Source organism: Methylobacterium sp. 001424705 (genome assembly GCF_059816145.1).
This window is the reverse complement of the sequence record NZ_JCBANU010000019.1, coordinates 57672-115064: the sequence shown is the minus strand read 5'-3', so window position 1 is coordinate 115064 and position 57393 is coordinate 57672. Positions and strand designations below refer to the sequence as shown.

Genomic DNA, 57393 nt, shown 5'->3' with positions numbered 1-57393 from the left:
GGGGGGGGGGGGGGGGGGGGGGGGGGGGGGGGGGGGGGGGGGGGGGGGGGGGGGGGGGGGGGGGGGGCGCGGGGGGGCGGGGGGGCGGGGGGGGGGGGGGGGTGGGCGCGGCGGCTCGGAGGGGGGGCGGGTCGGGGGGCGCGTCGATGCGGGCCGCCGCCACGACCCCGGCGGCGATCAGCGCCAGCACGGTGAGGAGGAGGGGCACGGCGAGGCGCTCGCCCATCGCCCCGAGGGCGGCGCCGCCGGCGAAGTTGGCGAGGAGGAAGCCGATGGAGCCGGCCATCCGGATCCGCGCGTAGTCGAGGCGGCGGCTCCGGCGCACGGCCCCCAGGGTGAGGTAGTCGATGCTGGGCACCAGGGGCGCGGCCGCGACGGCATTCAGCGCGATGAGGAGGGCGAGCACGGGCCAGCCGAGGGCTGCGCCCGTGGGCATCAGCCCGTAGGTTCCGGCCAGGACCAGGCTGCCGGCGAGCAGGATCCGCGGCGCGGCGATCCCCCGGTCGATCAGCCCGACCAGGGGGGCGGTGGCGACGATGCGGATCGCGATCGGCAGGGCCAGCAGGGCGCCGATGACGGCCGCGTCGAGCCCGAGGGCGTTGAGCCAGACCGGCATGAACGGCATGGCGATGCCGATCTCGACGAAGACGACGGCGTAGAGCACCGACAGCCGAAAGGCGTTCGGCTCCGGGGGAGCAGGAGAAGGGTCAGACACAGCGACCGGACTGGGACGAGGGGGGCCTGTGGGAACGTCGCGTCAGGCGGACGCTGCGTAAAGCCGGCGTTAAAACGATCCTGTCAACCTGAGACGGCTTGGACCCGGCCATCGCGTGCCGGCCCCCGCGGCCAAGGACACGTACTTGATGTCGAGTTCCCATTCGCTGACGTCCCTCGACATCTCGGAATACGATCGCATCGAAGCGGCGATGACCGAGAGCGAGCGCGGTCGCTGGTTCCTCGACGCCTATCTCCGCCGCAACCGCACCAGCGACACGGGGATCCTCCTCGACGCGATCGCCCGCCTGGAGAGCGTGGTCACCCGCGATCGCGAGAGCAGCCAGATGGGGCGCGTGCGCGGCGACCTCATGGACATGGCCCACGCCATCGCCCGCACGAAGGCCGAGATCGCCGCCATCAACGCACCCGAGCAGGATCAGAGCCGGCTCGGCGGCGCCTCCGCGGCCCTCGACGCCATCGTGCGCTCCACCGAGAACGCGACCTCCGATATCCTCAGCGCCGCCGAGCACGTGCAGGAGGCCGCCTGGACCCTGCGGGAATCCGGCTCCGACGCCGCGATCTGCGACGAGCTCGACCGGCGCGCCACCGCCATCTACACCGCCTGCTCGTTCCAGGACCTCACCGCCCAGCGCACGGCGCGCATCATCCACACCCTGCGCTACCTCGAGGAGCGCCTCGCCGCCATGATGGCGATCTGGGGCGATGCCCTCGATCCGGTCCCGGCGGGCCCCGGGGGGTCGAGCGCGCCGGAGGTTCAGGCCGATCTCTGCCAGAGCGACGTCGACCGCTACATCGACATGGACGGATCGTCCGCGGAGCCGGTGCCGCCCGTGGCCTTCGCCCGGGCGCCGCTGTCTGACGACCCGTCCGCCGAGGACGACATCGTCTTCCTGGAGGCGACCGACGCCCTGGCGGACAGCGCCTCCGCGACGGCGCCCCCGGAGGCGTCCGCGCGTGCGGACGACCCGCACGCCGAGGACGCACCCTCGCCCGGCGAGGCCGCCTTCGCTGTCTCCGAAGCGGCCGAGCCCGCGGCCCCGGATGCGGCCGAGGCGATGGTCGCGCCGGAGGAGCCCGAGGCCGAGCCGAGCCCGACGGGTGAAGACGAGGCCGATCCGGCCGGGGATCTGCCCGAGACGCTGCCGACGGCGACGATCCGGGTCTCGGAGCAGGCGCAGACCGACATCGCGACGGCCTTCGCCGAGATCGATGCGCTGTCCGAGGACGAGAAGCGCGCGCTCTTCTCCTGAGGACCGAACCCGTGAGCGGCGCGGGGTCGCGCCGTCCACGGAAGGAGGCGCGCGGCTGCGGCGCGGCTGCTACAACGCCGCCATGCCCGCCGTCATGCCCGCCGCCCAAACCCTGCACCTGCTGAAGCTCTGCGTCGGTCCCGCCAGCATCGGCGATCTCGAGGCGCGCATCGCCCACACCCGCGCGGCGGCCCTGCGCGAGGGGCGCGATCCCGCCCCGGTGCACACCACCCGCATGGTGCCGACCCGCGCCGCCGAGATCGTCGGGCGCGGCTCGATCTACTGGGTCATCAAGGGCACGCTGCTGTGCCGCCAGTCCATCACCGCCATCACGCCGTTCACGGACGCGGACGGGATCGGCCGCTGCCGGCTGATCCTGCAGCCCGACGTCACCGCCGTGTCGCCGCGTCCCTGCCGGCCGTTCCAGGGCTGGCGCTACCTGAAGGCGGAGGATGCGCCGGCCGACCTCGACGCCCGCACGGCGGGCGGGCTCGCCGAGATGCCGGAATCCCTGCGCCGCGAACTCGCCGGCCTCGGCCTGATCTGACGCGCGCCAATCCGCGACGGAAAAACCCCCGCCCTCCGGGGGGAGGGCGGGGGGTCCGTTCGTCCGGTCCGGGGCGTGCGGGGCCCTACGCCCCGTCGAAGCGGCCGCTGGCATGGGCCAGCATGGTGTAGACCTTGCCGGTCTCCGAGGTGAGGTAGGCATCCGCCCGCGAGGAGTCGCGGTCGTTCTTCGAGACGTCGCCGAGCAGGCGCTCGAACTCGCCCACGTAGCGGTCGACCGTGCGCTGGAAATCGGCGTCCGCGGCGTAGCGGCGGCGCACCTCCTCGAAGGTCTGCCGGCCCTGGGCCGTGTAGATCCGCCGGTCGAACAGGTTCGGCTCGCCCCGGCGATAGCGCTCCCACAGCTCCACCGCGGTCTGGTGGTCGATCATCTTGGCGATGTCGCTGGAGATCGTCTCGAGGGCGGTGCGCCCGCGCTCGGCGGCGTTCTTCTGGGCTTCCGCCTGCTGCGTCGTGGCCGCAGCCGGCGCGTCCGGCGCCGGGTCCGCATCCTCGTCGAGAGAGGCCCGCGTCAGCAGGTCGGAGAGCCAGCCGCGGCCTTCGCCCGGCCGGGCCTCGGCGCGGGACGCCGGGCCGGTCCGTCCCGCCGCGGGGGCGGAGACGAGGTTCATCGACGTGCCGGGGCGGCCCGCCGGAGCCGCGGCCTTCGCCGCCGTTGCCGCGACCGGCTTGGCCGTTGCCGCGACCGGCTTGGCCGGGGCGGCCTTCGCCGGAGCGGTCGCGGCGGGAGCGGGGGCCGGCGCCGGGGCGGCGGGGCGCTTCGGCTCCGACACCTGCGGAACCGCCGCGTCCACCGCGCGGCCCGCGCTCTGGACCAGGCCGGAAAGCTCGGTCAGGGCCTTGAGCTGCTCGGAGACCACTCGGCGCATCTCGCCGGTGGCGTCCTGCGTCTCGCGCGGGATCTCCAGCACCCCGCGCTGGAGGTCGGCCCGGGTGGCATCGAGCTCGCGCCGGATCTCGGCCGCCATCTCGCGCAGGCCGGAGACGGAGTCCCCGAAGCGGCCGGAGGCGGTTTCGAGGACGCCCATCATCTGCTGCGACGCCGCCTCGATGGCGGTGCGCACGGCCTCGGCGGTGCGCCCGCTCTCGCTGTCGGCGCTGGCGCGCAGGCCCTCGAACGCCGCGGCGACGGCGGTCCCGGCGCCCGCGGCGGTCTCGGACAGGCTGGTGCCCAGGGCCCGCGCCCGCTCCTCGGCGGCGCGCAGGGTCTCGCCGATCATCGCGTCGAAGCGCGCGGTCTGCGCGTCGAGGGTGCCGGAGCGCTCTTCGATCCGCGACAGCACGCTGGCGATGGCGGCCTCGCGCTCGCCCAGACGGTCCGCGAGGCGGCTCTCGGCGCCCTGGATCTGGCCGGCCGCGCCCTGCAGCTGCCCGGCGGCGCCTTCGAGGTGGCCGACGGCCTGCCGCAGGGTCCCCGCATGGGTGCGGCCGATCTCGTCGAGGGCACGACCGCGCTCGTCGAGGGAGGCCGCCAGCTCGGCGGCGTCCCGCAGGGCGCCCTCGGCCACGTTCCGGAGAAGGTGGACCTGCTCGGACACGCCCGCGCTGGCCCGATCCGTCTCGCTGGCCACGGCCGCCAGGCCGTCGCGGATGTCGGCGATCCGGTGCGAGAGGCCCGCCTCGATATGGCCGAGGTTCTGGCCGGTTCCCGCCAGGAGCTCGCGCAGGGCGTCGTTGGCCCCGTCGATCCGCTCGAGGATGGCTGCGAGTTCGCCGCGCATCTGGGCGTTGGCGTCGTTCAGGGAGGCGATGGCCCGGGTCGCACCGCCGTCGATGGCCGAGAGCAGCGTCTCGGCGGAGGCGCGGGACTGGGCGGCCAGGGCTTCGGTGCGCTCGCGGATGGCGGCGACCAGCGGCGCGCCGCTCTCCTGCAGGGCGCGCTCGATGGCGTCGCCGCGCAGCGCCAGGGCTTCCACGAGCTGGGCCGCCGGTCCGTCCACGATCTCGCGCAGGCGCTCGGACTGGTCCGTCAGTTGGGCGACCACCGCGTTCCCGCGTCCGTCGAGGGTCTCGACCAGGGCACCGCCCCCCGTCTCGATGGCGCGGGTGATGGTCTCGGCGCTCTCCGCCAGCCGGCGGGCGAGGGCTTGGCCACGGGCCTCCATGAGTCCGGCCAGGGCCGTCGAGCGACGGTCGAACGCCTCGGTCATGGCGCCGGTGCCGGTGTCGAGCAGGGCCGCCACGGCCTCGTTGCGCTGGTCGAGGGCCGCGGCCAGGGCCTGGCTGTGCGCCTCGGCGAGGGCCGCGTGGCGGTCGACCCGCGCGTCGAAGGCCGCCAGCATCGCCGCGGTGCGCTGGTCGACCAGGGACGCGTAGGCGTCCTGGCGGTCGTCGAAGGCCGTGGCCAGGGCGTCGCCGCGCGAGGCGACGAGGGTGGCGAACACCTTCATCCGGGTGTCGATGCGGCTCGTGAAGGCCTCCGACCGGCTGTCCACCGCCTCCGTCAGGGCCTGGCCCTGCGTGTCGATGGTGCGGGCGAACTCCGCCGCGCTGGCCTCCACGAGGCCGCCGAGGGCCGCGAGCCGCTCGTCGAACATCGCCGCGAGGGCGCTGCCGCGGTCCTCGGCCTGCTGGGCCAGGACGTTGGCGCGGTGATCCACGGTCTCGTCGAGGGTCCGGAGCTGGCTGTCGAAGACCGAGGCGAGGGTGTGGGTCCGCTCCGCGACGCGGTCGGCCAGGGCGCCGGCGCGTCCATCCACCAGGCTCTCGAGGGCGCGCAGGCGCTCGTCGAAGATCGCCGCGAGCGCGAGGCCGCGCTCCTCGGTCTGGCGGGAGAGGCTGTCGGCCCGGTGCTCGACCGTCTCGTCGAGGGTCCGGAGCTGGGTGTCGAACACCGAGGCGAGGGTGCGGGTCCGCTCCTCGACGCGGTCGGCCAGGGTGCCGGCGCGCCCGTCCACCAGGCCCTCCAGGGCCCCCAGGCGCTCGTCGAAGATCGCCACGAGGGCGCGGGTCCGGTCGTCCGCCTGTGCGGCGAGCCCGGTGGCGCGCTCCTCGAAGAGGGAGACCAGGGCCTGCGCCATGGCCTCGGCCTGCTGGCGCAGGGCGCCCGCCCGTTCATCCACCACCTGGTCGAGGGCACCGACCCGCGTGTCGATGAGCGAGACCAGTGCCTGGGCGCGGGCATCGACTTCGTCGGACAGGGTGCCGGTGCGGTGGTCGACGAGGCGGTCGAGGGCGCCGAGCCGCTCGTCGAACAGGGTGGTGAGGCCGCGCGTCTGGGTCTCGACCCGGTCGGTCAGGGCCTCGGCGCGGCCGTCGATCAGGCCGTCGAGGGCACTCAGGACTTCGTCGAACAGGCCGCGCAGGCCCTGGGCCCGGGCGTCGAGCGACTGGGTCAGGTGGTTGCCGCGGCCGTCGACGATCGCGTCGAGGGCGCCGATGCGCTGGTCGAGGAGGGCCGTCAGGGCCTCGGTCCGGCCCTCGAGGGTCTCGGTCAGCTGCGCGCCGCGATGGTCGACGAGCTGGCCGAGGATGTTGATGCGATGGTCGAACAGGTTGGCGAGCGCGCGGGTGCGCTCGTCCACGGCCTGGGCCATCTCGCCGCTCCGGCGCTCGACCACGTCGTCCAAGCTTCCGAGGCGCTGGTCGAACTGCTCGACCAGGCTCTGGGCCTGAGCCCCCAGCGTCTCTGTGAGGCGCCTGCCGCGGGTGTCCACGAGCTCGTCGAGCACACCGATGCGCTGGTCGAAGGTCTCCGCGAGGGCGCGGGTCCTGGCCTCGACCGAGTCCGCGAGGCTGCCGCCGCGACGGTCGACCACCTCGTCGAGGTGCTCGATGCGCTCGTCGAAGAGGGTGGCCAGGGCCTGCGTCCGCGCCTCGACCGCCTCGGCGGCACTGCCGAGGCTGGCCGCGATGGTGTCCACGAAGGCCCGGCCGCGCTGGTCGAGCGTGTCGTGCAGCGGCGCGATGCGGTCGCTGAAGTTGGAGCCCAGGGAGCTGGCGTGGTTGTCGAGCAGCGCGCGGATCTCCCCCGTGCGGTCGTCGAGCAGCTGGTGGACCGTGCGCACGCCCTCGTCGAGGAGCGAGCTGATGTCGGAGGTCCGGCGGTCGAGGGTGGTGCCGAGGCGGCCCTCGCCCTCGCTGAGCTGGCGATCGGCCTCCGTGACCATGTCGCGCAGGCGAGCGAGGATCGTCTCGCCGCGCTGCTCCAGCACCGCGCCGAGGGAATTGCTGCCGAGGTCGAACAGCCGGGCGAGCTCGGTGATGCGGCCGCCGAGGGCGCCGAACACGGCGCGCCCCTTCTCGTCGAGCTCGGTGCCCATCGCGGCGGTGCGGGCATCGATGAGGCGGACGAGCTCGTCGGCGCGCTGCGAGAACGCCTCGCGGATGGCCACGGCCTGGGTGTCGAGGGCCTGGTTGGCGCTCCCGGTGCGCTCGACGATCATGTCGACGAGCTCGCGGGTGCGGGTCGCCAGATCCTCGTCCACCGCGCGGGTGCGGCTCTCGATCAGGCGGATCGCCTCGAAGGCCTGGGCTCCGAACGACTCCTCGATGAGGCGGCTGCGCTCCTCGAGGGCGGTGCCGATCGCTTCCAGGCGACCGAGCACGCCGGCATCGAAGCGGCCGGCGCCCTCGTCGAGGCGGCGGGACAGCTCCAGGGTCTGCTCGTCGAGGCGGCGGGCGATGTCCGCCGAGCGCTCGCCGAGGACGTCGCCGAGGCTGGCGCCGCGCTGGGCGATGTCGAGGGCCATGGTGTCCGCCCGCGTGTCGAGGGCCTGGACCAGGTCGCGGCCGCCCTCGGCCATGACGCGGGCCATCTCGGCGGTCCGCACGATCAGGGCTTCGTTCAGGGCGGTGGCGCGGCCGCCGAGATGGCCGTCGATCTGGGCGACCAGGTTGGCGAAGGTTTCGCCGATCTCGGTCGAACGCCGGGCGGAGCGCTCCTCGAGGGCGCCGAGCTGGCTCTCGACGGTTTCCTGGGCCTCCCGGGTGCGGGCGGCGATGCTGTCGGCCACCACCTTGCCCTGCACCGTGATGACGCGGTCCATCTCCTCGAGGCGACCGGACACGGATTCCGTGAGGGCGGCCGTGTCGCGGGCGATGCGCTCGGCCAGGATGTCGCCGCGGGCGATGGTCTCCTGGAGGGTCGCGAGGCGGTCGTTGAGCACGCGGTCGATCGCCTGGACGCGGGTCTCGGTGGTGTCGGCGAAGCTGGCGCCGGTCTGGTTGAGGGCGTCGTTCACCCGCGCGCCCTGCGCGGTGACGGCCAGCACGATGTCGCGCCCGGTATTGGCGAGCTGGGTCTGGGCGTCCTGCGCCTGGGAGGCGATGAGGTTGCCCAGGGTCCGGCCGTGGTTGTCGAAGACCGTCTCGACGTCGCGGATGCGGGCGATGAGATCGCCGCCGAGGCCGTCGGCCGCACGGGCGATGGTGCCGGCGGCCTCCTCGGCGCGCCGGGCCAGCTCGTCGTTGACGGCATCCAGGGTGCTGCGCAGGGCCTCGATGGAGGCGCTGGCCCTGCTGCCCACCGTGCCGCCGAGGCCGTCGGCGGCGTTGCGCAGGAGCTCGGCCGCCTCGGCGGTCCGGGCCGCGAGATCGGCCGACGTGGCGGCCAGCCGGGTCTCGAAGATCTGCACCGCCTCGACGGTGCGGGCCTCCAGCTCGCCGGTGGCGCTGGCGGAGGCGCGGCGCAGGGACTGCGCGGCCTCGGTGGTGCTGGCGCCGAGGGCCACGGTGGTCTCCTCCGCGCTGCGGCGGAAGGTGTCGGCGGCCTCGGACGTCCGGTTGCCGATCTCGGATTCGAGGGTCGCGGCCGTGGCGCGCAGGCTGTCCACCGCCTCCAGGGCCCGGGTCTCGAAGGTGTAGCCGAGGGCCGACAGGGCGCCCTCGAGCGTCTGCGTGGCTTCCTGCGTCCGCAGGCGCACGAGTTCGCCGACGCGATCGCCGGTCGCCCCGAGGGTGGATTCCAGGGTCGCGCCCTCGACCGTGACGGTCCGATGCAGCTGGTTCGCCACCGTCTCGATGCGCTCGGCCAGGGCCGCGCCGTGCTGGTCCAGACCGTTGGCGAGGCCTTCCACCGAGCGGAGGAGGTCGTCGCGCACGCCGCCGGCCCGGTTGCCGAAGGTCTCCACGATGGCGCTGGCGGCAAGGGCCAGGGCGGCCTGGGCCTCGCGGCCCGACGCGTCGATGCGCTCGGAGACCGAACCGCCATGCACGTCGATCGTCTCCCGCAGGCGGGTGGCCGCGGCCTCGATGCGCTCGGCCAGGGTGCCGCCGCGCTCGTCGAGGCGGGTCGTCGCGTCCTCCACCGAGCCGATCAGGGTCTCCCGGAGGGCGTCCGCGCGGGCGCCGAAGCTCTCGATGATCGCGCTGGCGGCCAGCGCCAGGCCGGCCTGGGTGTCGCGGCCGCGGGTCTCGAACAGGTTCGAGACTTCCGAGCCGTGGACCGTGATGGTCTCGTGCAGACGGGCCGCGGCGGTCTCGATGCGATCGGCCAGGGCGCCGCCCTGGGTGTCGAGGCCGGAGGCGATGCCGTCGACGGAGCGGACGAGGTCCTCCCGCACGCCGTCGGCGCGGGCCGTGAAGGTCTCGATGATGCTGCCGGCGGCGGCGGCCAGACCCGTCTGGGCCTCGCGGGCCCGGGCCTCGATGAGGGCAGACACGCCGGTGCCGGCGGTCTCGATCTCGCTGCGCAGGGCATCGCCGCGCACGGAGATGTCGTGGGTGAGGGCGGCGCCGGTCTCGGCGATGTGGGCGCGCAGGGCATCGCCCGTCTCGGCGAAGCGCGCGGTGATCTCGCCGCCCGTCGAGGAGAACTGGGCCGTCAGCTCGGAGCCGCGGGCCAGGAAGGCCTCTTCGAGGCCGCGCGCGGACAGTTCGAAGGTCTGGCGGACTTCGCCGCCCTGGCGGTTCAGGGCCTCGATGACCTCGGAACCGGTCTGGGCCAGGGTCCGCGCCACCTGCCCGGCATTCTCCGCCAGGGTGGTGGTGAGGATGCCGCCGGTACGCTCGAAGGCCCGGGTGACCTCGTCGGCCCGGGTCTCCAGGGACAGGGTGAGGGCGCTACCGACCTCCGCGAGGCTGCCGCGCACCCCCTCGCTGGTGGAGGCGAGGCGCTGCACGAGGTCGTCGCCGCGGCCGGAGACCAGCTCGACCACCCGGTCGCCGGCCTCGCCGAGGGCGGCGGTGATGGCGTCGCCGCGGTCGCCGAGGGCCGAGGTGATGGCCTCGCCGCGGGCATCGAGGGCGCTGGTGACCCGGTCGCCGGCGCCGTTCACCGCGGAGACGATGCGCTCGGCGGCGCCGTCGAGCTCCGCCGTCAGGCTCTGGTGGGTGCCCGTGATGGCCCCGCGCACGCGCTCGGCATTGGCGATGATCGACTCGCGCTGGGCGACGAGCTCCTCGACGAGGGAGCGGATGCGGATCTCGTTGTCGGAATAGGCCCGCTCCAGGGTCGCGATCTCGCCGCGCACCAGGGTCTCGAGCTCGCCCGCCCGGGCCAGGGCCCGCTCGACGCCGTCGCCGACCGCCGCGACCTCGCGCCGGACGGTCTGCGACATGGTGAGCACCGCGTCGGTGGAGAAGTTCTCGGGCTCGGCCAGACGGATCGCCACCTCGCCCACGGCGCGGGCGACGAGGCGCATCTCCTGGGCGCGCACGGCGAGCATCCCCATGATGGCGAACAGCACCACGGGGCCCACGAGGGCGGTCGCCGCCACGGCGCCCTGAAGCGCGGTCAGGCCCTGGAAGAAGCCGCGCAGGTCGCCGGAGGACTGCACCCAGGCCAGGGCGAGGAGGCCGGCGATCCAGAGGGCGCCCGCCGCGGCGGCGATGAGGTAGGGGGTGCGCGAGGGGCGCACGCGCAGGGTCTGCTGCAGGATGCCGATGTTCTGGCGATCGTCGTTGGCCACCATGGAACGGTCGGGCGGCAGGAGGCCGCCCTCGCGGCGCGGCCGGTTGCGGTCCGGCGGCGGCAGGTCCGAGGCGAGGGGCTGGTCGAGGTCGAGGCGGGGCGGCGCGAGGCGACCGCTGGGATCGCGCAAGGGATCGCCGTCGCCGACATCCGGCAGGCGGGGTTCCACCCGGGATGCCTCGTCGCCCTGAGCGAAAGCGTCGAGGTTGAGAGCCTGCTCGATCGCCGACAGAGCCGCCTCGGCCGGGTCCTTGAGCTTCTTTTCCGTGGCCATTCAACGCCTCGTTACGCGTATCCCGATCGGCGGCCGCGCCCGTCGATCAAGGTTACTTTTACCAATTTACCAAGGAACTTTAGACTTCGGCACAGGGCTCGGATACCCGAGCCGGCCGCAGCGCCCAAAAAACCTTAACGGAATGGTTACCAAGCCGAGGGCCGGTACCGCGCCGTCGTCTTTCTGCATGATGCCTCAACGCGTAGACGGAAGCGAACGACGGCGGGGGTCAGCTGTGGATAGCCAGGATGGCCGCCGCCGCAGGCGCGCGAGGATGCAGTGCGAGAACCGGATTTCCCAGACCCGTCGGCGGCGGTGCTCCTCGATGCCGATCACCTGTCGCGCCAGACCTTCGGCGACGCCGCGCTGGCCGCGGAGCTCCTCGGGCTCTTCGCGGACCAGTGCCACCGCCTCCTGCCGGGAATCGTCGATCCGGACCGGGAGCCGGCCGAGCGGGCCGACCTCGCCCATACCCTGAAGGGCTCGGCTCTCGGGATCGGCGCGGTCCGCGTCGCCCGGATCTCGGGGGCGATCGAGGACGCGTTGCGCGCCGGTGGGACGGACGTCCCCGCCGAAACGCTCGCCGCCGCAATCGTCGAAACCCTCGCGACCTCGACGCGACCCCTCTGAAATACCGGGCCCGGACGTCGCGTCGCGGCTCGTCGATGGAACGGCGCGGCCGCTGCGGCGTAAGCGCAGGAAACATCGCCCGGTCGGCGAGCGCGCTTGCATTCGGAGGCCTGCCCCTTCAAGGCAGGCTCTGCGCCGCACAACCGGCCGTACTACGCGTTGTCCGAGCCCGGAGCCCCCGATGCCCAAGATCACCTACGTCGACCACGCCGGAACGGCCAGGACCGTGGAGGGCGACGTGGGATCGACCGTGATGGAAGCGGCGATCCGCAACAACGTGCCGGGGATCGATGCGGAATGCGGCGGCGCCTGCGCCTGCGCCACCTGTCACGTCTACGTCGATGCGGCCTGGGCCGCTGTCGTGGGGCCCGCCGAGGCGATGGAGCAGGACATGCTCGATTTCGCCTCCGACGTGCGTGCGACCTCGCGGCTGTGCTGCCAGATCCGCATCACCCCGGAGCTGGACGGTCTCAGCGTCACGACGCCGGCCCGTCAGGGCTGAGGGGGCGGCGTCCGAGGCTCTCGCTGAAGCGGAGGAGGTAGCCGTCGGGGTCCTGCACCAGGAACTGCCGGCAACCGACCTCTTCGCCGCCGGCGCGATACCAGGCGTCGTGTAACGGCCGGAACAGCGGCCAATCGATGCCACTGAGACGCGTGACGATTTCGGCCGCGGACCGCACCGTAATCTGAAGGTTGATGCCCCGGCCGAAAGGGGGCTTCAGGGGCGCGGTGGCCCAATTGCCATTGATCACGTTGAGCATCACCTGCGCGCCGTCACGTTCGAGGTAGGCGAACCCAGTCTCGGGTCTTCCGTAGGCACACGCGAAGCCGAGGACGTCGCACCAGAAGGCCACGCTTCGCGCCAAGTCGCGCACATTGAGTTCGGGGACGAGGGGGGCGAACCCGCCTGACGGCAGGGAATCCGACATCGAAACTCCGCGTTTTCCTGAGCCCAAGTTTCCCTAGCGAACCAAAGTCCGCATCGCCGCATCGATGCCTTCGAGGTTGAGTGGGAACATGCGCTCTCCCATCAGCCGGCGGATCATCCCGATCGACTGGGTGTAGGCCCAGTGTTCCGCCGGAACGGGGTTCAGCCAGACCGTCTTCGGAAACCGCTCGAGGATGCGGTTCAGCCAGACCTCGCCGGGTTCCTCGTTCCAGTGCTCCACCGATCCGCCCGCCATGGCGATCTCGTACGGGCTCATGGAGGCGTCGCCGACGAACACCACGCGATAGTCCGGCGGATAGGTCCGCAGCACGTCGAGGAGTGGCAGTGTCTCGTCGTGCCGGCGCCGGTTCTCGCGCCAGACGCGCTCGTAGGGGCAGTTGTGGAAGTAGAAGTGCTCGAAGTGCTTGAACTCCGAGCGGGCAGCGGAGAACAATTCCTCGGCCAAAGCCACGTGGAAGTCCATCGAGCCGCCCACGTCGAGGAACAGCAGCACCTTCACGGCATTGCGCCGTTCCGGCCGGAGCCTCACGTCGAGATAGCCCTTGGCGGCGGTCTCGCGGATCGTTCCGTCGAGGTCGAGTTCGTCCGCGGCGCCGCTGCGGGCGAAGCGGCGCAGGCGTCGCAGAGCCACCCGCATGTTGCGTGTGCCGAGCTCGACCGTGTCGTCCAGGTCCCGGAATTCTCGCTTGTCCCAGACCTTCACGGCGCGGAAGTTGCGGTTGCCGTCCTGGCCGATCCGGATGCCCTCCGGATTGTAGCCGTAGGCCCCGAACGGCGAGGTGCCGCCGGTGCCGATCCACTTGTTACCGCCCTGGTGGCGCTCGCGCTGTTCGGCGAGGCGCTGTTTCAGGGTCTCGAACAGATTGTCCCAGCCGAGCGCCTGCAGTTCCGCCTTCTCGGCATCGGTAAGGTACTTCTCGGCGAGCTTGCGCAGCCATTCCTCGGGGATCGGCGTCGGTTCGGATGCCGCGCCCAGGGTCTCGATGCCCTTGAACACGGTGCCGAACACGCGGTCGAAACGGTCGAGGTTGCGCTCGTCCTTCACCAGGGCCGTACGGGCCAGGAGGTAGAACTCCTCGATCCGCTTCTCGGCAAGGTCCCGGTCGAGCGCACCCAGGAGCGTCAGGAACTCCCGCAGCGTGACGGGGACCTTGGCGTCGCGCAGGGCGGTGAAGAACTGGAGCAGCATGGGGTGACAACGCGGGAAGCCGGTGTCGTGGTCAAGACCCGACCCGCGCCCGACGCCTGGCCGAGTCACATACGTTAAGCTGGGTATAACCCAGGATTTCTGTTGATAGTGCCAAGCGGACGTTATTCCAGCGAACAGGACTTGTCATCTGAATCGAACATCTTGGCCCCACGGTCTCGTGCAAGTCAGGGCAAGTCGTCAGGGCGCATGGTCTTCGGGTTGAGTTGGGAGTGACCGACATGGCGCTCGCGTTGCGCTCGTTGAGCGATTTCAAGCGGTTCCTTTCGGAGCCGGGCGCGACGATTCAGGTGGTGCGCAACACCTTCATCGACCGGCAACCCGCCTCCTTCGCGGACGCCTACCGGGCCAAGGGAATGTACGAGCCGCGCACCATCCGGGCGGTCTCCAAGAAGGCGGCGATCTTCTCGATCCAGGGGCATCCGACGACGATCTGGCTTTACTGGGACAAGGGCACGCGCAAATGGCGCTTCAACGACGATACGGTGACGATCCCGCTCGACACCGGCCTCGGTCCGCCGGACGAGATCGTCTATCGCTGCAGCTACGCTCCCGGCATGGATCCGGCAGCCCATTCGTCCGTCCGTCGGGCCAAGCCCCGAACGCCGAAGCCGCCCGATGCCCTCAAGCCGGCATCTCCGAAGCCGCCACCGGAGCTCAAGGCCGGGCGGGGCGGCACGGTCCCCGGTCCATCCAAACCACCCGCTTCGAACTCCCTGTCCGTGCCCGTGATGCCCCCCCGTGGCCAGGGCCGGCTGCTCTGAAGCGCTCGGGTTCGTTCCTCAGGCGGTCTTGCTGACCGGTTTGGCCTCGTCCGCAGGCGTCGCGTCCCGGACTTCCACGACCTTGCCGACGGTGCGGCGAGCCCGAAAGGCCGGCCGGACCTCGGTCTCCTTCCGCTTCAGCATCGCCCGATACTCGTCGCGTCGTTCGTGGATCGAAGCGATCACGAGCCCCATCGGCACGCCGACATCGACGAGGACGGCTTCAGAGAGCTGGAGCGATGCCTCGATGGTTTCGGGAACCGCATCATCGACGCCCATCTCGTAGAGCGCGGTGGCGTGTCGGGCATCGCGCGCCCGCGCCACGATGGTGATGTCGCGCCGCTCGGCCCGGGCTGCTTCCACCACCGCCTCGACGGCCCTGGGATTGTCCAGGGTAACGACGAGGGCCCGGGCATTGGCGATGTCGCAGCGGCGCAGCAGCTCGGGATTGGCCGAATCTCCGAAATAGACCGGATTGCCCAGACGGCGATGTTCCGAGACTCGGGCCGCATCCGCGTCGAGGGCGAGATACGGGATCTTGTGCCGGACCAGCATCTCGCCAACGAGCCGCCCGACGCGGCCGTATCCCGCGATGATGACCCGGTTCTGCTGACGATCCGGCACCGGCTCGGCCCGCGCCCGGCCGAGCTGCGCGGTCGAGAGTCGCTTGCCGACGCGGCGCGCCAGCACGGCGAGGGCCGGGATCGCGATCATGGTCACCGTGGTCACGACCAGGGCGGCCTGCCCGACCTCCTCGGGCACGAGCCCGCCCGCCAAGGCGCCACCGATCAGCACGAAGGCGAACTCGCCGCCGGGACCCAGCAGAAGGGCTGCTTCGACGGCCACTGCCCGGGACAGCTTCAGGAAACGCGCGGCGATGACGATGACGGCGCCCTTGATGAGGATCAGGGCTAGGGCGAGCCCCAGCACCGCGCCCGGGGCCGACATGAGGTGGGCTGGATCGAGATTCATGCCCACGGAGACGAAGAATACCCCCAGCAGCAGGCCCTTGAACGGGTCGATCGTCGCCTCGATCGCGCGGCGATACTCGGTCTCCGCCAGCAACAGCCCGGCCACGAAGGCGCCGAGGGTCATCGAGAGCCCGGCGGCGGCAGCCGTCACGGCGGTGCCGATGATGACCAGGAGGCAGGCCGCCATGAACAGCTCGGGCGAGCGCGTTCGGGCCACCAGCTGGAACAGCGGCCGCAGCGCCACACGTCCCACCACGACGATTACCACGATGGCGACAGCCGCCTGACCGAGCGCGAGGGCGAGGGCGCCCCCCACATCCGAGCCGTCGTTCCTGCCGAGCACCGCGATGGCAAACAGGACCGGGGCCACCGCGAGGTCCTGGAACAGCAAGACCGCGAAGCTTGCGCGGCCCGCCGGGGTATTCAGTCGCTTCTGGTCCGCAAGGACCGGCAGCACGATCGCGGTCGAGGACAGAGCGAGGGCCAGTCCGACGATGATCGCGGCGGCGAGCGGCACTGACAGGGACAGGAGGATCAGGCCGATCACGACCGAGGAGGCAAGGACCTGGATGGAGCCGAGGCCGAAGACGAGGCGGCGGAGCGTTCGCAGACGCTCCCACGAGAGCTCGACGCCGATCATGAACATGAGGAAGATCACGCCGAACTCGGCGAGGTGCGCGATCTCCGCCCGGTTGGCGATGGTGAAGGTCGAGACCCAGTGGTGCGTCTCGGCGAAGCGTCCGAGACCGAAGGGACCGAGGAGTGCGCCCGCCCCGATGAAGCCCAGCACCGGACTTATGCGCAGCCGATGGAACAACGGCACCACCACGCCCGCGGTGACGAGGAATAGGATCGCTTCCTTATAGGAGCCGGCGTGCACGTCCGTCATCAGTCGGGGATGTCTCCAGCGGCCGGAGCAATGGACGGGGGCGCCCCGGCCCAGTCCGTCGATGACCATGGGCACCGGGGCCATCCCGGCGCAACAGCGCACACACGCGGAAACAACAAAATGGTCGGCTGCGACCATTCGGATGGGGAGACCGTGCTGGTCAGCACCGCTGATGCGGCGCAAAAACGGCACAATATGCGCATAAGGCAAAGCCTTAACGGACGGTTAAGCGCGCAGCGTCGCGTTTCGAGACACGAGTGCCCCATGCGAAAGACGCCGCCCAACCGCGACGTGCAACGTGAAGCCCGAGACTGGCGCCGGGAGTCCGACCGCTGGACTCACGAACGACATATCGAGAGGGGCTACCGCATCAAGTGGGGCTACGTCGCGATCGCCTATCTCGTGGAGTTCATGGTCATCGGTGCCTCGCTCTGGGGAGCGTGGCTGTTCGCTGGCGTCTACAGCGACGGCGACTCGCAGGCGTTCTACTTCATGCTGCTCGCCCCGCTGGTCTACGCGGCGGTGGAGCTGTGCCGCGTCCCCCTCGGGATTCTGGCCCGCACGCAGCGCTCTTATTTCATCCGCGCGCTGGCGATCGTCGGCATCATCTTCGCGGCCGGCGTTACCACCAAGTCGGTGTCCCAGCTCGGCGAAATGATGTTTCATCCGCGCCTGATGGACGCCGCCAAGGCGAAGACCGCCCTGAAGGACGCACAGGCTGATCGCGGCACCATCGACAACCGCATCGCCACGGCGGATGCGCGGGTCGCGCAGTACACGACCGAGCTCGATCAGATCGAGAAGCGCGCTGCCGAGAACGCCAGCCAGCTCGCCGGCTTGCCGGCGCAGCGCTGCGAACGCGTCTACGGCACCAACAGCCGTGGTCAGCGCTACTCGAACATGAAGTGCGTCACCGATCCGCGCACGGCGACCCTCAATGCGAGCGTCGCGAAGGCCGGCTCCGACCGGGGCGCCGTGACGAAGATGCTCGAAGAGGCACGCAAGGCCCGCGGCGACCTCGATCGGGGCGCGGCGGAGCGCAAGGTCGCCGACGCCGAGCAGGCCTATCGCAACTCGGTCAACCGCTCGCAGCTGCACTCCTTCACCGCCATGGTCTACGGCGTCGACCCGATCGACGTGAGCGAGGCGCAGGTCCACGCCTTCCTGCGGATCTTCGTGTTCGTGCCGGCGGTCTGTGCCGCTTTCGCGTCGACGATCCTCGCCCTCTGCGCCGTGTCGGTGCGCAAGACCTTCATGGACGAGGATGACCTCGGTGCCACCGTCGACCCGGCCGCGACCCCCTACATGCTCGACTCGATCACCGACGCCCTGCGCCAGGAAATGGCCTTGAGCCAGCCTCGAGGCGTGCCGGATGAGCCTTCCGTCGCTGCCCAGGCCCCGGCCCCCGCGGCTCCTGCTCCGGCAACGGCCGCGGCCGGCGGCGCGGTAATCCCGATCGATCGACGTGGCTCGACACAGGCCGCAAGCGCAGGAGCCGGCGCGTGAGCATCCATACCTCCGGCACCCCCGAGAATGTCGTCCTCGCTCAGAGCGTGAACGGACGCCTTCGGGCCGAGGCGCGCATCATCGCCGCTCGCGCTTTCCTGTTCCGCTCCATCGGGGCAGGCGCCTTCCTGCTTCTCGCCGGCGCCGGACTTGGCGCGGCGTCCTACGGCTACGCCTACATGAACCAGTTCGATTCGGCGGCGGAGAAGATTGCGGCCGCGATGCAGGCGGCCCTGTCCGACGTGACCCTGAAGACCAAGGGCGAGGTCACACTGACGGATAACGTCCTCAAGCTCGAGGGCGGGGTGCCGAAGGCGGGTGGAGCGCCGATTCCGACGAAGGCGCAGCTCGGCAACGACGCCGCGCCGGCCTCGAAGGCCCCCGTGAACACCACCTTCACCGTGTTCAAGCAGGTGCCCTACATGGACGGCCAAATCGTCACCGGCTGGAACTTTCGTGCGAACGAAGACCAGCCGTTCCAGCAATACTGCTACTTCTCCCGGCGCCAGAACGAGGCGAAGGGGCAGGTCGAGATCAAGATCGATCTCGCTATGGACGGAAAGACGCTGCCCCAACCGCAGAAATCCGACGTTAACCTCGGCATCCTGGCATCGAACTGCGTCTGGCACGACGGAAAGACGCTCTAGCACGACCGGTCTTCGTCGGCCGCGGACGGTGCCTTGCGGGGATCCCGGCCGCGCTCTAACCCCGGATGTCTCAGCGTCCCCATCCCGCGAGTTCCGCCATGCGTTTCACCGGCACCGCCGACTACGTCGCGACCTCCGACCTGACCACGGCGGTGAACGCCGCCATCGTGCTGGAGCGACCGCTGCTGGTGAAGGGGGAACCCGGTACCGGCAAGACGGTGCTGGCCGAGGAAATCGCCAAGGGCCTCGGTGCGCCGCTCCTCACCTGGAACGTCAAGTCGACCACCAAGGCGCAGCAGGGCCTCTACGAATATGACGCGGTCTCGCGCCTGCGCGACAGCCAACTCGGCGACCCGCGCGTCTCGGACATCGGCAACTACATCCGGCGCGGCAAGCTGTGGGAGGCCTTCACCGCCCCCGAGCGCCCGGTGCTGCTCATCGACGAGATCGACAAGGCCGACATCGAATTTCCGAACGACCTCCTGACCGAGCTCGATCGGATGGAATTCCACGTCTACGAAACCGGCAAGACGGTTCGGGCCGAACGGCGCCCGATCGTCATCATTACCTCGAACAACGAGAAGGAGCTGCCGGACGCCTTCCTGCGGCGCTGCTTCTTCCACTACATCCAGTTCCCCGACGCCGAGACCCTGAAGGCCATCGTCGAGGTACACTATCCGGGCATCAAGCACCGTCTGGTCGAGGAGGCCCTGCGCGTCTTCCTCGAGACCCGCGAGGTCCCGGGTCTGAAGAAGAAGCCCTCGACCTCCGAGCTACTCGACTGGCTCAAGCTTCTCGTCTCCGAAGACGTGGCGCCCGAGACCCTGCGCGAGCGCGATGGCCGCAAGCTGATCCCGCCGCTGCACGGTGCGCTCCTGAAGAACGAGCAGGATGTCGGGCTGTTCGAGAAGCTCGCCTTCCTCATGCGGCGCGAGCAGCGCGGTAACTAAGCCGCACCATCGGGCGTCTGCCCCTGGCCCGGCGCATCGGCGGAACCCAGATAGATCGGGTGGCCCGAGCAAGGTTCGTCTCCAGTGGAACGCTTCCGATGAATCTGAAGAAGCTCGGTCGCACCGGCCTCGACGTCTCGCCTCTCTGCCTCGGCTGCATGACCTACGGGGTTCCCGAGCGCGGTCCCCATCCCTGGACGCTGCGCGAGGACGAGAGCCGGCCGATGATCAAGCGGGCGCTCGATCTCGGCATCAACTTCTTCGACACCGCCAATGCCTATTCGGACGGCACCAGCGAGGAGATCGTCGGGCGCGCCCTGCACGACTATGCCGACCGCGACGCCGTCGTGCTCGCCACCAAGTGTTTCTTTCCTCTCAAGAGCCAGCCCAATGCCGGTGGACTCTCGCGCAAGGCGATCTTCGCCTCCATCGATGCCAGTCTCAAGCGCCTCGGCACCGACTATGTCGACCTCTTCCAGATCCACCGCTGGGATTACGGGACGCCGATCGAGGTCACGCTGGAAGCGCTCCACGACGTGGTGAAGGCCGGAAAAGCCCGCTACATCGGCGCCTCATCGATGTACGCTTGGCAGTTCGCCAAGGCGCTCTTCACGGCCGACCGCCACGGCTGGACCCGCTTCGCCACGATGCAGGACCACTACAACCTGCTGCACCGGGAAGAGGAGCGCGAGATGCTGCCGCTCTGTCTGGATCAGGACATCGCGGTGCTGCCCTGGAGCCCTCTGGCCCGGGGTCGGCTGACCCGCGACTGGGATGTGCGCAGCGCGCGTCAGGATAGCGACGAGGTCGGCCGGCATCTCTACGCCTCCGCGGATGCGGCCGATCGGGCCATCGTCGCTCAGGTCTCGACCATCGCCACCACGCGGGGCGTGCCGCGCGCCCAAGTCGCCCTGGCCTGGTTGCTCCAGAAATCGGTGGTGACCGCGCCGATCATCGGCGCGTCAAAGCCGAGCCATCTCGCGGATGCCGTCGCGGCTCTCGATCTCGACCTTACGAGCGAGGAGGTGAGTGCCCTCGAAGCGCCCTATACCCCGCATCCCGTCGTCGGATTCACCTGAAAGTCCAAGCCCGCATGCGTCGCCTGATCCTCCTGCGTCACGCTAAATCCGACCGTCCGCCCGGCATCGCCGATCTCGATCGCCCGCTGAACAACCGCGGCAAGCGCGCCGCCCCGCAGATGGGGGCGTACCTTTCGGCCGAAGGCTTGATTCCCGAGGCGGTCGTCGTGTCTCCGGCACAGCGCACCCGCGAGACCTGGGATGCGATACAGAGCGCCCTGCAGGGGCCCGAGGCCGAGATCGTCCCATCGATTTACGAGGCGCCGGAAACGGCCTTGCTCGCCATCGTGCGGTCGACGCCGAATATCGTGGGGAGCCTCCTGATGATCGGTCACAATCCCGGCCTGCAGGATCTGGCGATGCGGCTGGCCGGCTCCGGCGACAAGGACGGGCGCAAGCGGCTGGCGCTGGAGTTTCCCACCGCTTCCGTGGTGGTCCTAGATTTCGACGGGGACGCCTGGAATGCGGTCGCTGCCGGGATGGGACGGCTGGAGCGGTTCGTCGCCCCGAGGGACATCGACATCGCGGATTGAACCCTTCTGGCCCGGACGCCGTTGCCCTGATCCCGAACAAGCTTCGCAGATCCCGTGCTCCTGACCACGCTCCTCGTCCTCTCGACGCTGCTGCCGCGCCTGGAGGGGACGATCGAAGATCTTCGACCGGACGCGACGCGCTGGCGGATGGCATCTGCGGCATCCGAAAGGAATTCTGCGCCCTTCCCGGTCTTCGAATCCGAGGGCCGGGCCGTCTCGAACTGGCGCTATGAGGCAGCCGAAAGCCTGCGCCCCGCCTCACTCGCTCTAGTGGCCCGCTACACGTCCGGCGCCCCGGCCTTCGTCGCCCGTTGCGTCAAGCTGAACAATTACTGGTGCATCAAGAAGGCCCGCTGGAACGGAGAGATCGGCGCGGACAGCGAGGGTCATACCGGATTCGCCACCGCGGCCGATGGCGCCGATGCGGCGGCGCAGCTGCTTCGGCGCTACTATCGCGAATTCGGCCGCCGGTCGGCCCTCGCCATCGTGCGGCGCTGGGCTCCCGCAGAGTGCCGGATCGGCGGGTCGGTCGCACCCCTCGCGAGCCGTCGAACAGGCACGAGGATTTCTCCGGAGATCGCGCCCCGCGGGATCGGCGGCACGCTCCGGGCCCGCTTCCTGGCTCGCCATTCACGCGGCGGCATCTCCCGCGCGGCCATTGTGGGACGGGGCGGCCCTCTGCGAATTCAGCCTTGGTCGCCCCTGGCGCGCCTACGGGGGCGTCCGAGCCCGGTGCGCGAGACAGCCAAAGGTCCAGCTTCCACGAAGTTGGCAGCGGCGACGCCATCGAAATCGGCACTGCTGGTCCGCCCTTCCGAAATTTTAGTGAAGCCCTCGACGATGATCGCCAGGCCATCCGTGCTTCTCGTCGAGCCGAGCGCTGTTCTGAGCGCCGCATCGACGGCTCAACAGCGTGTGCCGCCTACGAAAGCCGGGTCGGTGGCGCGTCTGCAGGAGCGTTTCGTGGCGGAGTCCGCCGCTCTGCCGGCGATTGCGGCGGGCGCGTCGAGCCTGCCGCTTCTCGATCTGAGCGTGCCGGCGCCGGTCTGCGGCAACGATGAGACCCGCATCCGCAACTATGCCACGCGGATCGCCGCCAGCGTCGGCCTGAAAGTCGAAGACGACCTCGAGCTGTTCGGACCCGACGGACGTCCATTGCCGAACCTGCGCCCGGTCATGCAGGCGATGTCGAGCGTGGAGCTCGGGGCCCTGCGCGCTGCCCCGGCCCTGGTGGAGACCGCCATTGAGCGTCTCGATACCAACACCCTTGCCGCCGCCAACGCACCGGTCACGGCACCCTGAGCAGCGAGGCTTGACCCGCACGTCTTGCAGCGGCGTTGTGGTCGCGCCACCTCAGCGACATCGCTGCGGCGTCCAGCCTCGCCTTCCCCAACCCGCCCCATGAGAAGGTTGCCATGAACAGCTTCGCCGCGCGTGCGGGTTCCGCGGTCAAGGCTTTCGCCGAGGCATCGAGCGACCTGCTGATCCAGCCCACCCTGCGGCTCGGCGTCACCGGTCTCGCGCGATCGGGCAAGACCGTCTTCACGACGGCCCTGATCCATCACCTCGTCGAAGCCCATGCCCTTCCGGCCTTTGCGCCGGCCCACGAGGGCCGCCTGCGCCGGGCGCGCCTCGTGCCGCAGCCGGACGACGACATTCCGCGCTTTCCCTATGAGGACCACTACGCTGCCCTGACCGAGCAGCGACTCTGGCCACGCTCGACCGACCGGATCAGCCAGTTCCGCCTCGCCATCGAGTATGAGAGATCCGAAGGCTGGCGCTCCGGTCCGGGCATATTGATGCTCGATGTCGTGGACTATCCGGGTGAGTGGCTTCTCGACCTCGCACTGATCGATCAGAGTTACACCGCCTGGTCGCGCGCCACCATCGCGGGCACGCGCCGAAGTGGCCGCGGAGCGATGGCCGCGCCCTGGCTCGAGATGCTGAGGGGGCTCGACCCGCACGGCCCCCTTGATGAGGTGGTGGCCGAGCGCGCCAGCACCGGCTTCAAGACCTATCTCTCGGCCCTACGCGCCGGTCCCGAAGCCGTGGCGACCACACCGCCCGGACGCTTCCTGATGCCTGGCGATCTCGCCGGCTCGCCGGCCCTGACCTTCGCGCCTCTCGACAACCTGCCTGAGATCCTGGCGCCGGACAGTCTCGCCGGACTGATGGAACGCCGCTTCGAGGCCTACAAGGCGAAGGTCGTCGAGCCGTTCTTCCGCAACCACTTCCAGCGAGTCGATCGGCAGATCGTCCTCGTCGATGTCCTGGCGGCGGTGGATGCCGGACCGGCCGCGCTGGCCGAGCTCGAGGAGGCGCTCGATGCCGTGCTTCTCAGCTTCCGCATCGGGCGCAACACGATTCTGTCCCGGCTGTTTGCGCCACGCGCCGAGCGGATCCTGTTCGCCGCCACAAAGGCTGACCATTTGCACCAGACGAGCCACGATCGCCTCGACGCCCTGCTACGGCTGCTCGTTTCGCGGGCGATGCGGCGGACGGAAGCGGCAGGCGCACGGGTCGGCACCGTCGCCCTGGCCTCGGTCCGGGCAACGCGTGAGACCACCGTGCATGACGGAGACGAGATCCTCCGTGCCGTATCCGGTACGCCGGAAGCGGGCGAGCGCGTCGGGGACGAGATCTTCGACGGCTTAAGCGAGGCGGCGATCTTCCCCGGTGAGCTGCCGCAGCGCCCGGAATTGGTATTGGAAGGAGCCGTCCCTCCCGGGTCCTTACGGTTTCCCCGCTTCCGACCGCCCCTCGTGAAACCCGATGCCCTCGGCCGGCCTGGTAACCTGCCGCAGATCCGGCTCGACCGCGCCATGCAGTTCCTCATCGGCGACAAACTCGCCTAAGACCTCCGGGATGTCCCAGTCATGAGCTCGAGCAACCGCCCCCGTGCCTTTCGCATTCCGCCGAGCGGATCCGAGGAGATCACCGACGGCATTGCGCCGTCTCCCGCGGTGGCGGCCCATGTCCGAATCGTCGAAGAGCCCTTCGAGGTCGTCGATGCGGCCGACGGTGTTGCGGTGCCTGTCGCCCCCAAGGCGCGCGCTCCGTGGCTCAGCCTGCTTCTTATCGCTCTCGGAGGTCTCGTATCCCTCGGCGTCGGGTTGTCGGTGGAGCGCCTGATCGCAGACCTGTTCAGCGCCGCCCCCTGGCTCGGCACCGTCGCCCTGGTCCTGCTGGCCGTCGCGGCAGTCGCATTCCTAGCCCTCGTCGCCCGGGAGTTGTCGGGGATCTGGCGCGAGCGCCAGATCGAGCGGGTCCGCGCCAAGGCGATCGAGGCGATTGCCACCCGCGACCATTCCGCCGCGCAGGCCGTTGTGCGTGACCTGACGGGTCTCTACGCCGAGCGTACCGCGTTGGCGGCGGGCCGTGCTCGTCTCGCCACCCTCGGCGACGCGATCCTCGATGTGGACGACCGCATCGGCCTCGCCGAGCACGAGTTGCTCGCGCCCCTCGATCGCCAGGCTCGCAACGCCATCGCGGCCTCGGCCAAGCAGGTGTCGGCGGTGACCGCCCTGAGTCCACGTGCCATTGTCGACGTCGCCTTCGTGATCTTTGCCGCCGTGCGCCTGTTGCGCCGGATCGCCACGATCTATGGCGGACGCCCGGGCTTTTTCGGCTTCCTGCGCTTGGCGCGTGCCGCTTTCGCCCATCTCACCGTGACGGGGGGCATGGCGGTCGGCGAGAGTATGATCCAGCAGGTGCTCGGCCTCGGCCTTGCCGCCCGCGTCTCGGCGAAGCTGGGCGAGGGTGTCCTTAACGGCCTAATGACGGCTCGCTTCGGCCTTGCCGCGCTGGCGGTCTGCCGGCCGCTGCCGTTCGTGCGTGAGGCGCCGCCGCGACTTTCGGACGTGGCGGGCGAACTGCTCAAGCCGCTGACGGATGAGGCGAAGGGCTGATCGCTACAGGGTCTTCATGAAGCCGGCGAGGCGCATCAGGCCTTCCGGCCAGGGACCGTGCCCGCTCGCCACGTTGATGTGCCCGGCCTCCCCCGCATCGACCACGACAGCACCCCAGGCATAAGCGAAGTCCTCGGCACGGGCGTAGCTGCAATAGGGATCGTTGCGGCTGGCGACCACCAGGGACGGGAAGGGCAAGGGAGAGCGCGGCACCGGTGCGAAGGCGGTGACGCTGGCGGGCAGGTTCGGCGTCGTCTCCACGTCCGGGAAGGCGACGAGAAGCGCACCGCGCACAACGCCCGGCGCGAAGTCCGAGGCGGCCTGCACCGCGGCCACAACGCCGAGGCTGTGCGCGATCAGGATCACGGGGCGGGTCGCGCCGTTCACAGCCCCGACGATCCGCGCGCGCCAAGCTTGAGCATCAGGGTGATGCCAGTCGTCTTGTACAACGATTCGACCCGTGGAAAGCCGATCGGCCCAGCGAACCTGCCAATGCTCGTCTTCAGAGCCGGCATAGCCCGGCAAAATCAGGATCTCGCAGTCGGCAATCTTCATGGCTTTGCGATACCGGCTGGGCTCCGCGTCGTCGAGTCGTTCGAAATCCTCGATGTGGAAAGGGGCGGCACGATTTCGTGCCGCCCCTTTCATGCCTGACTCGAAAGATCCGCGTGATCGATCAATGCGCCTTAGGCGCGGAGGATGGTGACCGAGCTTGTGCCGGAGCGCCGGTCTCCGGCTGCTCGTTGCCGGCGGCCCGCTGAACGGCGGCGTTGAGGTTCTCTGGATCGAGGGCGCTCGCGACGAAGTCCCGTCCGCGATGGGTGACGTCGCGGGCGTAGCGAAGGCCCTGGTCACGCACTTCGTCCGCCCAGGGACCGACATTCTCGTCCTCGGTGCGGGTCCGCGGAAGCAGGGCGCCGATGAGGAGACCGGCCGCGAGTCCAACGACGCCAACGAGGAGTGGGTTTTCAGATACGAAGTCCTCGACGGCCGAGCGGCCATCCTGGAGGCGCGCACTGCTACGCTCGCTGAGATCGTTAATGCGGCGGCGCCCCTCCTGGCGGGTGTCCGATGCCCAGCCTCGGGCGTCGTCGTAAACATCCGAAGCCCGTTCACGCAGGTCCTGAACCGTGTCGGAAACGCGGTCGCGGACGTCGCCTGCGGTCTCAGCCGCGCGGTCGCGGAGGTCGCTGGCGCGGGCCTTCACCTCGTCGGTGGTCGAGGAACCATGGCTGCCCTCCGTCGTGTAGATGCTGTGTGCCTCGGTGCCGGAGTGGTGGGAGCCCGGGCTCGGCACATCGTGCAGGGAGCCTTCGGCCTGATGGCCGCGCGGCATTCCGGCGGCGAGAGCGATATCGTCGGGGAGCGAGCGGTGCTCGTCACCGGGTTTCTGGGTCGAACTCATGGGTTGCTCCTGAGAGTCGCCGAAGGCCGCATGGGCTGGATCGGGTCACGTGCGGTTGTCCGCGAGGGCCTAAATCTGGGTTTCGCTGGCGAGATGGTTGACGGGATGCTGCGTCGGAAGATCCGGATCGTAGACGCGGTCGGCGCCCGTCTTCGTCACCGGAAGGCCGTCGACCGCGAGGCGCGCGCGCCGGCGGATTCCCGGCGTCGTCTGGTTGGTCGACATGCGGTGGATAAGCCAGCCGAGTCCGGCGGCGATGAGGAGCACCGGAACCGGATTGCGCCGCACCGCCTCCAGAGCCCCGTCATAGGCGCCGCTGAGCGGCGTACGCCGAGCGTTGCCTAGCATCTCGTCGACGATGCTGGAGACTGAAAGCCGCTCTTGAATTTGGTCAATGGTCTGGTCGAGACGGGCACGGCTCGCCTCGATGTCCTTCTCCAGATCGTTCAACGATTCGGTCATCCCGAGACCCTCTCAGACAATGTACGGGCGTCCTCGCGGACTTGGCGGGTCGTACGCACGGGGGCGAGGGTCGAGAGCGACATGGCATTTCGCCCGATCAAGGCAAGCGCCACAGCGACGACGAGGAGGACGCCGCCGACGATCAAGGCGGCGAGGGCCTCCGAGTGAACCATGGTGGCAAGCCATTTCACCAAGGCGTCGACGAGGACAAAGAGAGCGACGACGCCGAAGACGGCGGCGCCGACGAGGAGCCCAAGGCCGATGAACAGCGCTCGGACGTTGCTGGTCATCTCATTGCGGAAGAGGGCAATCTCCTTCCGCGCAAGTTCGTTGGTTTCCCGCAGGGCGTCGCCGATCAGGCCCTGGATACTGGATTGCGGACCGGTGGTCATCGAACGGTCCTCAGAGGCGATGGGAGGTCGGATGGGTACTGTTCAGAGGTGCGGCACTCGTCGACTTGATGAAGCGGGCCACCACGAAGCCGGTAAGGAAAGTCGCGACCGCGACCGCCACGGGAGCGCGCCGTGCGAACGCTTCTGCATCCTCGTAGAATTCCGAGAAGCTGCGTTCCTCGATCGAAGTGCCGAGATGCTCGAGACCATCGGCGGCACTGTCGAAGAAGGCCCTGATGTTAGGCTGCGCCTCGAAGGTCTTGCTGGACTCCCGGACGGACGTCGCGAGGTCGGTCACGGAGCGCGCGGCGTCGCCCTTGCGCTGGTCGATGTAGTCGGTTGCGTGCGAACGAGCCGCTTCGACGAAGCTGCGGCCACGCTCCGCCGCAACATCTGCGATCCCCTCGACATCGCCGCGCAGAGCCTTCCAATCGGCCGCCTGGTTCGCCGGCTCCGCGCCCATGGGGCCTGGGGGTTGGTTTGCGGTCACGGTGAGACTCCTCGGCACGAGTTGAAAAGAAACGGCATTTGCGACGGTTAAACAGCAGCGGAAGAGACAGGGTTCCGCCTTGGGGTACCGCGTCTCGGACGAGGCCTGGGACGACCGGCGTCAGGCTCCGTTCAGCCGCGGTCTGGCAAGGCGCGAAAGCTTGAGCGTTGCGGTGTTCGGTAGGGTGTTCGGCGATGTCTGCGAGATGCAACGCCGGGCGCCGGAATGAGACAGGACGGGTTTTGAAGTGGGTTTATTTGCCGTGAACCCCACGCATTCAGGTCTTGACCCGGGTCCATCGAACGCGCTTGGCTGCACCGACGGATCGCGCTCGGCTTCCGCGCGTTCACCCAATGTATCAGTCTGGTCGCGCGCAATTCTGCGCGGGACCCGTGAGGACCGGAGCCGGCTTCGTGGCACGTCTCGTCATCGTATCGAACCGCGTTGCAATCCCCGAGGAAGGGGGAAAAGCCGTTGCGGCAGGTGGCCTCGCGGTGGCCGTCAAAGAGGCGTTCACCGCCTATGAAGGCCTCTGGTTCGGCTGGAGCGGCAATGTCGTCGAGAATCCATCCAGCGAACCGACCCTGATCGATCGGGGGCATATCAGTTACGCCGTGGTCGATCTGTCACCGCAGGACCATCGGGAGTATTATAGCGGCTTCGCCAACCGCGCCCTCTGGCCGATCATGCATTACCGGCTCGGCCTTGGAGCCTTCTCGCGCTCCGATTATGCCGGTTATCAGCGTGTGAACCGCATCTTCGCCCGAGCTCTCGCGAACCTCGTCGAACCCGACGACATCATTTGGGTGCACGACTACCACCTGTTGCCCCTGGCTTCCGAGCTTCGCGGGCTCGGGATCGCCAATCCGATCGGATACTTCCATCACATCCCGTGGCCGGCGGCAGACGTGTTCAACACGCTCCCCGCCAGTGGCGATCTTCTGCGCGGCATCGCGGATTACGATCTGATCGGTCTGCAGACCGATCCGGACGTCCACAACCTGACACGCAATCTCATCGACGAGCTTCGAGCGATTCCCCTCGGCGGTGGCTCCCTCATGGTGGACGGCCGCCGCACGCGCATCCGCAGCTTCCCGATCGGGATCGATGTGGCCGGCTTCAAGGAAGCGGCCGAGAATGCCGGGTCCAACCGTACCGTTCGCGAGACGATGGCGGGCCTGCGGACGCGCAAGCTGCTGATCGGCGTCGACCGCCTGGATTATTCCAAGGGTGTGCCGGAGCGGATGGAGGCGGTGGACCGTTTCTTCGCCTCCAACCCGGACCAGCGCGGGAACGTGGTCTATCTTCAGATCACCCCGAAATCCCGGACCGAAGTTCCGGAATACGAGGACCTTAGCCGCGAGGTGAACGAGACCGTCGGACACATTAACGGAACACTGGGCGAGCCGAACTGGACGCCGATCCAGTACGTCACCAAGGCCTATCCCCGTCCTGTCCTCGCCGGCCTCTATCGGGCTGCACGCGTCGGTCTCGTTACGCCGATGCGCGACGGGATGAACCTTGTCGCCAAGGAGTACGTCGTCGCGCAGACAGAAGAGGATCCCGGTGTTCTTGTGCTGTCGAAATTCGCTGGCTCGGCCCGACAGTTGCCCGAGGCGCTTCTCGTCAATCCCTATGACCGCTTCGAAGTCGCGGAGGCGATTCGTACCGCGCTCTACATGCCACGCGGTGAGCGCCTCGATCGCTGGAAGCCCATGGTCGAGCGTATGACGCGCGAGGATGTTGACTGGTGGGCGCGTAATTTCATGGCGGAACTCGAGAACTTTCGAACGATCGAGCGTGAGCCGCCCCGTACCGCCGCCGCTGCGGAATGATCTGTCGGCGTCGTCCGGCGACGCCTAAACCCGGGACGACACCAGATTCTTGATCGCAACTGACCACATGATCGGCGTCGATGACGGCGTGCCGGCGCCGCTCGGCGCGCATTTCGACGGGCGCGGTGTCAACTTCGCTTTGTTTTCGCAGAATGCCACGGCCGTCGACCTGTGCCTATTCGATCCTGGCGAGCGCCACGAAACTCGTCGAATTCGGCTACCCTGTCGCACCGACGACGTCTGGCACGGTTACCTGCGCGGCGTATTCCCGGGCCAGCTCTATGGCTACCGCGTCCACGGTCCCTGGGATCCGGCTCAGGGCCACCGCTTCAATCCAGCCAAACTGCTGCTCGACCCCTATGCCCGAGACATTCAAGGCCGCATCCGTTGGCATGATTCGCTCTACGGTCACCGCCGCGGACTCCAGCGCGCGGACCAGATCGACCGGCGCGACAGTGCCGCATTCATGCCACGTGGCATCGTGGCGCCGCCGGAGGTGCCCGACCTCGCGGTGAGCCCGGTTCGACGACCGCTGTCGCAGACGGTGATCTATGAGGCGCACGTCAAGGCACTCACGCAGACCCATCCGGACGTGCCGGAGGCGGCACGCGGGACCTATGCGGCACTCGCCCATCCGGCGATCATCGAGCATCTTCTGAAACTCGGCGTCACCGCCATCGAGCTCCTTCCGATTCAATCCTTCGCCGACGACCGTTTCCTCGTCGAGAAGAACCTCGTGAATTTCTGGGGCTACTCGCCCCTGAACTACTTCGCCGCCGATCCACGCTACCGCGGCCCGGCCGGCATCGGTGGCCTGAGGGCGGCTATCCGCGAGCTCGCCGCCGCCGAGATCGAAGTGATCCTCGACGTCGTCTACAATCATACGGCGGAGGCCGATCACACCGGCCCAACCCTGTCGTTCCGCGGCATCGACAACGCCAGTTATTACAAGCTGAAACCGGACAATCGCCGCGAGGAAATCGACTGTACCGGCTGTGGCAACACCCTCGACCTCGACCATCCGCGCGTCATGCAGATGGTGCTCGACTCCCTGCGGCACTGGGTGACCGCCTACGGCGTCGCTGGTTTCCGCTTCGATCTGGCGACGAGTCTCGGTCGCAACCCGTATGATTTCAGCCCCAAGGCGGCCTTCTTTCAGGCCGTCGCGCAGGATCCCGTCCTCGCCCAGGTGAAGATGATCGCCGAACCCTGGGACATCGGCGCAGGGGGGTATCAGCTCGGCGGCTATCCCCGCGGCTGGAGCGAGTGGAACGATCAGTTCCGCGACAGCATCCGGGGCTTCTGGCGCGGCGATCGCGGCACCCTGGCCAAGGTCACGCAGGGTCTCTCCGGCTCACGCGAAATCTTCGCGGCCTCCGGGCGGTGGCCGCTGTCGAGCATCAACTTCGCCGCCTCTCATGATGGCTTCACCCTGGCCGACGTCGTAGCCTACGAGGAGAAGCACAACCTCGCGAATGGTGAGGACAATCGCGACGGCCATGGACACAATCTCTCGCGTAATTACGGCGTCGAGGGCGAGACCAGCGATCCAGTCATCCTTAACCTGCGGGCCCGTCAGAAGCGCAATCTCCTGGCGACAGTGTTCCTCGCGCAGGGCGTGCCGATGCTGCTCATGGGCGATGAGCGCTCGCGCAGCCAACGCGGCAACAACAATGCCTACGCGCAGGACAATCAAACCAGCTGGATGGACTGGGAGAACGATCCCGATCTCAGCCTCACGACCTTCGTCGGCAACCTGACACGCCTTCGCCGCGAGCAGCCCGCCCTTCGTCGGCGCGACTATCTCACTGGAGCACTGGTCGATGACGGGCCGCTACGGGACGTTCACTGGCTTGCCCCGGGCGGGACTGAGATGGCGGATTGCGATTGGGCGGATTCCGAGCGGCAAGCCTTCGGCATGCAGATCGGGAACGACCTACCGCAGGCGGATCGCCTGCTGATCCTCGTCAACGCGGCTGAGGAGCCCTGCGACTTCACCCTGGCGCCGATCATCGGCGGCCCCTGGACGCTCGTTTTCGACACCACCAAACAGACCGGTGCGGTACCGGCCGGACAGGCTCTGTTTCCGCCAGGGGCCGGGATCCGCCTCGATTCGCAGGCAATTTACGTCCTGCGCGCGAGGCCGGCTTCGGCCTATCGGGGATAAGCGCAGGCGGATCGAAATCGTCGCCGGGGCTCGGACGAGGGCTCATCCCGCCGATCCCTCATGGCACAGCTCATGACGCGCTTGTTCGAGGAACTCTTCGCGTTCGGAATCGGAAAGCGGCAGCAAAGCGCATTCGGAGGTCGGGTGGGCGTCGGCGCCGTCGGCGTCCCAGCATCGCTCTGCCTGACCCTTCCGGGCGAAATTGAGCTTGGCCCTCCCCAGGACCAGGACTGCAACAGTCTCTTTCATTTCGGATCTCAGAGCAGGGGCGAGCGTGTCCGTCGCGCATGACGCAAATGTCGGACCGTGCCCGTATCGACGCCGAGAAGCCGGTGCGGTGCACAAAACTCTTTCGGCCGGTGGTTGTCGCTGCCGAGCCACGCCTTACCTCGACGGTGATCCCGCAGGGAACAACACGGTGCGCGCCGGCTTCTGCAAGGTGCGACGGACGCTCATGTCCCCCCGAAGCGTGCGAGAGACGGAAGATGGTGGCTTGATGCGGCGCGCCCACAGCATGGCTTTCGGCAGCGAAGTGACGAAGGACGGGGTTCGCTTCGCCTTCTGGGCGCCGACGGCTCAGGAAGTGAGCCTGGTGCTCGACGGGGCCGACCATACGATGCCGGAAGCCGGTGCAGGCTGGCGCCGGCTCACGGTTCCGAACGCCGGCGGTGGTGCGCGCTACGGCTATCGCATCGACGGCGATCTCGTCGTACCGGATCCGGCATCGCGGTTTCAGCCCGACGACGTCTCCGGCTTCAGCGAGGTGATCGATCCGCGCGCCTACGATTGGACCGACGGCGCCTGGACCGGACGCCCCTGGGAGGAGGTCGTGCTCTACGAACTCCATGTCGGGACGGCAACGCCGCAAGGCACCTACGCGGCGCTGGAGGGCAAGCTCGAGGATCTGCGCGACCTCGGCATCACGGCAATCGAACTATTGCCGCTGGCCGACTTCAAGGGCACCCGCAACTGGGGCTACGACGGGGTGCTGCCCTACGCGCCGGACAGCGTCTACGGCCGACCGGACGACCTGAAGCGCCTCATCGACAAGGCGCACGCCCTCGGGTTGATGGTTTTCCTCGACGCCGTCTACAACCATTTCGGCCCGGCTGGGAATTACCTCAACGCTTACGCCAAGACCTTCTTCACCGAACGACACCAGACGCCCTGGGGCGCCGGAATCAATTTCGACGGCGAGACCAGCGGACGCGTTGTCCGCGACTTTTTCATCGAGAATTCCCTGTACTGGCTCGAGGAGTTTCATTTCGACGGTCTGCGCTTCGACGCGGTCCATGCGATTCTCGACGATTCCGAGAAGCACTTCATCGGAGAACTCGCTGAGACGATCCGCGCAAGGCTGCCCGGCCGCCACATTCACCTTGTTCTCGAAAACGAAGCGAACCAAGCCCGCTGGCTCGAGCGCGATCCGCGGGGTGAGGCGATCCAGCACAACGCACAATGGGCCGACGATCTGCATCATTGCTGGCATGTGCTGCTGACCGGCGAGGATGCCGGATACTATGCTAGCTTCGCCGACAAGCCGGTTGAGCATCTGGCTCGCTGCCTGTCGGAAGGCTTCGCCTATCAGGGCGAGCCGTTCCCGACCCTCGACAACCATCCGCGCGGCGAGCCTTCAGCCCACCTGCCGCCCTCGGCCTTCGTCACCTTCCTGCAGAACCACGATCAGGTCGGAAACCGGGCGTTGGGTGAGCGACTAAGCGACCTCTGCGATCCGCAGAAGCTTGCGCTTGCCCGGGCCGGGCTGATCCTGAGCCCGCAGATACCGATGCTGTGGATGGGCGAGGAGTGGTCGGCGACCGCGCCGTTCCTGTTTTTCGTCGATTTCGCGCCGGACGGGGAATTGAGCAAGGCCGTTCGTGAGGGCCGCCGCCGGGAGTTCAAGAGCTTCGCCGCCTTCGCCGACGACACGTCGGTGATCCCGGACCCCACCGAAGCGAAGACGTTTACGGATTCGCGGATCGACTGGTCCGAGCGCTCGGATGCGCCGCACCGCGCGGTGCTCGCCGATACGCGCAACCTGCTTCAGATCCGTCATCAGAGCGTGGTGCCGCTGACGAAGACCCGCTACCTCGGCGCGAAGACGACCCTCCCGCGGCCCGACATCGTCGACTGCACCTGGACCTACGCGGGCGGCTGGCTTCGGTTCGTGGCCAATGTCGGCAGCGAGGATTTTACCGTCGAGCGTGGGAGCGGTCAGGTCATCTGGTCGAGCGGGTCGGGCAACGGATCGATCGTACTTCCGTCTTGGACGGGTGTTTTCCTGACGGGTGTGAACTGATGAGCCGCGACCTCGAACGCCTCGCCGACCTCCTTGGCGTCGCCGCCGGCTACACCGACGCCTTCGGGCAGCCGGTGGAGACCGCTCTTGACGTCCGGCGCGGGATGATCACCGCCCTCGGCTATCCCGCCGAGACCGATGCGGATATCGCCGCGAGCCTCTCCGAAGTCTCGGCCGTGCGGAGCGGGTTGATCCCGCCGGTGCTGCCAGCCGAAGCCCGCCGCGCCACGAGTGTCCCGATCCAGGTGGCAGGCGCCGGCAGGACCTTGTCCTGGCGTCTGGTCGACGAGCGTGGACATCACCGCGAGGGTCGTGTCGCGGTCACGGGCTCCAGCTTCGAGTTGCCGCCACTCACTCCCGGCTATCACCGCCTCTCCGTCGCGCTTGGTGAGCATCGCTCGGATGCTTGGGTGATCTCGGCGCCGCAGCGCTGTTGGCGCCCGCGGGCCTACGCCGATGAGGGAGCCCGCGATTGGGGGCTCGCGGCACAACTCTATGGCCTGCGCTCACCCGACAACCTCGGGATCGGCTCTTACGCCGATGCGGGGCGGGCAGCGCGGGCTGCGGGCCTGCGCGGTGCGTCCTTCCTGGGCCTCAGCCCCGTCCACGCGCTGTTCGCCACCGACCGCACCAAGATCTCGCCCTACTCGCCGTCGTCACGGCTCTTTCTCGAGACCCTGTTCATCGAGCCCGGTGTCCTGCCGGGCTTCGTCGGCTCGAAGGCGGCCGCTCTCCTCGCCTCCATGGCGGATCGCGTGGAGAGCCTGCGCGAGGCCAAGCTCGTCGAGCATGCTGGCATCTGGGCCGTGCTCTCGCCGGTGCTTCAGGCCCTCTGGCAGGAATCCGCGGCGCGCGACGGGATGGACGCGGGCTTTACCGCCTTCCGGGCCGCCGGCGGCCCGGATCTCGAAGCCCACGGCACCTTCGAGGCGCTCGCCGAGCATTATCAGGCACAGGGCGCCCAGTGGCTCGGTGACTGGCCGGAGGAGATGCGCCGCAACGGGACGCCCGCCGTGCGCGCCTTCGCCGAGGCCCACGCCGAGACCGTGACCTACCACATCTGGCTGCAGTACCTTGCGGATCGCCAACTGGAGGACGCATCCAACACCGCGCTCGCCACCGGCATGCGTCTCGGGCTCTACCGCGATCTCGCCGTCGGCGCCGACCGCGGCGGCTCGGAGATCTGGTCGCATCCCGAGCGGTTCGCGAACGGCGTCTCCATCGGGGCACCGCCGGATCTTCTGGCGCCGAAGGGTCAGGATTGGGGCCTGCCAGCCTTCCATCCCCTGGAGATGGAGCGCGACGGGCTCGCGGCCTTCCGCGCCCTGGTGGTGGCGAACATGCGCCACGCCGGCGCGATCCGGATCGACCACGCCTTCCAGCTCGCGCGCCTGTTCCTGATCCCGGTCGGACGCTCGGCCAAGGAGGGGGCTTACGTCGCGATGCCTTTCGAGCCGATGCTCGCGGTCCTGCGCCTGGAAAGCCACCGCGCCAAGTGCCTCGTGATCGCGGAAGATCTTGGTACTGCGCCGGAGGGCTTTTCAGACGCCCTGATGCAGGCAGGCATCCTGAGCTACCGGATCCTCGCCTTCGAGCGCGAGCAGGGCGCCCGCTTCAAGCCCCCGGCAGCCTATCCCCGCGATGCCCTTACGGCCATCACCACGCACGACCTGCCGACGTTCGTCGGATGGTGGCGGGGCGTCGACACCGACACGCGTCAGGCGCTGGGCCTCTACGATTCCGAGCGGGCCGATGCGGAGCGACGCGAGCGCGTCGAGGAGCGCGCCCGCCTCACCGAGGCGCTCGCTGCTGAACAGCTGCTGCCGAGCTATGATCCGCCCGAGGCCGCGCCGTTCGAGGCTGCTGCCCGTTATCTTGGGCGCGCGCCGTCCATGCTGACGGCGGTCCAGTACGAAGACGTCGTGTCCGAGCTGTCCCAAGCCAACGTCCCCGGCTCGACGGAAGGCTATCCGAACTGGCGGCGTAAGCTCGATCGCACCCTGGAGAGTATCGCCGCCCCAGGGGGGCCCCTCGCCAAGCTCGCCGCCTCCCTTGCCGCGGAGGATCGCGGGCCGCGCTCGGGCGCCGCGCGCCTCGCATCGGCTCCCCCCCGATCGACCTATCGCCTTCAGTTCCACAAGGATTTCACCTTCGCGGATGCGGAGAAGATCGTCCCCTACCTTGCCAAGCTCGGCATCAGCCACGTTTACGCCTCGCCGATCCAGAAGGCCCGGCCTGGCTCGACGCACGGCTACGACATCGTCGACCACTCCACCATCAACCCGGAGCTCGGCGGCGAGGAGGACTTCGTCCGCTTCTCGGACGCGCTGCACGGTGCCGGACTCAAGCTCCTCCTCGACATCGTCCCGAACCATATGGGCGTGGGCGGCGCCGACAATCCCTGGTGGCTCTCCGTGCTTGAATGGGGTGGCCTCTCCCCCTCGGCCGAGGCCTTCGACATCGACTGGTCACGGCTCGGCGCCAAGAACAAGCTCGTGGTGCCCTTCCTCGGCGACCGCTACGGCGAGGCCCTGGAGAAGGGGACTCTGGCGCTGAAGTTCGACCCGGAGAAGGGGGCCTTTAGCATCTGGCACTACGAGCACGAATTCCCGATCTGCCCGTTGCAGTATCCGACGATCCTGAACCGCTCGCTCGCGGCCCTCGGCGACATCGAGGACGCAGCTGCCCTGGAAGTCTTGGGCATCTCCGAGCGTCTGCGCCTCATGGGCGAGGAAACGACCGACGAGCGCCGTCGCGCCTTCCCGGCTGAGGCCGAGGAATTGAAGGATCGCCTCGTGGAGGCCGTCGAGGCCTCGCCAGCCATCGCGGCCGCGATCGGCCGCACGCTGAAGCTTCTCAACGGCGCCAAGGGGCACCCCGACAGCTTCGGCCCGCTGCACCGCCTGCTGGAGCAGCAATCCTATCGCCTCGCCCATTGGCGGATCGCCGCGAGCGACATCAACTATCGCCGGTTCTTCGACGTGAACGGCCTCGCCGGCCTGCGCGTCGAGCAGTCCGACGTGTTCCGGCGATCGCACGAGACGATCTTCCACCACATCGCGGCCGGGCGGATCGATGGGCTGCGCATCGACCACATCGACGGGCTCGCCGATCCCCTTGGCTACGCGCGCGCTCTTCAGGCCGCCATCGGCCCGGGCTTCTACGTGGTGGTGGAGAAGATCCTCGAACCCGGCGAGCGCCTGCGGCCCTGGCCCGTGGCGGGCACCACCGGCTACGACGTCCTGAACCAGCTCGACGGTATTCTCGTCGATAAGGGCAAGCGCGCCGAGATCCGCCGGCTCTACGAGAGCCGGACGCAGTTCGACGAGCCCTACAAGTTCATGCTCCGGGCCGCCAAGGCCGAGATCCTGGAGATCAGCTTCGCCTCCGAGCTCGAAGTGATGACCTCCGACCTCAAGGCGGTGGCCGATGCCGACCGGCGGACGCGTGACTTCTCGGTGAACGCCATCCGGCGGGCGCTCATCGAGACCATCGCCCGCTTCCCGACCTATCGCAGCTACCTGCCGGGCGACCTCGACGAGAGCGATGTCGAGGACGAGGATATCCACCTCATCAAGACGGCGGTGAAGAAGGCCAAGCGCTGGAGCGCGCTGCCGGACCGCTCCGTGCACGACTTCGCCGCCGACGCCATGCTCGGCCGCATCGACGTGATGGGCCCGGGCAGGCCGGACCCGGAGGTGATCCTGCGTTTCCGCCGCCGCTTCCAGCAGCTCACTGGCCCGGTGATGGCCAAGAGCCTTGAGGATACGCTGTTCTACCGTTTCGCGGAGCTCCTCGCCCTCAACGAGGTCGGTGGCGATCCGGGCGAGTACGGCCTTGACGCGGAGCACTTCCATGCGCTCCAGGCGGCGCGGGCGCGCGACTGGCCGAACGCGATGATCACAACCGCGACCCACGACACCAAGCGCGGTGAGGATGCCCGCTCCCGCCTGCTCGCCCTGTCGGAAATCCCGCAGGATTGGGCCGCCGCGTGGGAGGCCTGGACGAACCTCGCCCAGCCTCACCTGACGGTAATCGACAAGGAGCCGGTGCCGGACGCCAACGACCAGTGGATGTTCTTCCAGGCCATCCTCGGTGCGTGGCCGCTGGAGCTTCTGGACACGGACGATCCCGTGGCGATCGAGGATTTCCGTCATCGCCTCGACGCCTATGCCGAGAAGGCCCTGCGTGAATCGAAGCGCCGGTCGAGCTGGGTCAACGTCGACGAGGACTACGAGGGCGCGGTCCACGCCCTCTTCGCTCAGCTCATCGCGCCGGGGTCGGCGTTCCTGGCTCAGCTGCGCCCCTTCGCGAAGCGCCTTGCGCATCTCGGCATGATTGCCGGTCTTGGCCGAACCGTGCTGAAGGCGACCCTACCGGGCCTGCCCGACACGTACCAGGGGACCGAGTTCTGGGATTTCTCGTTCGTCGATCCCGACAACCGGCGCCCCGTGAACTATCCGGCCCTGGCCCGTGCGCTCGAGGAGGGCCTGCCCGCCGCCGACCTGCTGGCACACTGGACGGACGGGCGCGTCAAGCAGGCGACTCTTGCCAGACTTCTGGCCGATCGCGCCGCTCGCCCGAGCTTCTACGCCGACGCCGATTATCAAGCACTTCCGGCGTCCGGTCCGCAGGCGGAGCATGTCATCGCATTCACACGGTCCGATGCGACGACGGGCGAGGGCGATCTCGTCGTGGCGGTCCCGCGCCTTGTCTCGGGCCTCGTTGGCGAGGAACTCTGGTCAAGTGAGGCTTTTGCGGGCACGGGCGTGGCGGTGACGCCGGCCTCGGCCTGGATCGATCTCGTCACCGGCGACGAGATTGCTGCCGAGGATGGCCGGATCGAACTCGGACGGGCCTTCGCACGTCTGCCCTATGCCGTCTTGAAGCGGATCCGCTGACGGCGCGTCGAACGCGTCCCGCATGGCGAGGGCGCACCGACACGATCGACACGGGGGAGGGATCGGCCTTCCCCGTCACGGCTTCGCCTTCTCGGGACAGCCGCTCTCCGGTTCAAGCGGTCCCTGCCGGGGTCCAGAGCCGGGCACGCAGAGACGAAATGGAGCACGCATGAACGCACCCAGTCCCGCAACGACCGCCGCCCAGCGGACCGCCGCCGGTCAGGTGCCGCTTCCCGCCGCCCTCGCGCCCCGGGCCGAGGGGCCCCGCATCTACAACCTCTTCCCGCTTCTCGTCGGCCGGGTGTCCGCCTGGACCGCCGAGCTGCCTCGGATCGCCGCCCTCGGTTTCAACTGGGTCTATCTCAATCCCTTCCACCAGACCGGTGGGTCGCGCAGCCTCTACGCCGTGGCCGATCCGGACCGTCTGGACGAGCGTTTCCGCGACCAGGACGGAACTTCGGACGACGAGCAGATCCGTCGGTTCTGCGCCGCTGCTGCGGCGCACGGTCTCAGCGTGATGACGGACCTCGTCATCAACCACACCGCCATGGATGGCCCCCTTGCCAGCCAGCGTCCGGACCTGTTCGTGCGGGATGCCGAAGGCCAGATCGAGAGCCCCTACGCGGTCGACCCCGACGATCCGTCGATTCGCACGGTCTGGGGCGATCTTGCCGAACTCGACTATCATTCGGACGGTGCGCGTCGGGAACTCACCTCCCTCTGGTCGGGCTACGTCAATCGGCTGCAGGATCTCGGCGTCCAGGGCTTCCGCTGCGATGCCGCCTACAAGGTCCCGGCTACGGTGTGGCGCGACCTCATCGGTGCTGCCAAGGCGCTGGAGCCGGATTGCCTGTTCGCGGCCGAAACACTCGGCTGCACCTTCGAGGAGGCGCAATCCACCGCCGGCGCCGGGTTCGATTACCTCTTCAACAGTTTCGCCTGGTGGGACTTGAAGGCATCCTGGGCGCTGGACCAGTACGAGCGCCTGCGCGTCATCGCGCCCTCGATCGCTTTCCCCGAGAACCACGACATGGCCCGCTTGGCGGCTGACCTCGACGGCGACGCGGCGGCCATCGCCCGTCATCTCACGGCGCGCTATGCGCTGTCGGCGTTCTTCTCGGCCGGTGTGCTGATGCCGATCGGGTACGAATGGGGCTACCAGCGTGCCTTGCACGTGGTCGACACGACGCCGGAAGCGCGGGAATCGAACACCGGAATCGACATCTCGGCTTGGATCGCAGCGATCAACGCACTGCGGGCCGAACTTCCGGCTGCCAACGTTGAGGGCGCCCAAGCGCGCATCTCCTCGCCGGACGCGCCCTACGCGGCTCTGCTGCGCTTCGACACCGGACATGGCGCCTCCGCGCGCAGCGCCACGCTGGTCCTGTACAATCCGACGGAGGCTCCGGTGCCGGTGGAGCCCGGTGTCCTTCTGGCCCGGACCGGTGGCATGCTCGGCGATTTCGTCGATCGGACCCCTGAGGCGGAGCCCATCGATTTTCGCCCGGGCGTCGCCCTGACTCTGGCGTCGGGAGAAGTCCGCATTCTCGCCGCGGAGCGCGCGGACGTACAGGTTGAGCCGAAGCCGAGCACGCCCACCGGTGAGGGACGGGTGGTGATCGAGGCGGTGATGCCGGAACTCGACGGCGGTCGGTCGGCGGTCAAACGCGTCGTCGGCGAGAGCGTCCACGTCACCGCCGACATCTTCAGCGACGGCCACGAGATCATCGACGCCGAGATTCTCTCGCGGGTGGTCGGCGAGACCGAATGGCGGGCCGATCGCATGGTCTTCGTGGACAACGATCGCTGGGGCGGTCACTTCCCGCTCCTTCGCAACGCCCGCTACGAGTTCACGATCCAGGCCTGGCGCGATGGCTATTCGTCCTGGGTCCGCGACACCCTGAAGAAGCGCGACGCCGGGGTCGACGTCCGTCTGGAGACCATCGAGGGCGTGGACTTCGTGATGGGCGCGGTGGAGAACGCCGAGGGCCCGGACGGCGACCGACTGAAGGCGCTCGTGCGCGAACTCGCGGCGCAGCCGACTGGCTCGTCGGCGCAGCTCGACCTCATGCTTGCGCCCGCCAACGCGCACCTGATCCGTCGGCATGCCCCGCGCAACAACCTCTCGCGCTATCCGGTGAAGGTGCCGGTGATCGCCGACCGTCTCGCCGCCCGATTCTCGGCTTGGTACGAAATTTTCCCGCGCTCCCAGTCGATGGACGTCGACCGCCATGGCACTTTCGACGACGTGATCCGACGCTTGCCGGAGATCCGCGAACTCGGCTTCGACGTGCTGTACTTCACGCCGATCCACCCCGTCGGAAAGACCAACCGCAAGGGCAAGAACAACACCCTCAAGGCCCTGCCCGGGGATGTGGGCTCGGTCTACGCGGTCGGCTCCGAAGAGGGCGGGCACGAGGCCGTGCACCCGGATCTCGGCACCCTCGACGACTTCCGCCGCCTCGTGGCGGCGAGCCACGCCTACGGGATGGAGATCGCCCTCGACTTTGCGATCCAGTGCTCGCCCGACCATCCCTGGATCAAGAACCACCCCGAATGGTTCGAGTGGCGCCCCGACGGCACGCTGAAGTTCGCCGAGAATCCGCCCAAGAAGTACGAGGACATCTCCAACGTCCACTTCTACGGCGGCGCGCTGCCGTCCCTTTGGATCGAGCTGCGCGACATCGTCATGGGCTGGGCCGAGCTCGGCGCCCGGATCTTCCGCGTCGACAACCCGCATACGAAGCCGATCCCGTTCTGGGAGTGGATGATCGCCGAGGTGAATGCCCGCTACCCGGACGTGATTTTCCTCGCGGAGGCCTTCACCCGGCCGAAGATGATGAAGAAGCTTGCCAAGGCCGGCTATCAGCAGAGCTACACTTACTTCACCTGGCGCGACACCAAGCAGGATCTGATTGCTTATTCGACCGAGCTAGCCGGAGAGATGGGCGAATATTATCGCCCTAACTTCTTTGCCAACACGCCGGACATCAATCCGATCTACCTGCAGACCAGTGGACGGGCGGGCTTCGTCGTGCGTGCGACCCTCGCCGCCACGCTGTCGAGCGTCTGGGGCATCTACAACGGCTTCGAGATGTGCGAGGCCGAGCCCTACCCAGGCAAGGAGGAATACCTCAACTCCGAGAAGTACGAGCTGAAGGCCTGGGACTACCACCGCCCCGGCAACATCCGCGACCACATCATCAAGCTGAATCAGATCCGGCGCGACAACCCGGCCCTATGGGACTTCCGCAACGTCGTCTTCACCGGCGCCTACAACGAGCAGATCATCGGCTACGCCAAGGTGACGCCGGACGGGGACAACTGCATCTTCGTGCTGGTCAACCTCGACCCGCGCAACCGTCAGGAATGCACCTACGAGGTGCCGCTCTGGCTGCTCGGACAGCCCGATGACGGCGCGGTCGAGGTCGAGGATCTGCTCCTCGGCTACAAGTTCGCGCTGCGTGGGAAATCGCACCGGATCGCTCTCGATCCCGCAGAGCGCTCGGCGGTGATCTGGCGCCTTCGCGCCCCGAGCCGGGTTGCGTAAGCCGCGTGCCCGTGTCAGCAAAAAACCCGGCGGCCCAGGCGGGCCGTCGTCGTGTCGCCCGATTGTCGGCGCCTACCCCGCCGATGGACGCCGCGCTCGCCAGTCTCACCGCTGAGAGTGGTGCGGATGCCCCGGACACGCCCTTGAACTCGACGCATGAGGCAACGACGCGATGATCGATCGCAGCGATCCGCAATGGTACCGTGACGCCATCATCTACCAGATCCACGTCAAGTCGTTCTTCGACTCCAACAACGACGGGATCGGCGATTTCGAGGGCCTGACGCAGAAGCTCGACTATGTCCGCGACCTCGGTGTCACGGCCATCTGGCTGATGCCGTTCTATCCGTCGCCCCTGCGCGATGACGGTTACGACATTGGCGACTATCGCGAGGTGAATCCCTCCTACGGGACGATGGAGGAGTTCCGGAAGTTCGTGGACGCCGCGCACGAGCGCGGCCTGCGGGTGATCACCGAGCTCGTCATCAACCACACCTCGGACCAGCACCCCTGGTTCCAGCGGGCCCGCGAGGCGCCGGCCGGTTCGCCGGAGCGCGACTTCTACGTCTGGTCGGACACCGACACGCCGTACTCGGACACGCGCATCATCTTCCTCGACACCGAGGTCTCGAACTGGACCTGGGACCCGGTCGCGAAGCAGTACTTCTGGCACCGCTTCTACAGCCACCAGCCGGACCTGAACTTCGACAACCCGGCTGTGCTCGAGGCGGTCATCGAGGTCATGCGCTACTGGCTGGACATGGGCGTGGACGGCCTGCGCCTCGACGCGATCCCCTACCTGATCGAGCGGGATGGCACGAACTGCGAGAACCTTCCCGAGACCCACACGGTCATCAAGGCCATCCGCACCGCGCTCGACGCGAGCTATCCCGACCGCATGCTGCTCGCCGAGGCCAACCAGTGGCCCGAGGAGACCGCGCAGTATTTCGGCGACGGCGACGAGTGCCACATGGCATTCCACTTTCCGCTGATGCCGCGCATGTACATGGCGATCGCCCGGGAGGACCGGCATCCGATCACAGACATCATGCGCCAGACGCCGGAGATCCCCGAGGGCTGTCAGTGGGCGATCTTCCTGCGAAACCACGACGAGCTGACCCTCGAAATGGTCACGGCCGAGGAGCGCGACTACCTCTGGTCGTTCTACGCCGCCGAGCGCCGCGCCCGCATCAACCTCGGCATCCGGCGCCGCCTTGCACCCTTGCTGGAGAACGACCGCCGCAAGATCGAGCTGATGAAGTCCCTCGTCCTGTCGATGCCCGGTACGCCGGTGCTCTATTACGGCGACGAGATCGGCATGGGCGACAACATCTACCTCGGTGACCGCGACGGCGTGCGCACGCCCATGCAGTGGTCGCCGGACCGCAACGGCGGCTTCTCGCGGGCGAACCCTCAGAAGCTGTTCCTGCCTTCCGTGCAGGACCCGATCTACGGTTTTGACGCGATCAACGTCGAGGCACAGACCCAGTCGCAGACCAGCCTGCTGAACTGGACGCGTCGGATGATCGCGATCCGCAACAATTCGGTGGCTTTGGGCCGCGGCGGCATGCAGTTCCTGTATCCTTCGAACCGCAAGGTCCTGGCCTGGATTCGCGAGTTCGAGGGCGAGCGCGTCCTCTGCGTCGCCAACCTGTCGCGGGCGCCGCAGGCGGTGCAGCTCGACCTGTCGGAACTCCGCAGCGCCGTGCCGATCGAGCTGACCGGCGGTTCGGAGTTCCCGGCCATCGGCGAACTACCCTACCTGCTCACCCTGCCGTCCTACGGCTTCTACTGGTTCTCCCTCAGCGCGGCGAACGCCGGGAGCATCGGCCCGCAGCCGGAACTGCCGGAACTCTTCACCCTCGTTCTCACCGGCGGCATCGAGACCCTGATGGCCGGGCGCGAGCGCACGGCGTTCGAACGGACCGTCGCTCCGCGCTTCATCGCCACCCGCCGTTGGTTCGCCGCCAAGGGCTCGCGCATCAAGTCGGTGCAGGTCACCGACAGCGCGGCGCTGAAGGACAGCACCGGCGAGGCGAAGTTTCTTCTGCCCCGCGTCGCGGTCCACCTCTCCACCGGCGAGCGGCAGGACTACTTCGTACCGGTGGCCGTCGATGAGGGCCGCGAGGACGAGGCGATGCTTCAGCACGCCGTGGCCCGCGTACGCCGCGGTCCGCGCACCGGCCTGCTGCTAGGCGCGGCGGCGTCGCCGAGCTTCGCGGTCGCGATGATCGAGAGCATGCGCGAGGGTCGCGAGATCCCCACCGAGACCGGGCGCCTCGTGTTCTCGACCACCTCCGCCTTCGAGAGCGACGTCACCGTCGAGGCCGGCGAAGTCCGGTCGCTCAACGCCGAGCAGAGCAACACCTCGATCGCCATCGGATCGAAGATGATGCTCAAGCTGCTGCGCCGCCTGCAGACCGGAATCCATCCGGAGATCGAGGTCGGTCGCTTCCTCACCGAGACCGCGCATTTCCATAACACGCCGGCGCTCCTCGGCGTTCTCGAGCACGTCGACGCAAGGGGTACCCGTACGGCGCTCGCAGTGCTGCAGAAATTCGTGCCGAACCAGGGCGACGCCTGGACGCTCATGCTGGAAGGCCTGCGCCGCGACTTCGATACCGTAGTGCTGGCTCCGGAGAGCGAAGCTCCGTCCCCGGCCGAGGCCTTCGAGACACATCTGCGCTGGGCAATCCTGCTCGGTCGCCGCACGGCCGAGATGCACAACGCGTTCGCGGTCGAGACCGACGACCCGGCCTTCGCGGCCGAGCCCTTCGACCACGCCGACCTCTACGCCCTCGGCGACGACACCCGCCGCCAGGCGGAGCGGGCCTTCCGCGGTCTCGACGGCCTCGCGGGCCGCGCCTCCAATGCGGCGAGCACCGAGTTGGCGGGTCGCCGCCATGAGGTCGAGGCGGCGATCGAGACCCTCACCGCCAAGGCACCTCAGGGGGCCATGAAAACCCGCATCCACGGTGACTATCACCTCGGACAGGTGCTGGCGGCCGAGGCCGATCTCATCATCGTCGACTTCGAGGGCGAACCTTCGCGGCCGGCCGACGAGCGCCGGATCAAATCGACGCCCCTGCGCGACGTCGCCGGCATGCTGCGCTCCTTCGCGTACGGCGCCGAGACCGTGACTCGCGGAATCGCAGCCCGCTTCTCGGATTCCGAGGAGCGGGCCCGTCGGGCCTCGATCGCCTGGCGCGGCATGATCGATGCCGCCTTCCTCGACGGTTACCGCGAGGTCGTCTCGGTGAGCCGGGCCGCCGTGACCGATCCCGAGACCGAGAGCCGCCTCCTCAAACTCTCCCTCCTGACGAAGGCGCTCTACGAGGTCGATTACGAAGCCAACAACCGTCCGGATTGGATCGAAATCCCCGCCCGTGGGGTTCTCAACATTCTGGACGAGATCAAGAAAGGCGTTTGAATGATGGGCATCGACGAGACGTTCGCGAGCAGGACGGGCCAAGCGTCCGGCACCTCAAAATCGGCGGACGTTGCGCCCGTTGCCACCCGGGCGCCGCAGGCGGCGGCGCCCGAGACCGGTTCTCTCCACCCGGACGCGATCGCCGCCATCATGGCGGCGAACCATGGCGATCCGTTCTCGGTGCTGGGCCCCCATCAGGTCGGTCCGGGTCAGTGGGAGATCCGTGCCGTCCTGCCCGAGGCAAAATCCGCCAGCCTCCTCGTGGGCGGCCGGCGCATCCCATTCGAGCGCAAGCACCCGGACGGCTTCTTCATCGCACACCTGCCGAGCGAGGGGCGCCCACTCTACGAACTGTCCGTCGAGACCTGGGATGGCGTCGAGCGCTCTCGCCATGACCCCTATGGATTCGGCTCTTCCCTGCGCCAGGAGGACATCGACAACCTGCGCGAGGTCGGCAGCAACGTCACCTACCGCATCCTCGGTGCGCAGCATCGCCCCGTCGACGGCATCGACGGTTTCCGCTTCGCGGTCTGGGCACCGAATGCCCGCCGTGTGAGCGTCGTTGGCGACTTCAACAACTGGGATGGCCGTCGGCATCCCATGCGGCTCTGGCAGAATGGCGGGATCTGGGAGCTGTTCATCCCCGGCCTGAAGGCCGGCGCGCACTACAAGTACGAGATCCGTGGCGCCGATGGATCGCTCCTGCCCCTCAAGGCCGATCCCGTCGCCTTCGCGGCCCAGAAGCCGCCCGAGACCGCCTCGGTTCTCCAGGGTACGAACGATCCTGCGTGGCACGACGAGAAGTGGATGGCGACGCGTGGGGTCAAGGACCCGCGCCATATCCCCATCTCGATCTACGAGGTTCATCTCGGTTCCTGGGCGCGCGTCGCCGAGGAGGGTAACCGCTACCTGACCTACCAGGAGCTGGGTGAACGCCTGATTCCCTACGTGAAGGAAATGGGCTTCACCCATATCGAGATGCTGCCGATCACGGAGTACCCCTTCGACGGATCATGGGGTTACCAGCCCGTGTCGTTGTTCGCGCCGACGAGTCGCTTCGGTACGCCAGACGACTTCGCCGCCTTCGTGGATGCGGCCCACGCGGCTGGGATCGGCGTCATGCTCGACTGGGTCCCGGGCCACTTCCCCCTCGATGCACACGGCCTGGGCCAGTTCGACGGTACGCACCTCTACGAGCACGCCGACCCAAGGCAGGGCTTCCACCAGGATTGGGGCACCTACATCTACAATTTCGGGCGGACGGAAGTATCCAGCTTCCTGGCCGGCAATGCACGGTTCTGGCTCGAGCATTACCACCTCGATGGCCTGCGCGTGGATGCCGTCGCATCGATGCTTTACCTCGACTACTCCCGTCGTCAGGGCGAGTGGATTCCGAACCGCTACGGTGGCAACGAGAATCTCGACGCCATCGAGTTCCTGCGCAAAACCAACGAGGCAACCTACGCCCATGCACCCGGCACTCTGACGGTGGCTGAGGAGTCCACCTCCTGGCCGGGCGTCTCGCACCCGACCTATACGGGGGGCCTCGGCTTCGGGTTCAAGTGGAACATGGGGTGGATGCACGACACCCTGAACTTCGTCTCGAAGGAGACGATCCACCGGCGCTACCACCACCACGACCTGACCTTCGGTCTTCTCTATGCCTTCTCGGAAAACTTCATCCTACCGCTGTCCCACGACGAGGTGGTGCATGGGAAGGGTTCGCTCCTCGGCAAGATGCCGGGCGACCGCTGGCAGAAATTCGCGAACCTTCGCGCCTACTACGGCTTCATGTGGGGCCATCCTGGAAAGAAGTTGCTCTTCATGGGCTGCGAGTTCGGCCAGGAGAAGGAGTGGAACCACAACCAGAGCCTCGACTGGCACCTTCTGAAAGACGGGCTGCATCAGGGCGTCAAGGATCTGATCCGCGACTTGAACCATCTCTACACGGCGACGCCAGCCCTCCATAGCCGGGACACCGAGGCCGGTGGCTTCCAGTGGCTGGTGTCTGACGATCAGGACAACAGCGTCATCGCTTGGGCCCGGAAAGGTCGCGAGCCCAATGAGATTGCGGTCGTGGTGTCCAACTTCACGCCAGTGCCGCGCGAGGGATACCGGGTCGGCGTTCCCGCTGAGGGCTTCTATCGAGAAGCGATCAACTCGGATGCGGAGCGTTACGGCGGTTCGAACGTCGGCAACATGGGCGGCGTTCAGGCCGAAGCCGTGCCGAGCCACGGCCAGCCCTATTCCGTGTCCCTGACGATTCCGCCCCTCGCGACGACGATCTTTATCCGAGAGGGATAAGAGCGTATGCCGCGCGTCCCGCCCTTCGGGATGGGACGTGGCACCCCCAGACACGAACACAGCCGGCGGGTGTCCCCGCCGGCTGTGTTCGTCTCATTGATGTGGACGTACCGAGATCAGGCGGCGCGCAGGCGCAGACCGGCCGTATTGCCGAAGGCACGAGCGTAGAGAGAGGCGTAGTTCATCGCGGCCTGGTCCCAACCGAACGAACGCGACATGGCGTGGCGACGCATCGCGTTCAGCCGCTTCTTTTGCGCGAAGGTGTCGAAAGCGCGCCGGATGGCGCCGGAGAAGCCCCGCGCGGAAGCCTCACCGAAAGTGAAGCCGGTGACGCCGTCCTCGACCGTGTCGGCGAGGCCGCCGGTGCGGTGAACGATCGGCAGGGACCCGAAACGCTGGGCGTACATCTGGGCGAGGCCGCAGGGCTCGAAGCGGGACGGCATCAGCAGAAAGTCGCTCCCCGCGAACATGCGGCGGGCATCGCGCTCCTCGAAGCCAACATGCACGCCGACGGAGGAGGGGTAACGGCGGGCAAGGTCGCGCAGCGCGCCCTCGAACCGACCCTCGCCCTGACCGATCACCACCAACTGGCCGCCCTCGGCGACGATCGACTCGGCCGCGCCGATGCTGAGATCGATGCCCTTCTGGTGCACGAGGCGGGAGACAACGGCAAAGAGGGGGCCGCGCGACACGGCCAGACCGAACTGTCGGCGGACGGTCTCGGCGTTGGCGCGCTTACCCTTCCAGTCGTCGATCTCGAAGCGGGCGGCGAGATGCGGGTCAGTGCGGGAGTCCCAGCTCTCGTCAATGCCATTAAGGATGCCGGCGAGACGACCTTGCGCGGCTCGAGTTCGCAGAAGGCCGTCGAGGCCGCAGCCCGATTCCTGCGTGATGATTTCCCGGGCGTAGGTCTCGCTGACGGTCGTGACGTGCGAGGCGTAATAGAGCCCGGCCTTGAGAAAGGAGAGCTGCCCGTAGAACTCGACGCCATCCATCCGGAAGGCATCCTCGGGGATGCCTAGACGCCCGAGGGCCTCACGCGGGAAGACGCCCTGATAGGCGAGATTGTGCACCGTGAGGATGCTCGGCACCCGCAACCCGCTCCATGCGAGGTAGGCGGGGGCAAGGGCTGCTTGCCAGTCGTTCAGGTGTAGCAGATCCGCGGCCCAAGTCGGGTCGATGCCGCGCGCGATTTCCGCGGCCGCGAGGCTCAGGCGGGCGAAACGGATGTCGTTGTCCCCGAAGTCGCCCTGAGCGTTGCCGTAGGGCGTCCCATCCCGCTGATAGAGGTCTGCGTTGAGGATGACGTAGACTTTGAGCCCGTCGGTGGTCTCCACGAGTCCGAGATCGCTGGGCGGAATGCCGGCCTGGGCCGGCAACTGTGCGACGACCGGAATGTTATCGAACTGCTCGATGACCTGTCGATATCCCGGAATCACGACGCGGACATCGTAATGCCTGCGCAGGGCCCGCGGAAGGGAGCCTGCGACTTCCCCGAGGCCGCCCGTCTTCACGAAGTCGGCCATCTCCGGCGTAGCGAAGAGGATACGGGGCTGGAGTTGATGACGGGATCTGGGGCTGTGGTGGAGGTCGATGGGGTCTTGCTGGTCCGCCACGCTCATGAATACGTTCCCGCGTCGAGCGGTGGGCGGGAATGGAGAGCGAGAGCCCAGCATCGACGTCGACCTCGTGAACGCAGCGTGATGGCTATTGTTCCGTTGCGTTGCACAATTCAAGCCACGTCCAGGAACTTTCTCGTTTTGCGACGAATGTGCCCGCTTTTTACACGGTGACGTGATGTCGGGGGTAAGCCCCGGCAGGGTCCCGGAGCAGGATCAAACCCTCATCGGCTTCGAGGACCATAGCGTCATCGGACCGGCTAATGGGCCGGTCCGGGCGCGTCGAAAGGAGAATGGCCCAGGTACTACCGTCTTCGGCGGTATCGATGATGGTTTGCCGCGATGCACTGAAGTTCAGCAATATGCGGAGCGTCGCATCACCGTCGTGCCGCTCATAGGCAAAGACGAACGCCGTTGAGGAGGGAAGGCTGCGAAATCCTCCGGTCGAGAGGGCGGTATGATCCCGGCGCAGGCGCAGGAGGCGGCGATAGAGGGTGAGAAGCGATCGGGCATCATCGCACTGGCACTCGACGTTCCGGGTTGCCGCATCCGGGCTCAACGGGAGCCAGGGCTCTCCTGCACTGAAACCAGCGTGGAACGAGTCGTCCCACTGCATCGGCGTGCGTTCCGGGTCGCGGCCATGGCCCGGCTCGTTGCGCTCCCAGGGATCCTGGACGCGGTCCGGTGGAATGGTCACGTGGGCGAGACCGATCTCGTCGCCGTAATAAAGGGTGGGCGTGCCGCGCAGGGTCAGCAGAAGCATCGCCGCGATGCCGGCCTGCGCGGCGCCGACCCGTGCCGCGATCCTGGACTGGTCATGGTTGCCGAGCACCCAGTTTGGCCAACCGCCAGGGGGGAGGGCGTTCTCGTAGGCGATTACGAGCTCGGCCACCGAGTGGGCGTTCCAGGGCGTCTGGATAAGCTGGAAGTTGAAGGGCAGATCGACGCCTGCCAGATCGGCACCGTAATAGGCTACGAGGCGCTCGACGGGCAGGTAGATCTCGCCGATCAGAACGCGCTCCCCGTAGGGCGCCAGCACGGCCCGCATCTCGGCGATGACATCGAAGATCTCCGGACGATCGGCGGAGTAGACCTGGGCGAATCGATTGATCTCAGCCTGTCCGGCGCTGAACCCCGGATTCTCGGGATTGTCGCGGAATCCCTCATCCTTCATCAGGTGCCAGATCACATCGACGCGGAAGCCGTCCACGCCGCGGTCAAGCCAGAAGCGAAGTACGTCATGCATCGCCGCGCGAACGCTCGGGTTGCGCCAGTTCAGGTCCGGCTGCTCGCGCAGGAAGGCATGGTAGTAGTATTGCCCGGTCGCTTCGTCGAGGGTCCAGGCAGGGCCGCCGAAATTGCTGATCCAGTTGTTCGGCGGGCCTCCATCGGGAGCGGGATCGCGCCAAATATACCAGTCCCGCTTGGCGCTTGTGCGTGCGCTGCGGCTGTCCGCGAACCACGGATGGGCGATCGAGGTGTGGTTCGGGACGAAATCGAGGATCACCTTGAGCCGCCTGAAATGGGCTTCCGCCACCAAGGCGTCGAAATCCTCCAGTGTTCCGAACAGCGGGTCGACGCCGCAGTAATCCGCGACGTCGTAACCGAAATCCGCCATCGGAGAGGGATAGAACGGCGAGATCCAGACGGCGTCGACTCCGAGCCAGGCTAGGTAGTCGAGGCGGCGGGTGATGCCGCGCAGGTCCCCGATTCCATCCCCGTCGCTATCCTGGAAGGAGCGCGGGTAGACCTGATAGACGGTGCCGCTCTTCCACCAGACCGTATCCGCCATGCAATCCTCCGGCGACGCGTCCCGATCGCGTCCGGGCCGGACCCTAGCCGCAGACGGGACCCTGCGCGACCCGTTCGATCCGAAGGGCGTTCAGACAATATTCGAACGTGGTGTGGTCTCATTCCCGCACGGTTTGGCTGGGACTGTCGGACACCGTGACGCAGGTTTGAACGCTGGTGCAGGACTGTGGTCTCGACGGCGGCCCCACAGGGCACGTTCGCACAAGCAATGCTCCGCATCCTAAAGGGGTACCGAATTCTCAGGATGGGTGGAGTGCGGGAAAACGGCTCCGGCGCGACGATCGGACACCAGACCAGAGGACGATCGCGGGTCCGGTGCAGCCCATACGGCACCGGTCCGTGAGACGAGACGAGGGGACGAGGCCGAACGCAGAACAGGAATGCCCGAGCGCATGATAGCCCCAGGGTTGTCATCCCGTCAGCGGCGTCCAAGTTTCACGGCCGAGAGGGGGACTGACACGTGCTGAAAGACAAACTCATCGGACGAGACAATTCCGACGCCACCGTTTCCTCGGAGGCCTCGGACGTGGCTCAGCGATCGCCTTCGCCGATGGCGCAAGAACGCACCCGACCGGTGCGCAAGTCATCCGGCGATGCGGTGGCGGACCTGCGGGAGGCCATCCTGGCCAAGCTGGTCTACGCCATCGGAAAAACGCCTTCGACCGCACGTGAGCGCGACTGGTTCGCTGCGACGGCACTCGCCCTGCGCGACCGGGTCGTCGATGCTTGCCACGATGCCGACGGGTCGATCCCGAACAAGCGGGTCTATTACCTGTCGTTGGAATTCCTCATCGGTCGTCTCCTCTCCGATGCCATGAACAATCTTGGCCTCGTCGAGACCACCCGCGCGGCCCTGCGCGAACTTGGCGTGCGGCTCGGCGACGTGGAAGCGGCGGAGCCGGATGCTGCGCTGGGCAATGGCGGCCTCGGGCGCCTCGCCGCCTGCTTTATGGAAAGCATGGCGAGCCTATCGATTCCCGCTATCGGCTATGGCATTCGCTACGATCACGGCCTCTTCCGGCAGTCCCTGGAGGACGGTTGGCAAAAGGAAGCCCCGGAGACCTGGCTCGCGGAGGGTAACCCGTGGGAATTTCCGCGGCCCGACGCGACCTACACCATCGGCTTCGGTGGCCATGTCACGATGTCGGCGGTCTCTGACGGCGTGATCCGCCGCCATTGGCATCCGGCCGAAACGGTTCGGGCGGTGGCTCATGACGTGCCGGTGGTCGGTTGGCGGGGACGCCATGTGAATACGCTGCGCCTCTGGAAGGCCGAGGCCCAGGTGCCTGTCGATCTGGCCCGGTTCAATGGCGGTGATCATGTGGGCGCCGTCGCGGGGCGTGCCCGTGCCGAGGCGATCTCCCGCGTACTCTACCCGAGCGATTCGTCCGCCGAGGGCCAGGAGTTGCGCCTTAGGCAGGAATACTTCTTCACCTCGGCGTCGCTGCAGGATCTGGTGCGCCGGCATGCGGCCGAGCGTGGCGATTTGCGCTCGCTCCCCGACCATGCCGCGATCCAGCTCAACGATACGCATCCCGCTATCGCGGTGCCGGAACTCATGCGCCTTCTCCTCGAGGATCACGGGTTCAACTGGGAGGATGCCTGGCACGTCACCACGCATACCCTCGGCTACACGAACCATACGCTCCTGCCGGAGGCGCTGGAGACCTGGCCGGTCGAGCTGATGGAGCGCGTGCTGCCGCGGCACATGCAGATCATCTACCTGATCAACTGGATGCACCTCGAAGAGCAGGGCAAGCAGGGCCGGGGTTCCGCCGAGAAGCTCGCCGCCGTGTCGCTCATCGACGAAACCCACGGCAAGCGGGTCCGCATGGGCCATCTCGCTTTCCTGGGGGCGCGCAGGGTCAACGGCGTTTCCGCCCTGCATACCGATCTGATGCGCTCGACGGTGTTCAAGGAGCTCCACGCCCTCGACACCGACAAGATCGTGAACAAGACCAATGGCATCACCTTCCGGCGCTGGCTCCACAACGCCAATCCGGAGCTCACCGCCCTTGCCGTCGAGGCGGTCGGACCGGAAGTGCTCGATACGCCGGAACGGCTCGCCGGCTTGGCCGACGTCGCGTCCGACGCGAACTTCCAGTCCCGCTACGCGGCCATGCGCCGTGCGCGGAAGGCGGCTCTCGCGCAGGTGGTGGCCGATCGCACCGGTATCACGGTCGATCCGTCTGCCCTGTTCGACGTCCAGATCAAGCGCATCCACGAATACAAACGCCAGCTCCTCAACGTGATCGAGACCGTTGCCCTGTATCAGGCAATCAAGGCTGATCCGAAGGCCGCTTGGACGCCACGCGTGAAGATTTTTGGCGGCAAGGCTGCGCCAAGCTACGTCCAGGCCAAGCTCATCATCAAACTCGCCTGTGACGTAGCCAAGGTGGTCAACGCCGATCCGGACGTGGCGGGCCGCCTGAAGGTGGTCTTCTTGCCGAACTACTCGGTCAGCTTGGCGGAAGCGATCATCCCCGCCGCTGACCTCTCCGAGCAGATCTCTACGGCCGGCATGGAGGCCTCCGGCACCGGGAACATGAAGCTCGCCCTCAACGGTGCGCTGACCATCGGCACTCTTGATGGTGCCAATATTGAGATCCGTGACCATGTCGGCGCGGACAACATCTTCATCTTCGGCCTGGATGCGGCCGGAGTGCAGGCGCGGATGGCCGTGCCGAACTACGCCGAGGTCGCCATCGCCGCTTCGCCCCGCCTGAAAGCCGCTCTCGACCTCATCGAGGCTGGAGGCTTTTCGCCCGAGGAGCCGGACCGCTTCCGACCGATCGTCGACGACCTGCGCCACAACGACCGTTATCTTCTCACCGTCGACTTCGACGATTACTGGCGCGTGCAGCGCTCGGTGGATCGGGCTTGGAGCGATCCGAAGACCTGGTGGCGGACGGCCATCCTCAACACAGCCCGGATGGCGTGGTTCTCCTCCGATCGTTCCATGCGGGAATATGCCGAGGAAATCTGGCGGGTTCGGCTCGGCTGATCCGCCCGGTCTGCCCGGTTCTCAAGATGGGAACCGGGCAGGTCACGGCCGCAATCTTGGAAAACAAATGAGCTGCATTCCCGGGGTATGCAGCTCATTTCGTTCGATCGCCTCAGCGTGGACGAATACCGGGTCAGATGCCGGCGTCGATCAGGATCGGATGGCACCGGGCACCGGTCGTCGCAGCGAGCACCTCGACGGCCCCGACCGTCGAGGCGTCCCCGGCAACGTGAACCACATCTGTGCTGCGCAGCGACGGCAGGTGAGCGGTGAGGGGACCGGGACGAACTTCGGGCGGGCGCTGGCGGGCACGATCCGATACGGTGACGATTCGGGTCACGCCGGTCGCGCGCAGCCAATCCAGGGCCGGTCGCATGTAGAGATCGAGGGGATTGCGCGCACCCACCACCAGGATGATTTCGCGGGCCGGTTCGATGTAGCGCGCTGCATGGGCGATGGACCAGATTGGTGCGAAGCCGGTCTCTGACGCAACGAGAACGAGGCGTCCGCCCCCGGCGCGGTAGTAGCCGCGGCCGACAGGGCCTTTCACCTTCACCGGGTGGTCGCAAGCGAGAGCGTCTACCAATTCGTGCCCAAGACCGAATCCGTCGCGATCCTGCCGCAGATGGAACACCAGTTCGTTGAGCTCGGCCGATCCGTCGACACGCAGCGTTGGGCTCAAGGTGACGGGCGCGAAATTCTCGAAGGTGACGTCGACCCCGTGACCCGGCTCCAGGGCGAGCCGACGGGTGATCGTGACGACGACCTGAAAGGTATGCGAACCGAGGGCGGTGATCTCGGTGACCGTACCGGTCCGCTTCTGTACGGCGGTAGGCCGGCTCGGCAGCACGAGGCGAGCGGGCGGCTCTATGGCAGCCGCGCGAGGTAGTGAGAGCTTGATGGCCTCACCGCGATGCGCGCGAGTTTGAGCCCGACGTGGGGCAGGGCCGATGCCCTGGCCACCGGCTCCGGGGGTGGCAGCGATCATCCCATCGGCGAGAGCGGCTTCCAGCGGGGTGTCGCCGGTGGAAACGCGCACGGACTTGCCGTTGACGACGAGCGAGCAGCGGGCGCTCATGGTCGTCCTTCAGGTGTGGGGAATGGGGTGGGCGCGTCGCATAAGGCTCGCCGGGCGAACCCTCGCCTCAGCGCGGTTCGTTGAGCAGATGATCGACGAGGGCGGCCCAACGGTCACGGACCGCCTGTGCCTCGGGTGACAGCGGCTCGGCGCCGTCGATCCGGCTGATGCAGGCGCGGAGCCGTTCGGCCTCGCGACGCTCGGCCCCAAGCACAGCTTTCATAACCATGACCTCGGCCTTGAGCCGCGATACCTCACCTGTCGCGGCCGTAACCGTCGTCGCGATCGCGACCGGTGCGGAAGCCGGGGCCTCGGGGGGTGCCGCGACGTCGGGCACCGCGCGAAGTGGGCGCGCCATCAAGCGTCGGACGAGGCCGGTGTCGATCTCGTCGTCCACGATTCGCAACGCAGCCTGCGCCATGACCCCATCTCCCTCGGCCGGCGCGTCGCACCTTGCCGCCCGCACATCAACTCGAAGCTGAGGATGCCGGATCATGGTTAAGGGAGGTTTAACCCGATGCGTTGGTTTGCCCGCATCTGCCTGATTTCACTCAGGCAGCTTCAGGCGCCGCACCAAGCAACTGCCGAGCTTGAAGCATCGACATCGGTTCGCCGAAGGCGAAACCCTGAGCATATTCACAGCCCAATTCGAACAGAATTTGGGTGTCAACCTCCGACTCGGCGCCTTCGGCGATGATCGACAGGCCGAGTTCCTGTGCCATCTTGACGATCGATCGCAGAATGGCGGTCTGGCCCGTCGCGATCTGGCGTACGAAGGACTGATCGATCTTGATCGTGTCGAAGGGGAAGCGCTGAAGGTAGGAGAGGGCCGAGTAGCCGGTCCCGAAATCGTCCAGGGACAGGCCCGCGCCAAGGTCGTGGATGCGGTGAAGCATCTGCGCTGCGTATTCCGGATTCTCCATGACCAGGCTCTCGGTCATCTCCAGCTTCAGTGAGCCGGGGATGACGCCGGATCGGGCCAGGATCGTCTTCACGTCATGCAGGAGATCGTGGCGCAGGAGCTGCCGCGAGGAGATGTTGACGGAAGCGAAGATCGGCGGTTCCACGTCGAGGGAGCGCTGCCAGGCCGCCAGCTCGAGGGCGGTCCGCTCCAGGGCAAAGATACCCAGATTGACGATGAAGCCGCTCTCTTCCGCGATAGGCAGGAAGGTTGCGGGACCGATACGGCCGAGCTTCGGATGGTCCCAGCGCAGGAGGGTCTCGAAGCCGGCGACGGTGCGGTCCTCCAGGCGGACGATCGGCTGGAACAACACCTTCATCTCGTTGCGATCCAGCGCCCTGCGCAGATCAGCCTCCAGCATCATGCGGTCGCCACGCTCGTTGCGCATGGTGGCACGGAACACCTCCGTGCGATCCCCACCGCCGCGCTTGGCCTGGATCATCGCCATTTCGGCGTTCTTGAACACCTCTTCCCGTTTCAGGTTCGCCCCACCCTCGTAGAGGGCGAGACCAACAGAGACCGTCAGGAAGATTTCGCGATCCGCATAGGTGATCGGCGTCGCGATCGCTTTGCGGATCATTTCCGCGAAGGCGAGGATGCGGTCCGGCTCCCGCTCCGAGATCAGGATCAGGGCGAACTCATCGCCGGCCACGCGCGCCAGGGTATCCTGCGGTCGGAGGAGGCGTCCGAGCCTGCGCGACAGCGTCAGCAGGATCGAGTCACCGGCCGACAGACCGATGGCGTCGTTGATGGCCTTGAACCGGTCGATGTCGAGGACGATCGTCGTCGGCCGAAGTCGGGGATCCTGGCTGGCGAACGCCAGTCCCGCATCGAGGCGGTCGTAGAAGAGTTCGCGGTTCGGCAGGCCTGTCAGACTGTCATGCACTGCATCGTGAAGGAGGCGTTCCTCCGCCGTCTTCACCTCGGTGACGTCGCTGATCGTGCCGACGACCCGGATCACCTCTCCGTC

36 protein-coding genes (1 of these 36 cut by a window edge) are annotated in these 57393 nt (G+C 67.8%); 21 read left to right on the top strand and 15 right to left on the bottom strand.

Annotated elements, in window-relative coordinates; translation table 11 throughout:
* Nucleotides 1-664: MFS transporter (locus tag AC6EUL_RS15270; protein WP_499871062.1), on the bottom strand; the 664-nt coding region annotated here is incomplete at its 3' end.
* Between the two features lie 199 nt (nt 665-863).
* Here AC6EUL_RS15270 and AC6EUL_RS15265 point away from each other — a divergent pair.
* Nucleotides 864-1988: a hypothetical protein gene (locus AC6EUL_RS15265; protein ID WP_056382423.1), complete on the top strand. Its 1125-nt coding sequence runs from the start codon at nt 864-866 to the stop codon at nt 1986-1988.
* Between the two features lie 82 nt (nt 1989-2070).
* Nucleotides 2071-2535, top strand: coding sequence for a DUF1489 family protein (locus AC6EUL_RS15260; protein ID WP_244472604.1), 465 nt, complete (start codon nt 2071-2073; stop codon nt 2533-2535).
* An 85-nt stretch (nt 2536-2620) separates the two neighbouring features.
* On the opposite strand, the gene AC6EUL_RS15255 is transcribed toward AC6EUL_RS15260, so the two are convergent.
* Nucleotides 2621-10681, bottom strand: a complete 8061-nt coding sequence (locus AC6EUL_RS15255) for an apolipoprotein A-IV repeat region-like domain-containing protein (RefSeq protein WP_499871059.1) — start codon at nt 10679-10681, stop codon at nt 2621-2623.
* A gap of 279 nt (nt 10682-10960) precedes the next feature.
* On the opposite strand from AC6EUL_RS15255, the gene AC6EUL_RS15250 reads away from it, so the two are divergent.
* Both AC6EUL_RS15250 and AC6EUL_RS15245 read left to right on the top strand, forming a co-directional pair.
* Nucleotides 10961-11311: an Hpt domain-containing protein gene (locus AC6EUL_RS15250; RefSeq protein WP_082559303.1), complete on the top strand. Its 351-nt coding sequence runs from the start codon at nt 10961-10963 to the stop codon at nt 11309-11311.
* Between the two features lie 181 nt (nt 11312-11492).
* The gene (locus tag AC6EUL_RS15245; RefSeq protein WP_499871057.1) at nt 11493-11813 is read left to right on the top strand and encodes a 2Fe-2S iron-sulfur cluster-binding protein; all 321 of its coding nucleotides are present in this window, start codon (nt 11493-11495) and stop codon (nt 11811-11813) included.
* Here AC6EUL_RS15245 and AC6EUL_RS15240 read toward each other — a convergent pair.
* Both AC6EUL_RS15240 and AC6EUL_RS15235 read right to left on the bottom strand, forming a co-directional pair.
* Nucleotides 11788-12240, bottom strand: coding sequence for a bleomycin resistance protein (locus tag AC6EUL_RS15240; RefSeq protein WP_499871055.1), 453 nt, complete (start codon nt 12238-12240; stop codon nt 11788-11790). The two genes, AC6EUL_RS15245 and AC6EUL_RS15240, sit on opposite strands and share 26 nt — an antisense overlap.
* A gap of 33 nt (nt 12241-12273) precedes the next feature.
* On the bottom strand, nt 12274-13449 hold the full coding sequence (locus AC6EUL_RS15235; protein ID WP_056269663.1) for a vWA domain-containing protein: 1176 nt from the start codon (nt 13447-13449) through the stop codon (nt 12274-12276).
* Nucleotides 13450-13688: 239 nt separating this feature from the next.
* On the opposite strand from AC6EUL_RS15235, the gene AC6EUL_RS15230 reads away from it, so the two are divergent.
* A complete protein-coding gene (locus AC6EUL_RS15230) occupies nt 13689-14231 on the top strand; it encodes a hypothetical protein (protein WP_499871053.1) in 543 nt (180 codons plus the stop codon).
* Nucleotides 14232-14249: 18 nt separating this feature from the next.
* Here AC6EUL_RS15230 and AC6EUL_RS15225 read toward each other — a convergent pair whose 3' ends face one another.
* A complete protein-coding gene (locus AC6EUL_RS15225) occupies nt 14250-16091 on the bottom strand; it encodes a cation:proton antiporter domain-containing protein (RefSeq protein ID WP_499871051.1) in 1842 nt (613 codons plus the stop codon).
* A gap of 264 nt (nt 16092-16355) precedes the next feature.
* On the opposite strand from AC6EUL_RS15225, the gene AC6EUL_RS15220 reads away from it, so the two are divergent.
* The 8 genes from AC6EUL_RS15220 to AC6EUL_RS15185 all read left to right on the top strand — a co-directional run bounded on the left by AC6EUL_RS15220 (nt 16356) and on the right by AC6EUL_RS15185 (nt 24714).
* Nucleotides 16356-17597 (top strand): hypothetical protein, encoded by a 1242-nt coding sequence (locus AC6EUL_RS15220; RefSeq protein WP_056382411.1) that lies wholly within the window; start codon nt 16356-16358, stop codon nt 17595-17597.
* On the top strand, nt 17594-18244 hold the full coding sequence (locus tag AC6EUL_RS15215) for a hypothetical protein (protein ID WP_056269654.1): 651 nt from the start codon (nt 17594-17596) through the stop codon (nt 18242-18244). The genes AC6EUL_RS15220 and AC6EUL_RS15215 overlap by 4 nt, the downstream gene beginning before the upstream one ends.
* 98 nt (nt 18245-18342) lie before the next feature.
* A complete protein-coding gene (locus tag AC6EUL_RS15210) occupies nt 18343-19194 on the top strand; it encodes an AAA family ATPase (protein ID WP_499871049.1) in 852 nt (283 codons plus the stop codon).
* A 98-nt stretch (nt 19195-19292) separates the two neighbouring features.
* A complete protein-coding gene (locus tag AC6EUL_RS15205; RefSeq protein WP_056217224.1) occupies nt 19293-20273 on the top strand; it encodes an aldo/keto reductase in 981 nt (326 codons plus the stop codon).
* A 14-nt stretch (nt 20274-20287) separates the two neighbouring features.
* Complete coding sequence (locus AC6EUL_RS15200) at nt 20288-20806, top strand: SixA phosphatase family protein (RefSeq protein WP_499871046.1); 519 nt, start codon at nt 20288-20290, stop codon at nt 20804-20806.
* Between the two features lie 54 nt (nt 20807-20860).
* The gene (locus AC6EUL_RS15195) at nt 20861-22108 is read left to right on the top strand and encodes a hypothetical protein (RefSeq protein WP_499871044.1); all 1248 of its coding nucleotides are present in this window, start codon (nt 20861-20863) and stop codon (nt 22106-22108) included.
* 113 nt (nt 22109-22221) lie between these two features.
* A complete protein-coding gene (locus tag AC6EUL_RS15190; RefSeq protein ID WP_499871042.1) occupies nt 22222-23661 on the top strand; it encodes a YcjX family GTP-binding protein in 1440 nt (479 codons plus the stop codon).
* 21 nt (nt 23662-23682) lie between these two features.
* Nucleotides 23683-24714 (top strand): YcjF family protein, encoded by a 1032-nt coding sequence (locus AC6EUL_RS15185; RefSeq protein WP_499871040.1) that lies wholly within the window; start codon nt 23683-23685, stop codon nt 24712-24714.
* A 3-nt stretch (nt 24715-24717) separates the two neighbouring features.
* Here AC6EUL_RS15185 and AC6EUL_RS15180 read toward each other — a convergent pair whose 3' ends face one another.
* From AC6EUL_RS15180 to AC6EUL_RS15160, 5 genes are all read right to left on the bottom strand, one after another.
* Complete coding sequence (locus AC6EUL_RS15180; RefSeq protein ID WP_499871077.1) at nt 24718-25269, bottom strand: RBBP9/YdeN family alpha/beta hydrolase; 552 nt, start codon at nt 25267-25269, stop codon at nt 24718-24720.
* A gap of 121 nt (nt 25270-25390) precedes the next feature.
* Nucleotides 25391-26119 (bottom strand): ElaB/YgaM/YqjD family protein, encoded by a 729-nt coding sequence (locus AC6EUL_RS15175; protein ID WP_499871038.1) that lies wholly within the window; start codon nt 26117-26119, stop codon nt 25391-25393.
* A 69-nt stretch (nt 26120-26188) separates the two neighbouring features.
* Nucleotides 26189-26581: a DUF3618 domain-containing protein gene (locus AC6EUL_RS15170; protein ID WP_499871036.1), complete on the bottom strand. Its 393-nt coding sequence runs from the start codon at nt 26579-26581 to the stop codon at nt 26189-26191.
* Nucleotides 26578-26973 carry a phage holin family protein gene (locus AC6EUL_RS15165; protein WP_056217248.1) on the bottom strand — a complete coding sequence of 132 codons (396 nt, stop codon included), beginning with the start codon at nt 26971-26973 and terminating at the stop codon, nt 26578-26580. The genes AC6EUL_RS15170 and AC6EUL_RS15165 overlap by 4 nt, the downstream gene beginning before the upstream one ends.
* Before the next feature lie 10 nt (nt 26974-26983).
* Entirely contained in the window at nt 26984-27463 is a 480-nt protein-coding gene (locus AC6EUL_RS15160; RefSeq protein ID WP_156394190.1) for a hypothetical protein, read from the bottom strand.
* A gap of 413 nt (nt 27464-27876) precedes the next feature.
* Between AC6EUL_RS15160 and AC6EUL_RS15155 the strand changes: the two genes are divergently transcribed.
* From AC6EUL_RS15155 to glgB, 7 genes are all read left to right on the top strand, one after another.
* Nucleotides 27877-29298, top strand: coding sequence for an alpha,alpha-trehalose-phosphate synthase (UDP-forming) (locus AC6EUL_RS15155; protein WP_499871033.1), 1422 nt, complete (start codon nt 27877-27879; stop codon nt 29296-29298).
* Between the two features lie 67 nt (nt 29299-29365).
* Nucleotides 29366-31465 (top strand): glycogen debranching protein GlgX, encoded by a 2100-nt coding sequence (gene glgX / locus AC6EUL_RS15150; RefSeq protein ID WP_499871031.1) that lies wholly within the window; start codon nt 29366-29368, stop codon nt 31463-31465.
* Between the two features lie 496 nt (nt 31466-31961).
* Nucleotides 31962-33764: a malto-oligosyltrehalose trehalohydrolase gene (treZ, locus tag AC6EUL_RS15145; protein ID WP_499871075.1), complete on the top strand. Its 1803-nt coding sequence runs from the start codon at nt 31962-31964 to the stop codon at nt 33762-33764.
* On the top strand, nt 33764-38665 hold the full coding sequence (locus tag AC6EUL_RS15140; RefSeq protein ID WP_499871029.1) for a malto-oligosyltrehalose synthase: 4902 nt from the start codon (nt 33764-33766) through the stop codon (nt 38663-38665). The genes treZ and AC6EUL_RS15140 overlap by 1 nt, the downstream gene beginning before the upstream one ends.
* Nucleotides 38666-38834: 169 nt before the next feature.
* The gene (locus tag AC6EUL_RS15135) at nt 38835-42215 is read left to right on the top strand and encodes a maltotransferase domain-containing protein (RefSeq protein WP_499871027.1); all 3381 of its coding nucleotides are present in this window, start codon (nt 38835-38837) and stop codon (nt 42213-42215) included.
* Between the two features lie 172 nt (nt 42216-42387).
* A complete protein-coding gene (gene treS, locus AC6EUL_RS15130; protein WP_499871025.1) occupies nt 42388-45645 on the top strand; it encodes a maltose alpha-D-glucosyltransferase in 3258 nt (1085 codons plus the stop codon).
* The gene (gene glgB / locus AC6EUL_RS15125) at nt 45646-47949 is read left to right on the top strand and encodes a 1,4-alpha-glucan branching protein GlgB (protein ID WP_499871023.1); all 2304 of its coding nucleotides are present in this window, start codon (nt 45646-45648) and stop codon (nt 47947-47949) included.
* 116 nt (nt 47950-48065) lie between these two features.
* On the opposite strand, the gene glgA is transcribed toward glgB, so the two are convergent.
* Nucleotides 48066-49571, bottom strand: a complete 1506-nt coding sequence (gene glgA / locus AC6EUL_RS15120; RefSeq protein ID WP_056217274.1) for a glycogen synthase GlgA — start codon at nt 49569-49571, stop codon at nt 48066-48068.
* 160 nt (nt 49572-49731) lie between these two features.
* Entirely contained in the window at nt 49732-51360 is a 1629-nt protein-coding gene (locus AC6EUL_RS15115; RefSeq protein WP_056269602.1) for an alpha-amylase family glycosyl hydrolase, read from the bottom strand.
* Nucleotides 51361-51930: 570 nt separating this feature from the next.
* Between AC6EUL_RS15115 and AC6EUL_RS15110 the strand changes: the two genes are divergently transcribed.
* Nucleotides 51931-54384 (top strand): glycogen/starch/alpha-glucan phosphorylase, encoded by a 2454-nt coding sequence (locus AC6EUL_RS15110; RefSeq protein ID WP_499871073.1) that lies wholly within the window; start codon nt 51931-51933, stop codon nt 54382-54384.
* A gap of 133 nt (nt 54385-54517) precedes the next feature.
* Here the strand turns inward: AC6EUL_RS15110 and AC6EUL_RS15105 are convergent, their stop codons facing one another.
* From AC6EUL_RS15105 to AC6EUL_RS15095, 3 genes are all read right to left on the bottom strand, one after another.
* Nucleotides 54518-55462 (bottom strand): ferredoxin reductase domain-containing protein, encoded by a 945-nt coding sequence (locus AC6EUL_RS15105; RefSeq protein WP_056269596.1) that lies wholly within the window; start codon nt 55460-55462, stop codon nt 54518-54520.
* A gap of 67 nt (nt 55463-55529) precedes the next feature.
* Nucleotides 55530-55883, bottom strand: coding sequence for a hypothetical protein (locus AC6EUL_RS15100; RefSeq protein WP_499871020.1), 354 nt, complete (start codon nt 55881-55883; stop codon nt 55530-55532).
* Nucleotides 55884-56013: 130 nt separating this feature from the next.
* On the bottom strand, nt 56014-57393 hold the final stretch of the coding sequence (locus tag AC6EUL_RS15095; RefSeq protein WP_499871018.1) for an EAL domain-containing protein. The gene runs 1506 nt beyond the window's last position; 1380 of the gene's 2886 nt are visible here — the last part of the coding sequence; its start codon lies off the right edge, out of view; its stop codon occupies nt 56014-56016.

Excerpts from the sequence above, each read along its gene's own strand:
- AC6EUL_RS15260 (WP_244472604.1), top strand. The coding sequence starts at position 2,071 with ATGCCCGCCGTCATGCCCGCCGCCCAAACCCTGCACCTGCTGAAGCTC.
- AC6EUL_RS15140 (WP_499871029.1), top strand. The coding sequence starts at position 33,764 with ATGAGCCGCGACCTCGAACGCCTCGCCGACCTCCTTGGCGTCGCCGCC.
- AC6EUL_RS15175 (WP_499871038.1), bottom strand. The coding sequence starts at position 26,119 with ATGAGTTCGACCCAGAAACCCGGTGACGAGCACCGCTCGCTCCCCGAC.
- AC6EUL_RS15115 (WP_056269602.1), bottom strand. The coding sequence starts at position 51,360 with ATGGCGGATACGGTCTGGTGGAAGAGCGGCACCGTCTATCAGGTCTAC.
- AC6EUL_RS15170 (WP_499871036.1), bottom strand. The coding sequence starts at position 26,581 with ATGACCGAATCGTTGAACGATCTGGAGAAGGACATCGAGGCGAGCCGT.
- AC6EUL_RS15230 (WP_499871053.1), top strand. The coding sequence starts at position 13,689 with ATGGCGCTCGCGTTGCGCTCGTTGAGCGATTTCAAGCGGTTCCTTTCG.
- AC6EUL_RS15200 (WP_499871046.1), top strand. The coding sequence starts at position 20,288 with ATGCGTCGCCTGATCCTCCTGCGTCACGCTAAATCCGACCGTCCGCCC.
- AC6EUL_RS15205 (WP_056217224.1), top strand. The coding sequence starts at position 19,293 with ATGAATCTGAAGAAGCTCGGTCGCACCGGCCTCGACGTCTCGCCTCTC.
- treS (WP_499871025.1), top strand. The coding sequence starts at position 42,388 with ATGATCGATCGCAGCGATCCGCAATGGTACCGTGACGCCATCATCTAC.
- glgX (WP_499871031.1), top strand. The coding sequence starts at position 29,366 with ATGATCGGCGTCGATGACGGCGTGCCGGCGCCGCTCGGCGCGCATTTC.
- AC6EUL_RS15190 (WP_499871042.1), top strand. The coding sequence starts at position 22,222 with ATGAACAGCTTCGCCGCGCGTGCGGGTTCCGCGGTCAAGGCTTTCGCC.
- AC6EUL_RS15220 (WP_056382411.1), top strand. The coding sequence starts at position 16,356 with ATGCGAAAGACGCCGCCCAACCGCGACGTGCAACGTGAAGCCCGAGAC.
- AC6EUL_RS15185 (WP_499871040.1), top strand. The coding sequence starts at position 23,683 with ATGAGCTCGAGCAACCGCCCCCGTGCCTTTCGCATTCCGCCGAGCGGA.
- AC6EUL_RS15235 (WP_056269663.1), bottom strand. The coding sequence starts at position 13,449 with ATGCTGCTCCAGTTCTTCACCGCCCTGCGCGACGCCAAGGTCCCCGTC.
- AC6EUL_RS15240 (WP_499871055.1), bottom strand. The coding sequence starts at position 12,240 with ATGTCGGATTCCCTGCCGTCAGGCGGGTTCGCCCCCCTCGTCCCCGAA.
- glgA (WP_056217274.1), bottom strand. The coding sequence starts at position 49,571 with ATGAGCGTGGCGGACCAGCAAGACCCCATCGACCTCCACCACAGCCCC.
- AC6EUL_RS15225 (WP_499871051.1), bottom strand. The coding sequence starts at position 16,091 with ATGACGGACGTGCACGCCGGCTCCTATAAGGAAGCGATCCTATTCCTC.
- AC6EUL_RS15255 (WP_499871059.1), bottom strand. The coding sequence starts at position 10,681 with ATGGCCACGGAAAAGAAGCTCAAGGACCCGGCCGAGGCGGCTCTGTCG.
- AC6EUL_RS15180 (WP_499871077.1), bottom strand. The coding sequence starts at position 25,269 with ATGAAGATTGCCGACTGCGAGATCCTGATTTTGCCGGGCTATGCCGGC.
- AC6EUL_RS15135 (WP_499871027.1), top strand. The coding sequence starts at position 38,835 with ATGAACGCACCCAGTCCCGCAACGACCGCCGCCCAGCGGACCGCCGCC.
- AC6EUL_RS15105 (WP_056269596.1), bottom strand. The coding sequence starts at position 55,462 with ATGAGCGCCCGCTGCTCGCTCGTCGTCAACGGCAAGTCCGTGCGCGTT.
- AC6EUL_RS15100 (WP_499871020.1), bottom strand. The coding sequence starts at position 55,883 with ATGGCGCAGGCTGCGTTGCGAATCGTGGACGACGAGATCGACACCGGC.
- AC6EUL_RS15110 (WP_499871073.1), top strand. The coding sequence starts at position 51,931 with ATGGCGCAAGAACGCACCCGACCGGTGCGCAAGTCATCCGGCGATGCG.
- AC6EUL_RS15165 (WP_056217248.1), bottom strand. The coding sequence starts at position 26,973 with ATGACCACCGGTCCGCAATCCAGTATCCAGGGCCTGATCGGCGACGCC.
- glgB (WP_499871023.1), top strand. The coding sequence starts at position 45,646 with ATGATGGGCATCGACGAGACGTTCGCGAGCAGGACGGGCCAAGCGTCC.
- AC6EUL_RS15265 (WP_056382423.1), top strand. The coding sequence starts at position 864 with ATGTCGAGTTCCCATTCGCTGACGTCCCTCGACATCTCGGAATACGAT.
- AC6EUL_RS15245 (WP_499871057.1), top strand. The coding sequence starts at position 11,493 with ATGCCCAAGATCACCTACGTCGACCACGCCGGAACGGCCAGGACCGTG.
- treZ (WP_499871075.1), top strand. The coding sequence starts at position 31,962 with ATGCGGCGCGCCCACAGCATGGCTTTCGGCAGCGAAGTGACGAAGGAC.
- AC6EUL_RS15210 (WP_499871049.1), top strand. The coding sequence starts at position 18,343 with ATGCGTTTCACCGGCACCGCCGACTACGTCGCGACCTCCGACCTGACC.